This window comes from Alloprevotella rava, assembly GCF_014195585.1.
In the GTDB taxonomy this organism is placed as follows: domain Bacteria; phylum Bacteroidota; class Bacteroidia; order Bacteroidales; family Bacteroidaceae; genus Alloprevotella; species Alloprevotella rava.
In genome coordinates, this window is sequence record NZ_JACICA010000008.1 from 1 (window position 1) to 57,671 (window position 57,671).

Here is a 57,671-nt window from a genome sequence, read left to right on the forward strand (position 1 = left end):
ATGCCTGATATAATAAGCTGTCGTTCATTTCTAATGAGGTTGGGCAACCACAAAGATAATGAATAGACAGCTTTTATTTTATAAGAAAAAAATAACACCAACGCAATTCGGGGATGAACCCTTATGTTCTTGATCTTTGACTTCCCGTTCTACTTCAGTTTTAGACTCTTTCGAGAAGTTGACACCTGCCTTTATACCAAATTGAAAGTTTTGGGCTTTTGCAGAAATCATTGCGGTTGCCATCAATAGTGTTATTGCTGTTTTCTTCATGAATGTTAAGGTTTTTCTTTTTTATAACGCTTTATTAATCTTATTATTTTGTTAGAAACCCTTATTCGCTTCTTTTTTATCTAGGTCCAGAATGTAAGCCCCTTGTTTTTTGATATCGTAGATTTCTATGGCATTTTTAGATGCGTCTTTGATAAGTCTTTTGCGGTAAAAATCAGAGAGAGAATTATCAATAATGATAAGTTTGGGAATTATGTATTTTAGCGCATTATCGAGTTGTTGTTTGTAGCCCTTGCAAATGTAGAGAATATCTATGTTTATTTGCCCGCTTGCCTTGTATGGCATATTTTCTTGTAGGACAATAATGGTTTTCTCATGAAATCTGAAGTAATTATATTTTCTGCTTGTCTTAAGTGAGGTTGTTATCGTCTTTGGGTTTAATTGGTATTCCTTCCAAAAAGTCTTTTTTATGAATATGAGTTTTTCACTATTTTGCACAGAATCAGATAACCATATCTGGGAGTTGTTATTCTTGTTTATGAAGTGTATATTAGGACACTTGTAGAGATTGTATATTATAATTTGGGGAGAAAGTTTATGCTGCTCTATATTTATGATAGTAGCGATGAATAGTAGTATTACATAAAAACTTATTCCATATATTTTCCATGATCTATGGGTAAGTATAAATGAATAGATTTGATAAATGAGTAGATAGATGATGGCAACTATAAAAATAGATGGGTATATATCTATATGCGAATAGGGGAATTCATTGATAAATGTGAGACTATGTTTTAGTACTCTAATAGACGAGTGTAGAGAGATTGCCAGAAAAGGTTGTGCGAAAGGGATGAGGAAGAATAGGAGAGAGGTTAATAAGATGATGCTAGCAAGAGGGATGACAATAATGCTAGATAGAATGCTATACGTTGGGAATATGTGAAAGTAAAGCCCAACGAGTGGTGCTGTTCCTATTTGTGCGCATAGAGAAGTTATGAGAAGTTTGTAGATAACTTGCAGAATTTTGTATTTTTCTACGAAACGGAAACGTGGCAATATAGGACTTATTATGACAATGCCCATAACTGCTGAAGCTGATAGTTGGAAACCTATATCAAAGATTGCTTGTGGAGAAATTAGTAAGATTGTTACGACTGCTAGTGATAGGCAGTCGATTGCTTTCACATTTCGTCGGAGGCATCCAGCTATAAGACCTATTGTTGACATAAGTGCCGCGCGGCAGAGTGACATTGGTGCACCAACTAAACCTACAAACATCCATATTAGTAGGAGTGTTATGCCAGTAAGAATCACTCGTTGAAATCGTTTTCTTGTATGTCTAAGTAGATAGAATACAAGCATGAAAAGGATGCCTAAATGCAAACCGCTGAGCGCCAGAATATGAGATGTTCCAGTTTCTGAGAATAAGTCCTTAGTGTCCGAAGTCAATAGAGATTTTTCTCCAAGAGTCATGGCAGCAATTACTGCCAAATCCTCGCCATCTAGATAATCTTTATATTGCCGAATGAGTCTTTCTCTCCCTTTTTGAAGAAATGATAAACTTTCCGTAGTTTCTGATATTTTCCAATTATCTGCATAACAAAAACAAACACCCTTATAATCTTGTCGTCTAAGATAAGTGGCATAATCAAACTCCCCTGGATTGCCATTGTTGTGTGGCTGTTCTATTTGTGTGTTAAGCAGGATTTTATCTCCTAAATGAGGCTGGTTTTTACTTTTTAATAGTGTAGCTCGTACTTTTTCTTTTCCTATCCATACATCTGCAATCCAGTTTTTCTCTTTTTCTTTGGGTACAGAACGAATAGTACCAATATAAATTTGCTTCTCTTTTGGCCATTCGTGTATATCGTCTATTCGGTTAATGCTTAGTCGAAAAACTCCAAACAAAATTAGGGCAGAGCCAATGCAGAAGAGAGCTACCTTTCTAAAGTATATAGCCGATAAAAGGAGACTGATGACAATACATACTAGCGGCAAAAGCAGTGAACGGATATATGGAAAAGCAATGTCACCAATCAGTATTCCGGCTCCTAATAGTATGGAAGTAGGAAGTAGAGGAGTGTCGAAGCAAATGTTACTAAATGTTGGTTTCCTGAGATTTTGCATGGCTTGAAATTCCTTTTGGGTGAGAACCTGCAACATAGGCAGTAAGCACACTGATTTTAACTCCTTCTACTTCACATAGTTTTTTTGCACAAGAGAGAATTGTTGAACCTGTTGTAATCACATCGTCAATCAGTAGCAGGTGTTTCCCGCATATCTCTTCGGTTCTTTGTATCTCAAAAATGTTCTGCACATTTTCTTCTCTTTGCTGTGTTGTTAATCGGGTTTGTGTCGCATTGTCAGTTTTTCTAATGATTAGATCTGTTGCTATAGGTATCCCTGCAACTCTAGAAACTCCGATGGCTAACATTTCACTTTGGTTGTATCCCCTCTTTTTCAATCGGCTACGAGAGAGAGGTATGGGTACAATGTAGTCAATCGCTGTAAAAAAATCGGAGTCGATAAGATCTTCTGCCATACATTGTCCTAGGAAAATTCCCATGTCTACATTGTTTGCATATTTGAGTTGGAGAATAGGCAGTATAGTGTAGTTGTTCGCTTGATAATATATGAGTGAATTTGCTCTGACTATAGGAATCTTACCCCAAAATATTCTTTCGATGCCATTTTCTTTTTCTCCGTGTATGTTCGTGAATGGAAGTAGCGCCCAGCATTTTATGCAGAGTTGTTCTTCTTCTGCCTTGAGCCGTCTTCCACAGATGCAGCAATGGCGGGGCAGGATGATGTCAGCGATGTCCCTCAGTAAGGTTAATATACGGTGTATCATATCAAGCAAATATAGGACTTTCTTTCCGTCTTACTTTAAGAAATACTGAAAATGTTATAACTTCGCACGCCAAATAAATGAAAATGCAGAATAAGAGCCAACAACTATTTACAAGTTTTGTTGTAAAAACAGCTACAACACTTTTACCCTTTATTCAACACTGCTTGAATGGTATTAGCCGCAGCAAGGCTAAATCTATTATGACAGGTGGAGGAGTGAGGGTTGATCGTGCCATTGTAAAACAATTTGATTATGAATTGCAGCCTGGTATGCGTGTAGAAATTAGCAGACGCAAGCCAAAGAATGAGCTATCCAATAAATTTGTACGAATTGTTTACGAAGACTCTCAAATCATTGTTATAGAGAAAGCTATAGGTATTCTTTCAATGGCTTCGATGAATCATCCCTATTGTGTGAAGACAATTTTGGATGAATACTTTCGCAGGACTCATCAAAAGTGTACAGCGCATGTTGTCCATCGTTTGGATCGCGACACCTCAGGGCTTTTAGTTTATGCTAAGACGCAACGTGCAGAGCAAATATTGGAAAATAATTGGCAAAGCATTGTTACCGATCGCCGTTATGTGGCTTTGGTTTCTGGGCGTATGGAAGAGAAGGCTGGTGTTGTTAGAAGTTGGCTCAAGGACAATAAGGCGTATTTCACTTATTCTTCGGAAACTGACAATGGTGGTAAATATGCAGTCACGCATTTCAAGACCATAAAGGCAGCAGATAGATATTCTCTAGTAGATCTAAAATTGGAGACAGGACGTAAGAATCAGATCCGTGTGCACATGAAAGATTTGAATCATCCTGTATGTGGTGACATAAAATATGGTAATGGTGATGATCCGATAGGGCGTTTAGCTCTTCACGCTTTCCGTTTAAATTTTTTCCATCCTATTACAAGCGAACCTCTTCGTTTTGAAACTCCTTATCCCAAAAACTTTTTAAGTGTATTCCACCCGTCTGCTGACAGATAAGGATAATTGTTTCGAAAAATACAATAAGGAAATTGGAAAATACAATAAGGCTGTCATCTGACAGCCTTATTGTGTCAGTTGACGCAATAAGGAAAATCTCGTTGTGCTGTAAGGTCTTGAAAGGTAAGTCGTTATCTGTGAGTAATTCTCTTTTTTTGATAGTGTGGGCGCGTACTTATTCTCTCTATTAGAGGCTGCGTAATCTTGAATAAAAAATAGACTTGCAAGAAAAACTTGTAAGTCTATTTTTTATGAGAACGTGGGAATATTTTTCTGAAGCCTTTAAACATTTTGTAACCAAACAAGATGCCGTCTACGATTGCTGCAGTTTGTTGTGCCTTGTTCATCCAATTTTCAATAATGTTGTGGCTCGGAGGAGGCGGGGCAAAGAGCGTTGAGAAGTTTTGCTGAATGTCCTCCCGCTTCTTTTGCATTTTCTTTTCCAGCTCTAGTTGGCGCAAACGGAGGTTATCTAAATCGAATTTATTCTGTGCCATCTAATTTTTCTTTTATTGATTCATCGGATTTAAGAAACAATTCTCCTATGAAGTTAGCAATGGGATTAAGAATCCAAGCTGTTCGCTTTGCATAAACTATGCATCCCAAAAGTAGATAGCAACCGGCTACAATTAGGCAAGCTATAGCTGTTCCACCTACATGAGGAGCTAAAGCCAAAGCTAAAGTTCCAGACAGAAAAAGAATGATAATGGCTGCCAATACGAACGCAATGCCCCCTACGATAAGCGCAGTTACGAGGATGGACAACTTGCGAATAAGTCCAATCTGAACAGATTCGGCTTTGAGCTCTGCGTATTCTTTCAGATTAAGACATAACTCGCGTATGGTCTGTATGTTTTGGTCAGATGATAACATTGCAAGCAAAGAGGATTTACAAAAGGAAGAAGGTACCTTGTTTAAGCACAACCTCCTTCCTTGATCTGCATTTTACTCGTTGACAGGTTTGAGTTCTTCTGCGATGTCGTCAACCATGCCTTCCATGTCTTCACGACTGAGCTTAATGCCCTTACGCTTTAGAGTCTCGTTAACGCGATCGGCAATTTTCGTGCCCTGATCTAATAGCTTTTTACGTGTGTCAGCACCTTTCTCTGGTGCCAACAAAAGGCCTACGGCTGCACCTACAGCAGCACCACCCAAAAATGATACGAAAATACTTAAACCTTTCATTGTTTAGGGATATTAATATTAAAATGTTTGATAGGGCGAAGATAAGGCTTTTTCGATAAAATGAATCAAAAAATACGGTTATATTTTTGAAGAATGATACACTTTAATGTAGTTTAACGCACTAAAAACTTGAAAATACAGTTTTAGAATTGTATTTTTGCAAAATCAAAATGTAAATATGAGGTTTGTGAACAACCTCTTTACTATAAAAATACTAACAAAATATATCTATAAATGAAGAAAACTCTGTTTTTGGCTCTTGCGGTATGCTTTGCTACAGCATTGACATCTTGTAAATCAAAAGAAAGTGCTTGGCAACAAGCTTATAACCAAGCTACAGCAGCTCAGGCTACGGATGACAATACAGTTGCAGTAGCTCCTGTAAACAATGATGTAACGGTAACACCCGTTACAACCTCACAGAATTCAAACGCTGCTGTGAATGACCCTGACGTGCGCACTATCAATGGTCCGTTGACCGTTGTTAGCGGTAATCCGCTGAAGACCTACAGCGTAGTAGTGGGTAGTTTTGTTAATCAAGCAAATGCACTTAGCCTCAAGGAGCAGTTGGCAAATGGAGGCTATGATTCTCGCGTGGTTAAGACCAATGAAACGATCAATGGTCAGACAGGTTGGTATCGTGTTATTGCTAGTTCTTTCAACGAAAAAAATAGTGCGATGCAATCACGTAGCGAATTACGCGGTAAATATGCTGGAGCTTGGTTGCTCTACACAAGATAATCTGAGTTAAAACAGAATGTAAAACGAAGCCACTTCTCTTAGAGGAGTGGCTTCTTTAATTCATCGTATTGATTTTATTATTCCGTCGCAGCAATCTTCTATCAAGTCTATTGCCCATTCGAAATCTTCTGGCCCTCCATAATAAGGGTCGGGAATATTCAGAGTGTCGTATTGAGAGATAAACGCCGTGGCACGATAGATTTTGTCGCGATCATCATCATTACGCACCAGCTTTTCAAGGCCTCGCACATTGTTTTCATCCATTGCTATAATGAGATCAAACTTATCGAAATCCTCCGTTCGAACAGGCCTAGAGTGGTGTGTCAGTTCATAGCCTCGGCGAGCAGCATGTTCTCTCATACGTGAGTCAGGAAGCTCTCCCTGGTGATAGTCAATGATACCAGCAGAGTCAACAATAAGGTCTACGCCTGCTTCCTTTGCTTTCACTCTAAGCACCTCCTCTGCAGTGGCAGAGCGACAGATGTTTCCGAGACAGATAAATAAGATTTTTCTTTTCATATTTGCAAAGATATAACATTTGTCAAAAAGAAATGGATAACATGTTTCTTTCTTTGTCCTTTTTGCTCTACAAGATAAAGTGTTTGCGTATATTTTTGTAACTTCGCTCCCAAATGAATACTCGAATGACAGAGTCATTAGAAAAAAAACCGGTTCTTCTTGGGTTAACATTGGAGGAACTGAAAGAAATAGCAATAGATTTGGGCTTACCTGCTTTTGTTGGAAAGCAGCTTGCAGGTTGGATTTATGGGCATAAAGTGAATGGTTTTGAACAGATGACGAATCTGTCTAAAACAGCTCGTGAACGTTTAGCTGCTAACTACGAAATTGGTAGCCGCGCCCCTGTTGATGCTCAATACTCGAAGGACGGTACAATCAAATATCTTTATCAAACAGCTAAAGGAGATTATATTGAAACTGTATATATCCCTACACCTGATCGCGCCACGCTGTGTGTGTCTTGTCAGGTTGGTTGCAAAATGCACTGTGCCTTTTGTATGACGGGACGCCAAGGATGGACCGCTTCATTATCTGCGGCAGATATTCTGAATCAAATATATAGTCTTCCTGAGCGCGAGAAGCTGACAAACATTGTCTTTATGGGCCAAGGTGAGCCTTTTGACAATTTGGACAATGTGCTTCGTGCAACAACAGCTCTAACGGCTGAATGGGGATATGCCTGGAGTCCTAAACGTATCACTGTCAGTAGTGTTGGATTGGCAAAAGGATTAGTACGCTTCTTAGAAGAGAGCCAGTGTAATCTGGCCATTAGTCTTCATCATCCGATACCCTCAGAGCGTTTAAAATTGATGCCTGCGGAACAAGCCTTCGGTATTACTGATGTTATTAATGTATTACACCAGTACGACTTCTGTAGGAAAGATCCAGTTCGTAGGGATGTACCGAAACAGCGTCGCTTATCGTTTGAATACATCGTGTTCGATGGTATTAACGACTCTAAAGAGCATGCGCAAGCAGTTGTAGAATTGCTCCGAGGCTTAGATTGTCGTATGAACCTTATACGTTTCCATGATATTCCAGATACGTCGTTGCGTGGAGTGAATGACGAGCGCATGATCAAGTTTCGCGACTATCTGACTAACCATGGTGTTTTTGCCACCATTCGTTCGAGTAGAGGACAAGACATTTTTGCTGCTTGTGGACTACTCACTACAAAAAACTAGAAGAAGAGAAGAATCAAAAATAGCATTTTGTTTATGGAAAAAAAATATATTGAGGCTGAGGTTTCTCGTAATATACTTGACGATTCCAGGCCGAAAATCAAAGTAGGTATCACACATGGCGACACCAACGGTGTGGGCTATGAACTTATTTTTAAGACTTTTGCTGATAGCGGTATGCTCGAATTGTGTACGCCAGTTGTTTATGGGTCAGCAAAACTAGCTTCTTTTCACAAGAAAGCGGTGGGAGCTGATGTAACCTATCACGTTGTTGAAAGCGGTGCAGAAGCTCATCCGAATCATCTCAATCTCGTGAATTGTTTTGATGAAGAAGTGAAGGTGGAATTCGGATCTTCTAATCCTGAAGCTGGGCATGCAGCTTTCTTAGCCTTAGAGCGTGCTATCGAAGAGTTGAAAGAAGGTAAAGTTGACGTACTCGTTACGGCACCTATCAATAAAAGTAGTATTCAGAGTAGCAATTTCCATTTTTCGGGCCATACGGAATATTTAGAAGAACGCTTAGGAAGTGAACACGGCACACTTATGATTCTTACGAATAGTTTGATGCGTGTGGCTTTAGTAACAACTCATCTTCCAGTACACGAAGTAGCGGAGGCGATTACACCTGAATTAGTGGAATTGAAGATACGTCTGTTTCAATATTCCTTGCGTCATGATTTCCTTCTCTCAATGCCTCGTATCGCTGTTCTTGGTTTGAATCCACATAACGGTGATTCAGGAGTCATTGGGAAAGAAGAAAGTGAAATTATCAAGCCAGTGATAGAAAAACTGGCGGGAGAAGGTAAGCACATCTTTGGGCCGTATTCTGCAGATGGTTTCTTTGGTGCAGGTCTCTACCAGCATTTTGACGGTGTTCTTGCTATGTATCACGATCAAGGCCTGGCCCCCTTCAAAGCACTTTCTATGGATGATGGCGTTAACTTCACGGCGGGGCTTCCTTTTGTAAGAACATCTCCTGATCATGGGACAGCGTACGATATAGCAGGCACTGGTACTGCAAATCCAGATTCTTTTCGTCAAGCAGTCTTTTCTGCTATAGATATTTATCGTAATCGGCAGAAATACAAAGAAGCTACAAAGAATCCGCTCCCAAAACTGTATCGAGACAGACGTGAAGATGGTGAGCGTCCCCGTCGTTTTTCACGCGAGAGAACAGATATGCCCTCAAACAATAACGCTTCTGATCAGAATAGTAATACAGGGCAAGAATGAGGTATGCAATAATCGCAGCGGGAGAAGGTTCCCGTCTTGCGCAAGAAGGAATATCATTGCCAAAGCCGTTGGTGAAAATCAACGGTGAGGCAATGATTGATCGCCTTATTCGTATCTTCCACCTCAACAAGGCTGAAGAGATTGTCATCATTGTCAACACGCTGAATCCGATGACAGAGCAGCATATACGCAAGTTGATGGAAACAGATAAAAGTTGTGATATCCGGCTTGTTGTAAAAAACACTCCGAGTTCGATGCATAGTTTCTCAGAAATAGCTCCTTATCTGCAAGAGGGGAACTTTTGTCTAACAACTGTTGATACTATTTTCCGAGAAGAAGAATTTGCTGAATATATTCAGGCCTTTGAATCATCCTCTTGTGATGGTATGATGGCTGTGACAGATTTTATTGATGATGAATGTCCACTTTATGTAGAAGCAGACAATCAGATGAAAATCATAGATTTTCTTGATGTAAAAGGAGATGATTGCCGCTTTATTTCTGGTGGTGTTTATGCACTGACGGACAGATGCCTACCGACCCTCGAACGCTGTATGAAAGAGGAACAGAGTCGTATGCGAAATTTTCAGCGGGGCTTGATAGCAGATAAATGTCACTTGATAGCTCGCCCTTTCTCCAAGATTCTCGATGTCGACCATGCTGGCGATATTCAGAAAGCTGAAGGTTTTCTCAACTCATAAGTATATGAATTTTCTAGGGGTAAGCAGATCTACGATCTTCTCTCCTCATTCAGAGGAACGCGATGCTGCTATTTTTTTTGCCGTAGTAGATGGCCTAAAAGATGCGGGACATACTGTTCATACAATTTCAGAAGACAAACTAACGCAGGTGCCTATTCAGTTGGATGGTATCTTTACAATGTCGCGCGGTACGAGGGCTTTGCAACTTCTCGAAGCTGCTGAGGTGCATAATCTTCCGATATTCAACTCCCCTAAGAGTCTTTTGGAAAATACTCGAACAAAAATCTCAAAACTTTTTGATAAAGAGGATATTCCTGCTCCCAAATGTTGTGCTATTACTTGCACTTCTTTGCCTTCTTTATCCTATCCTTTTTGGATAAAGCGCGGAGATACTTGTGCGCAAGATGCAGCGGATGTTTGCTTTGTGGCATCCGAAACAGAATATACCAAAGCCCTTCATCAATATGAAGAACGCAATGTGACAGACCTCTTGGCTGTAGAGCATCTTGAGGGAGATCTCGTGAAGTTCTATGGTGTTGAAGGAACAGACTTTTTCTTTTCATACTATCCCACTTTAGGTCAACAATTCAGTAAGTTTGGTTTGGAGGAAATCAATGGTCAGCCAAGATTGTTCCCTTTTGATGCGTCAGCTCTCAAGCAAGAAGCAGATAGAGCTGCGCGACTTACAGGTTTTGTTATTTATGGCGGAGATTGTGTGATAAGTGCCAATGGTTCTTTTAAGATTATAGATTTTAATGACTGGCCAAGTTTCTCATTATGCCGGAAACTTGCAGCCCGAGCAATTGTTGAGCGAATAATAGATAGTTATGGCAAATAAACAACTTGATTCCACTCTTAAATCAATGGATACAGAGGAGTGGTTGGATATACATTTTACGCGCCCCTTAGGCCTTTTGTGGGCGAAGTTTTTTAACTATTTTGGCATACATCCTAATGTTGTTACCATCTTAAGTATAATTCTCGGTGTGGCAGCAGGCGTTTGTTTTTATTTTGAAGATATACGCATCACGCTCTTGGGTATCTTTCTGCTTGTATGGGCTAACCTCTACGATAGCTGCGACGGGCAGTTGGCTCGCATGACTGGGAAGAAAACTCGTTTGGGGCGTATTCTTGACGGTTTTGCTGGGGATGCGTGGTTCTTTACCATTTACTTCTTTATCTGTCTTCGTCTAACTCCCGCATGGGGTATTTGGATTTGGTTGTTGGCCGCTGTTTCTGGTTTGATTTGTCATGCTAAACAATGTCAGCTTGCAGACTATTATCGCAACATTCATCTTTTTTTCTTGAAAGGAGTAAGTGGGAGCGAACTTGACAATACAGATAAGTTAACCGAAGAGTTTCAAAAGCTTTCATGGAGGCGGGATTTCCTTTGGAAGCTTTTTCTTTGCTTCTATCGCAACTATACTCATTCTCAAGAGAAATTAACGCCTAACTTCCAAAGATTGAGTAAGGCTTTGAAAGAGAAGTTTGGCAGTGAATCCTTGCCACAAGCGTTGTGCGACGACTTTCGCAAAGAGAGTTTGCCTTTGATGAAATGGACAAATATCCTTACGTTCAATACGCGTGCCATTTTTCTATATGTTGTTTTGCTCTTGGGACAGCCTTGGCTTTATTTTGTTTTTGAACTTACTGTAATGAATATTATATGCTTCTATATGCGTAATAAGCATGAAAAGCTTTGTAAACAGATTCTTTCCCAACTTGATAATTATTCAACCCCATAAAATTATGCGTCCATTATATAGAAATTTGTTTTTGCTCTTTGGCATTGTCAGCATTATCATTATGATGTATGGTTTCGGTGTTGATTTCACCGACCTTCATCAGCGGATTACCAAAGTAGGACTCTATCTTCCTGCCGTAGTTGGTATTTGGGTGTTTGTTTATGCCTTTAATGCTGGAGCTTTTTATAAGATTGTCAATAGTGGTGACCACGATAAGTATTTACCTTACCTTCATGCTTGCAAACTCACGGTGAGTGGTTTTGCTTTTAGTTATACCACTCCCTTTGGTTTTGGAGGTGCACCTTATCGCGTGATGGAATTGAGTAGCTACATTGGAACTCCGCGTGCAATGAGTTGTACTGTGCTTTATTCGATGATGCACATTCTGTCTCATTTCTTCTTGTGGATGACAGGAGTTGTAATGTTTATCATTCTCTACTTCGACAAGATGAATGTCTTCTTTACAACGCTGTTCGGCATCTTCACGTTAGTATTTTTTATCGTTATATATTTCTTCTACTATGGCTATAAAAACGGAATGATAGTAAAGCTTTACGGTATTTTATTGCACATTCCTTTTGTGAAGAAATATGCTCGGAAATTCTATGAGAAGAACATAGCAAGTATGGAACAGGTGGATGAAAATATAGCCTACTTACATAGTCAACCGCGTGCTTTCTATTCTGCGTTACTTATGGAATATGTAGGACGCGTTATCAATTCCTATGAATATTATTTCATCCTTCTAAGTCTCGGACTTCCCGTTTCATTTGGCGATGCCTTGTTGGTATTGGCTTTTTCTTCTTTGATTGGTAATATGCTGTTCTTTTTCCCGATGCAGTTGGGTGCACGCGAGGGGGCGCTGGCTTTTATTGTGAAGCTTTTAGGCTTTGGTACACCCTCCATAGGTCTGTTTGCCAGTTTTTATACGCGTATTCGTGAACTCTTTTGGATTATTGTAGGCGTATCGTTAGTGAAAGTGGGAACTAAAAAGATCATGAAATGATTAAGTCTGTTATTTTCGATTATGGTGGCACACTTGACACGAATGCGCGCCATTGGGCTTACGTGCTTTGGGATGGATTTCAAGCAGCAAAGGTTCCAGTTACAGAAGCACAGTTTCGTGAGGCCTATGTTTTTGGCGAACGTGCCTTGGCAAAAGCACCTATTATAAAATCTGATGATGACTTCTACGCCTTGCTCTGCAAGAAAGTGCGTCAAGAACTGCTTTGGTTAGATTTTAAAGAGTATTTCATAACAACCAAGTCTGAACGCTTAGAATTCTCTCAACGCATTGCCACCTTCTGCAACGACTATGTTTTACAGCAATTACTACAGACCCGAAGTGTATTGGAAGAGTTGCAAAAGAAGTATAGGCTAGTGTTGGTTTCAAATTTCTATGGGAATATAGAAACCATTCTGCGCTCCTATCAGCTGGAGTATTTTTCTGCGATAATTGAAAGTGCTGTGGTCGGAGTGAGAAAACCAGATCCACGTATCTATCAGTTGGGAGTAGATGCCTGCTGCTGCAAGGCATCCGAAGTATGTGTCGTAGGCGATAGTTTCAGTAAGGATATTCTCCCCGCATCGAGTGTGGGCTGTCAAACCATTTGGCTGAAAGGCAAAGGCTGGACAGACAAAGAAGAGGATGAGTCAATCCCCAATGCCGTTGTGACAGATTTGAAAGACCTTCTGCAGTATCTCTGATAAGTTGAGAACTTCATTTGAACTATTCTATGAATAATTGTGATACTTGTTTTGTAAAAAAATCTCGTATTCTATGGTCTCGAGAATCGCTTAAAATCCAGCGTTGTTGCCTGCGGTTAAAAATAACGTAATCTCGACGCAACATTAAATTAGGACTAAATTCATGCTTTCGGTAGAAAAGTGCAATTTCTCGCCGAGAAATTTTATTTTCTATACTACAAATTTTATTTTGTCCTATAGAAATTTGAACTACAATAAGGAAAAACTCAAACGCAATAAGGATATCAGCTGGTTGCCTTATTGTATTTTTAGACAGAATAAGGAAAAAAGCGACTTTTCGGTACGTTTTGATTGCCATTTTTGTGTAAAATTATCATTCATCCCTGTCTTTTTACCCTAAATTTTGGAGTAAGGTCTTCAATATTTCTTCCTATTCTATTTCCTTTCGTGCTTTTTTTGAGAAAAATAGATTCTTTCACATCTATCTTAAGAAAATGAATTGTCAAATAAAAGGGCGGTAAATATAGTCGTTGGTGTGTAGTGATTTTTACCTTTTGAATAGATAGATTTTAAGGAGCTTTTGTAATGATGAAAACGAAGTTTTTTCTCATAGTATAAAATGCACTATGATGCAAGTAGATAACAAGCAAATATTACTATTAGCCCCAATTCGATTTAATGAAATTTTCTATTGTGAGTCTCAAACCGAATTGGGGGAGAGTGTGTTTGTTTTTTGTTTTATTGGAGATACGGATTCTGTCGCTTTTCTTCTCCAACGGTTGTTGTGTCGCCGTGTCCTGGACATACGGTGACATCTTCTGGAAGCGTAAGGACATTGTTTTTTAGGCTACTGATGAGGCTGTCGTAGTTACCTCCAGGGAAGTCTGTGCGGCCTATTTCGTGGCGGAAGAGGCTATCTCCGGAAAAAAGGATACGTTCTTCTTCGCAGTAGAAGCAAACGCCACCTGCTGTGTGCCCAAGAGTGGCGATAATGTCCAATGTGTGTGTACCAAAAGTGATGGTTTCGCCAGCATCGAAGATTCTTCCAATAGGCGGTTGTATGATAGGTAATTCGCGGTGTAGAAACATTTCCAACTGTTTTGGTAACTGCTTGTAGAGCTGTACCTCTTTGCGTGACATTTCCGGTAGTATGTTGTAGGTTTTATAGATGAAACCATCGCCGAAAATATGGTCGAAATGGCAATGAGTATTGATGAGGTGCGTAACTTTTAGTTCGTTGTCGTTGATATAGCTGCGGAAAGCATCGGCTTCCTCGGGATAGAGAATGCCACAGTCAATGATAACTGCTTCTTTGCTTTCGTCGGAGAGAATATAGCAGTTTTCTTCAACCATATTGACCACAAACTTTTGAACTTTGAGCATATCGATTCTCTTTTGTATTAAAATGGTAAATAGGTAACTTTTTTTGTCTCGAAAAACTCATCTTCGAAAAAATCGGACAAGTTCCAAACCTTGACTTTATTGCCAAAAGGTTTAAGTTCCTCTGTTAGGTCGCCGCCTTTTAGGCAGATAAGGCCATTCTGGAGGGAGTTGCGCTGCGTTTTGGAGATGTTTTTTCCTACCAACTTAGCTAAGTCCGTTGTGTTCATAACAGCGCGACTCACCACGAAGTCGAATTTGCGCTTCTCTTCAATGACATTGCGATGTATGGCTTCCACATTTTTTAGCCCGATAGCTTCGGCAACAGCCGTGGCCACTCGTATCTTCTTCCCGATACTATCTTCCAGCACAAACTGGCATTTGGGAAACAAGATGGCCAAGGGAATACCAGGAAAACCTCCGCCCGTGCCGACATCTAATATGGAAGAATCAGGTGCGAACTCAATCACTTTTGCAATACCAAAGGAGTGGAGCACGTGGTGAACAAAGAGGTTATCAATGTCCTTGCGTGAAATCACATTTATCTTTGCGTTCCAGTCGCGATAGAGGACATCAAGTGCTTCTATCTGCTTTCTTTGTGTTTCCGTGAGGTTGGGAAACGCCTTGAAGATTATTTCAGCTGTCATTATTTTGTAGTTGTGAAGTGCGAAATTAGGAATGAATCATAGAAAAACAAAATGCAATGATTGCTTTCCTTAGAAAGGGAGGGGCTTTCCAAAGCAAACAGTCTTGCTGGCTTTAGAAAATTTTGCGTAAACTTTTAGAAAAGTTGAAAGGCGTCAGCATCTTGAAGAAAAGGATATTTTTGTCGAAAAGAGTTCAGTTCCTCAATAGAAATATCTGTGGTTTGAATATTGGGAGAACAGCCTAAATCGAGCAGGCGTTTACCTTCTGGACTGATAATACAACTTCCTCCGTCATAGCGCAAGGTTTTTTCTTTACCTGTTCTGTTTACACAGATAACATAGCATTGGTTTTCGATGGCACGTGCTATCAAGAGTGAATCTAAAGCCAGTTTTCGACTCGCAGGCCAACAGGCTACATAAATAATGGCGTCGTAATCGGTATTTGCATTGCGCGAGAAGACCGGGAAACGCAAGTCGTAACAGATTTGGAGAAGGAAGCGGAATTCGCCAAAATGAACAATTGTGCGTTCTTGTCCAGCTTCAAATTCTTTGTCTTCACCTCCAATGCAGAAAAGATGATGTTTATCGTAGAAAGAAGAACAAGTGGGTGTGACAAAATAGAAGCGATTGGCAAATTTTCCATTCTCTTTACTAATAGGGAGTGAACCAGCAATGGCACAAAGGGATTCTTTTGCGATACGTTCCATCCAGTGAAGAGCCAAAGAAGCATCTTTTGCGTCTGCGGTGCAGAAGCCTGTAGCCCACATCTCGGGAAGAATATACAAGTCGGCTTTTTCTGTTTGCTGGATAAAGTTTTCAGCTTGTTGGATATTGGTTTTAATATCCTGCCAAATACTGTTGAGCTGGATAAGTGCTATCTTCATTGTTTAGAGAATTGAGTCGTTGATGGATAGTCGCAAAAAAGTGCGGTCGTCAAAAGAAGAATTTCCTTCGACAAGACATTTTGTGGCAGGATTCTCACGTATACAAAGCGGATCTTGTGATAGAACGCGTTCCAAATAGTTTTCTGATTCTTGCAATGTGTCGAAAAGGTATGGATAGCCGTCACTTGCCAAAATGAGTTGCTTAGTATCGCCCACAGGAACTACGGAGACGAGTTCGGGTGGGACAGGTGTGCCGTCAAGGACGGGATAGCGAAAAATGTTGTAGGGGTTCTTGTCGTTTTGAAAATGGCACTGTTCGCGTAGTTCGTTGAAAATAAAGTTGCGACCAATGTCGTTTTTGAGCAAGTCTTTTGGAGTGTATCCGTTTTTTAGAGCGTATTCAATTATATCACATCTGATTTGCGTCAAGAGAGTATCAATGGTTTTCGGGTGTGTATGCGTTGTTCCGCAGAGGCGGCTCTGACAATCGCCAATTAACCACAATTCGTTTCGCTGCTTACTGAAGATTACGGCAGAACACGTAAGCCGATAAGCATCCTCTTTGTTGAGTAATTCAGGAGCAACTGAGGCAAGAGCTTCTGTAAGATGCAAGAGTGCTTCGGGCATAGAGGCGTTGGGCGGCAAATGAGGTATGGCCTCCCGTGTAGTTTCCATGGCAATTTGTCCTTTGGACTTATCGCCAATGCGGAATTCAACTTTCGACGTACTACCATCAATGACAGCGGCAAAGTCGTTGGTCACAATCCATCCGTCTTCGTTTGTGTCCTCGCTACGCTTACCTTTGGAGAAAACCTCTATGATGTGCATGATGAGTATGGAAGTATTTCAGATGCAAGAAAAGAAAAACACCGCTAAAGTCTTGCGGAGGCTTAGGTCTGTAAGTGTCCACAAAATCTTAGCGGTGTTCAGTGAAAAGAAGCTACAAATTATTCGTAGCGACTATAGTTGGGTGCTTCGCTCGTAATAGTAATGTCGTGTGGATGACTTTCAAGAACGCCCGCATTAGTGATGCGTGTGAATTTAGCGTTGTGAAGAGTTTCGATAGTGCCCGCACCACAGTATCCCATACCGCTGCGTAAACCGCCGCAAAGCTGATAGATGACTTCCTGTACCGTGCCCTTGTAGGGAACTCGGCCAGCGATGCCTTCAGGTACTAACTTTTTCGCTTCTACTACGCCCGATTGGAAATAGCGGTCCTTAGAACCATTCTCCATAGCTTCTAAAGAGCCCATACCTCTATAGGCTTTGAACTTACGTCCATTGAAGATGATAGTATCGCCCGGACTTTCTTCTGTACCAGCTACAAGCGAACCAATCATTACGCAGTATCCACCAGCAGCCAAGGCCTTAACAATATCGCCACTATAACGCAGACCGCCATCTGCAATGAGAGGAATGTCTGTTCCTTTAAGAGCGCAAGCAACATCATAGACCGCACTCAACTGTGGTACGCCCACGCCAGCAACAATACGCGTAGTGCAAATACTTCCTGGGCCAATGCCAACCTTGATAGCATCTGCTCCAGCTTCGGCCAGCATGTGGGCTGCTTCGCCAGTAGCAACATTTCCGACTACAATATCTACGTTCTTGAATGAAGCCTTAGCTTCTCTCAGTTTCTCAATCACAGCTTTGGAATGTCCATGGGCAGTGTCGATCACAATAGCATCTGCACCTGCTTGAATCAAGCTTTCCATGCGCAGTAACGTATCTTGTGTTACGCCAACACCTGCTGCAACGCGCAAACGTCCTTTTTCGTCCTTGGCTGCCATAGGTTTGTCCTTGGCTTTCGTAATATCTTTATAGGTAATCAAGCCTACTAGATGATTTTCCGTATCAACAACGGGCAGCTTCTCTATTTTATTTTCTTGGAGAATACGCGCAGCACCGGCTAAATCTGTCTGTTGCGTTGTTGTGACAAGATTTTCTTTTGTCATCACGTCTTCAACTTTTTTCTGCAAATCGTTTTCGAAGCGCAGGTCACGATTGGTGACAATGCCCACTAAATGCATTTCATCATCTACTACAGGAATACCACCGATATGGTATTCTGTCATAAGTTGCAAAGCGCCTCCCACCGTGCTGCCACGATGGATTGTCACGGGGTCGTATATCATGCCGTTCTCAGCTCTCTTTACGATCGCAACTTGTCGGGCTTGATCTTCGATGCTCATATTCTTGTGAATGACACCAATACCTCCTTCTCGAGCCATTGCAATAGCCATGTTAGCTTCGGTAACGGTATCCATGGCTGCCGATACGAAAGGTATCTGCAACTCAATGTTCCGTGAGAAGCGGGTGGCTAAGCTCACTGTGCGAGGAAGGACCTCAGAATAGGCGGGAAGGAGAAGGACGTCGTCAAAGGTAAGACCGTCCATGACAATTCTGTCTGCAATAAAATCTGATTTCATAAATATAGGGCGATTTTAATTGCGCGCAAAAATACTCATTTCTTTTTGTTTTTCAAAATAATCATGGTTGATTATATGAATGTATCTCTTTTTTCTTTATATATAGAGGACTATGTTTCTTAACTTTTGGCTGGCAATAAAAATTATTAATGAGTAATGATGTTTTCTGGATTGTTCTTGTGAAGCAATACAAGTGTAGAGGCCTAGGGGCAGAAGAAAGTATTTATAAAATAGGTACATAGTATTAGAGATAAGTTTATTCATTGTAAGATTTCTTATATAAAATATAAAGCTTGCTTTGTGTTATATTCTGAGAACTTTGTTTCTTTTTTAGCAATATTATTTTTTTTCTTGATATCAAGGTGTTAATATCTTTTTTATTCTGTAGTTCTCTACTTCTTTTGTAAAGCTTATTTGCTCGCATAATGAGGTGGAATATAAAATATCTAAAACAAATTGTGTAATTAGTATATAAGGACTAAATTTGCACCAAATTCAAAATTGACTGAAAATGTATAAAATAGCAACCCTGCTGACTTTTTCGTTTGCTTTGACTGCTGGGGCCCAAGTTGTTGACCCTATAATTATGACTATAAACGGAAAACAAGTAACGCGCTCAGAATTTGAGTATAGTTTTAATAAGAATGGCAATCCAGAAAAAGCAGTAGACGCAAAGGCTATAGAGGACTATGTTCCCATGTTTGTGAATTATAAATTGAAGGTTGCTGCTGCTGAGGCCGCGCGTTTGGATACTCTCAGTTCCTTTAAAAAGGAATTTATGACTTATCGAGATATGCAGCTGACTCCTTATTTGGTGGATTCTACCTTTATAGATAGTATTGCTACTTCTATTTATAAAGATTCGGAAAAGCAATTGAACGGGCGTGATTTATTGAAGCCTTCGCATATTCTTGTACTTGTGCCTGCCTCTGCAACGGAGACAGAGAAGAAAATGTACCGACAGCGAATCGATTCAATTTATTCTGCTCTACAAAATGGAGCCGACTTTGCTACTTTGGCTAAAGAAAAATCGCAAGATCCAGGCTCTGCATCTCAAGGAGGGCAACTTCCATGGATAGGCCCAGGTAGTACTTTGAAGGAGTTTGAAGATGCTGCTTATGCGCTTAAAGTTGGAGAGTTTTCTAAGCCCATTGAAACAGCTGTAGGCTATCATGTCATTCGTATGGATGAACGTAAATCTCTCGAGCCTTATACTGTTCTTCGCCCACAAATCTTTGCTGCACTTAAGCAACAGGGCGTAGAGGAGGCCTCTGCGGAAGCAAAAATAAAGAAGTTAGTAGCTGCTTCGAATGGACGACTGACACGCGAATTAGTTCTTGATAGCGTTTTAGCTGCGAATGGTTCTGACTTGAATCTCCGTTATCTTGTACAAGAATACCATGATGGCTTGTTGCTTTATGAAGTGAGTAAGCGAGAGGTTTGGGATAAAGTGGCGCAAGACATACCTGCTTTAGAAAAGCAATTTAAGAAGAATAGAAAGCAGTATGCTTGGACAGAATCGCGTTTCAAGGGCTTTGTTGTCCATGCTAAAGATGAAAAGAATTTGAAGGCAGCTCAAGCTCTGCTGAAGAAAACTGCCGATGGAGATTGGAAGAAAGCTGTCAGAGAGACTTTTAATAAAGACAGTGTGATAGTAACTGTTTCTGGCCCTTACCTTGTAAAGAAAGGAGAGAATCGTTATGTAGACGCAGGTGTCTTTGGTGGAGAAATCGTAAAGTCAAATAGCAATTATCCGTATTCGGGCGTAGAAGGGCAGATCCTTAAGCAGCCCAAATCTTATTTAGATGTTAAGTCGGCAGTGATTAACGATGTTCAAGACAAAAGAACAGAAGAATGGGTGAAGCGTTTGCGCAACGAATATTCCTTTAGCGTTAATCAAGAAGTGGTTAAAACAGTAAATAAACACTAAGTTTGCTTTTATGAGAAAGATATTGTTGATGCTTATGTGCGTCGCCGCTATGGCGTCATGGGCGCAGAACAATAATAATGTTGTAGATCAAGTGGTCTGGGTTGTTGGTGATGAACCTATTTTCCTCTCAGATGTAGAAGAAATGCGATTAGGGATGGAAGAAAGTCGTCAGACTGTGACCAATCCTTATTGCACAATTCCAGAACAGTTAGCTGTGCAGAAATTGTTCCTTCATCAAGCAGATATTGATAGTTTGTATGCCGATGAAGCTACGGTTATTGCTGATGCTGACGAAACAATGGATAGAGCGTTGCAGGCGTATGGTTCTAGAGAAGCTATTGAGGCTGTTTTTCATAAGAGCTATCAGCAGATGCGTGAGGAGCAAAAACGTTTAGCGCGAGATCGGGATCGTGTGAATCAGGTGCAGCGTAAATTGGTAAGTGGTGTGAAGGTGACACCTGCAGAAGTACGAAATTATTTTCAGAAACTTCCGGAAGATAGTTTGCCTTTTGTTTCAGAGCAGGTAGAAGTACAAATCATTACTTCTCAACCACGCGTTAGTCGTGATGAGGTAGAACGTATTGAGAATACGTTGCGTGATTATGCACAGCGTGTTAATTCTGGTGAAACAGAATTTGCAACGCTTGCTCGCTTCTATAGTCAAGATGAGGGTAGTGCACGAAATGGCGGAGAACTTGGTTACAAGGCTCGTGGGGAACTCGTTCCCGAATTTGCTAATGTGGCATTTAGTTTGAACGATCCAAAGAAGGTTTCTAAAATTGTAAAGTCAGAATTCGGCTATCATATTATTCAATTGATAGATAAGAGAGGCGACAGGGTTAATTGTAGACATATTCTTCTGAAACCTGAGATTCCTGATAGTCAGTTTGTGGCAAGTTGTGCACGCCTTGATTCTATTGCGGGAGATATTCGTAAGAATACTTTTACGTTTGACGACGCTGCTCGAACTCTTTCTGATGATAAAGATACGCGCAATAACAATGGCTTGATGAACTTTTATTCTCGCGAGAACAATTCTTCTTCTGCTCGTATTCAATTAAAAGACTTAAATGCAGATATTGCTAAAGTTGTTGATACGCTAAAAGTGGGGGAAATATCTAAAGCTTTCATTTATACAAATGACAAAGGGCAAAAAGTATGTGCCATTATAAAGCTGAAAGATCGTATTGATGCTCATCGGGCTAGTGTTTCAGAAGACTTCCAACTCCTTCGTTCTGTTGTTTATGCCAAGAAGTGCCAAGATAAGATTGACGAATGGATAGAAGAGAAAGCACAGAAAACTTATGTGCGCATTATGCCGGGGTGGCGTAATTGTGACTTTAAGTATAAGTGGATGAAGTGACAAGTGTCACTATGGAAAGAAAAGAAAGAAAACAAATATGTGCATTAGTCCTAGTTTCTATACTAGGACTTTTGTGGCTTGGCGCTTATGCAATACGTCCTAAGAAAGGAGTAAATGAGCGCATCTTTTTGGTTCATGCGGATAACCTACGATATAATGAATTTGAACAACCCGATGCACAACGCTTGAGTGGAAAAGTTCATTTTCGGCAGGGGGGGATGAATATGTATGCAGATAGTGCTGTGTATTTTCAAGCTGCCAATTCTTTTGAAGCTTTTGGGCATGTGCGTATATTGCAGGGTGATACATTATCTTTGGTTGGTGAGCAACTTTATTATGACGGAGAAGCAATGTTGGCACAAATGCGCCGTAATGTTATATTACGTCATCGGAAGCAGGTGCTGATAACAGATAGTTTGAACTTTGACCGCTTTTATGATGTGGGCTATTTCTTTAATGGAGGACAACTTATTGATGGCCAAAATGATTTGACGTCAGATTGGGGAGAGTATTATCTGGGTCAACAAAAGGCTTCGTTTAATTTTAATGTCAAATTAAAAAATCCTAAGTTTACCTTAACTACTGATACCTTACACTATAATGTCCGTACCAAATGGGCCGAAGTTCAAGGACCTTCTAATATCTATCACGGTAAAGACATTGTATATACAGAGCGGGGATATTATAATTCAGAAAAAGAAATATATCGTCTGTCTAATGTTTCTAAGCGTACAGAGTTGTATCATAATGCTATTACTCATAATGGTCGAATAACGGACTATGAAAGTCGCTTGCTTGGTGATTCTCTTGTTTATGAGAAGGATGATAAAATGAAAGTCTTTGGGCATGCTTTTTATGAGGATAAAAAGAACAGAGGTCAGTTAATGGGGGATTATGGTGAGTATCATGAGGACTTAGGAATCGCAATGGCTACAGGAAATGCTTTAGCAAAAGAATATTCCCAAGGCAAAGATACTCTTTTTGTTCATGCAGATACGCTTCGCCTTTATTCCTATGATTTAGAGACAGACAAACCCAAAACAAAAGAAACGAAAAATATTTATCGTGTTCTTCACGGGTATTTCCATGTTCGCTCTTTCCGTGATGATGTGCAGGCAGTTTGTGATTCTCTTGTTTTTAATTCTCAAAAGAAATTACTTACGCTTTATCGTGACCCGATAGTCTGGAGTGATAATCGCCAGGTATTGGGCGAAGAAATTAATGTCTTTACAAATGACTCTACCATCGATAGTATTCATGTAGATCGGCAAGCATTACTCGTCGAACAGCTACAGACAGATTCTGCTATTGTCTATAATCAAATTACGGGGCAACAAATGCGGAGCTATTTTGTTAATGGTCAAATGGATCATAATGAAGTTCAAGGAAACGTTTGTATCGTATATTATCCTCTTGATAAAGATAGTGTTCTAGATAATGTGGTATATGCAGAAACGTCTAAGTTGCGTATGACTTTGGCCAATAAGAAACTGAAGCGAATTTGGGGACCAGCAACGACCGGTACTGTCTATCCAGTTGCGCTTGCTCCGTCGGACAAAACAATTTTGCCAAATTTTGCATGGTTTGATTACATCCGTCCTTTAAATAAAAGCGATTTGTTTAATTGGCGCGGGAAGAAAAAAGGCAGTGAATTAAAAATAATGCCACGCCGTGAAGCTCCCTTACAGCATTTCTCTAAAGATTAGTGTTTTAGACTATCAAAGAAGAATATAATGAGTGATATTATCCATCTCTTGCCAGATACCGTAGCGAACCAAATTGCTGCAGGAGAAGTCATACAACGCCCATCCTCTGTTATTAAGGAATTAGTGGAAAACTCTATCGATGCAGGTGCTGCTTTAATACAGGTTTATGTCGTAGAAGCAGGGAAAACAAGCATTCAAGTTATAGATAATGGCACAGGCATGAGCGAAACAGATGCTCGCTTGGCATTTGAGCGTCATGCAACATCTAAGATTCGTGAGGCCTCCGATCTTTTTAATCTCTGCACAATGGGGTTTCGTGGCGAAGCTTTGGCATCTATTGTTGCTGTAGCTCAAGTTGAATTGCGTACACGGCAGAAAGATAAAGAATTAGGAATCAGTCTGCAAATAGAAGGAGGTAAATTTAAAGAGGAGCAACCAGTGTCATGTCCTATTGGCGCAAACTTTATGGTGCGTAATTTATTCTTTAATATCCCTGCACGTAGAAAGTTCTTAAAGTCTAATCAAACAGAGTTGAGTAATATTGTTCAAGAGTTTGAGCGCATTGCTTTGGCTCACCCAGCAGTTTCATTTAAACTTTATTCTAATGGAACTCTGATGCACGACCTTGTCAGTGGTAATTTTCGTCAGAGAATTTCTGGTGTTTTTGGCCGTAAGATGGATCAACAGTTGATTCCTATTTGGGCTGATACAGAAATAGCAAAAATAACAGGTTTTGTTGGATGTCCAGAAAGCTCGCGTAAGAAAGGTGTTCGTCAATACTTCTTTGTTAATGGTCGCTTTATGCGCCATCCGTATTTTTCAAAAGCGGTACAAAGTGCTTTTGACCGTTTAATTCCCGAAAATGAGCAGGTCCCTTATTTCTTGAACTTTGAAGTAGATCCCCAGCGGATAGATGTTAATATTCATCCGACAAAGACTGAGGTAAAATTCCAAGATGAGCAAGAACTTTGGCAAATTATCTTGGCTGGAGTTCGTGATGCGTTAAGTAAGTTTAATGCAGTTCCAACGATAGACTTTGATACTGATAATCGTCCACAATTACCCGTCTTTGATGAGACAATACCTGTACAGCAACCGCGTGTTCATATTGACCACACTTTTAATCCTTTCAAAGAATCTGCTTCTCGTAAAACCTCTTGGGAAGAAGAGTATAATCGTGCTTTTGGTTTGAATCATTCTGTCCAGAAGCAGCCCTCTTTGTGGGAGCAAGAGAATGAAAAACGACAAACAATAACAAACGACATTTCATCTGTTACTGAATTTTCTGGGACTGACTATTTGCAGTTTCGAGGACGCTACATTGTTGTTAGTGTGAAATCTGGTCTTATGTTTGTTGATCAAAATCGTGCACATTCTCGAATTCTGTATGATAAATTTCGCCAGCAGTTAAAAGGTCGCACGGGAACACCGCAGGGGATTCTTTTTCCTCCGAGTCTTCACCTTACACCTGTTGAGAAAATCCATTTTGATGAAATTGTTGAAGATTTAAAAGCTCTTGGATTTGAGTTTTCGGATATAGATGCTGATAATATAACGATTAAATGTATTCCAGCGGATTCAGCAGGAGTTGACCCCGAGTGTTTGGTTCGTGAATTGCTAGAGGCTAGTTCTGCTAGTCCTTGTTCTGTTAGAGAGGATATCACTAATTGCTTGGCTTTAGGACTAGCAAGAAAGAGTGCAATGCCCATTGGAGAATTGCTTGATACAAAGCAGATGGCAAATCTTCTTTCACTCCTGTTTTCTTGTTCAATGCCGAATTATACGCCAGATGGGTTACCTACGCTTTCAATTTTGCAGAATGAGCAAGTCGATGCACTCTTTTAACGAATATATTTTGCAGTGATATCCCCGTTTCTTCTTGAAAAATCTTTGCAAATAGTTGTTTTATAGATTAAAATATGGGATTTTACGAAAAAAAGTACAAATATGTTATATATATCTATGAAACTTTATATAACTTTGCAATTGAATTATAAGTGTATCATAGCATTTTAAGATTCAGATATTAATGTTTCACTAAAATAAAAAGTATGAGAAAGTTAATGATTGCACTTGCTTTCGTAGGTTTTGCTACGTCAAGCATGGCTCAGGACTACAATGTAGCTCCTACTAAAAAGTACAGTGTTGCTACCAATTCTTTTTGGGCAAACTGGTTTATTAGTGTAGGTGGTCAGTATCAGGCTAGTTATTCTTCACAGGAAGTTAAAGGTCTGAAATTTGATCCCTTCAACAAGGCTCGTGGTGAGTTCGGTTTTAACGTTGCTGTTGGTAAATGGTTTACTCCTGGTCTCGGTCTCCGTACTAAGTTTGAAGGTATTTGGGCTGATCGTGTAATTTCTGAGAATAATCATAAAAACTACAATTATTGGAATATTCACGAGGATGTAATGTTCAACCTCTCTAACATCTTCTGTGGCTATAATGAGAAGCGTGTTTGGAACTTCATTCCTTATGCAGGTATCGGTGTGGTTCGTAATATGACAGATCATAATTATGATATCTCTTATCAGGCTGGTTTGTTGAACAACTTCCGTCTTTCCAATCACCTTTCTGCTTTCATTGACATCTATGCTAATGCGTGGGAAGGAACTGTTGACAAGGCGACTAAGTATGGTGTTGCAGACAACTGGGCTAATTATAAGAAGAGTCGTGCTCGTCATTGGGACAAGAACCTTGGTGTTGCTGTAGGTCTTACATATAATCTCGGTAAGAGCAACTGGGATAAGGTACCCGATGTTGATGCTTTGATGGCAATGAATAAGGAACAGATGGATGCTCTCAATGCTTCTCTCAAGGAGCAGCAGGATGAGAACGCACGTCTCCGCGATATGCTTGCTAACCAGCCTAAGGGTGGTGAAACTATTACGAAGACTGAAGTTCAAACTGTGACTACTACTCAGTCTGTATTCTTCAATCTTGGCAGCAGCAAGATTGCTAGTCGTAAGGATCTCGTAAATGTTAAGGAACTCGCTGACTACGCTAAGCAGAACAATTCAACTATCGTTGTAACAGGTTATGCAGACAGCAAGACAGGTTCTACTGCTTTCAACCAGAAGCTCTCTCAGAGTCGTGCTAATACTGTTGCTGACGAACTCGTTAAGATGGGCGTAAGCCGCAGCAATATCGAAACTGTTGCAGCAGGTGGCGTAGACACGCTCAATCCGTTTAGCTACAACCGTCGTGCTACTGTGAAGATCAAGTAATTACGACTTCAAAGCTTTTAGATAGGGGTATCTTAATAGATGCCCCTATTTTATTTTCCTACTGCGAAAAGTATATTTTATTATATCTGAAGAGTTCTTTGCTAGAAGTATTATTTTGAAAGTTTTAAATTTGTAGGAGTGAATGCAGCATAGACAATATAGTTATGCAGATTAACTATGAAGAAAGAAAAGATAATTATAATAACTGGTGCTAGTAGCGGTATAGGATTTCAGACCGCAGCAAAGTTAGCAAAGCAAGGGCATGTGGTCTATGGTGCAGCCCGTAGGATAGGGAAGATAGAATCTCTTAAAGTTTTTGGAGTAAAGCCTTTGGAATTGGATGTAACTTCGGAATATAGTATAGACAAAGCCCTATCTCTAGTGCTGCACGCAGAAGGAAGAATTGATGTTTTAATAAATAATGCCGGCTATGGCTCTTTGGGGGCTATTGAAGATGTAACGATAGATAAAGCACGCCGGCAGTTTGATGTAAATCTTTTTGGAATTGCAATGCTCACTAAGAAAGTTCTACCCCATATGCGCTTTCAGAAAAGTGGAACCATTATCAATATTAGTTCTATGGCTGGGCGCTTTTCCTCTTGTTTTGGTGGTTGGTATCATGCCACGAAGTATGCTTTAGAAGCTTTCAGTGATTCCTTACGTATGGAAGTAAAACCTTTTGGCATTCATGTTTCCATCATTGAGCCTGGCGGAATTAAAACTCCCTGGGGACAGATAGCTGCAAACCATTTGGACGATAGTTCTAAAGGAGGAGCTTATGAGGTTCAGGCAAGAAAAACCGCTGAAATGTTGCGTAAGCTCTATGATGGCCGTATATTGTCAGAACCTAAACTTATAGCAAGAACAATCTGCAAGGCTGTTAATTCTTCTCATCCAAAGGCACGCTATCTCATCGGTTTGGGTGCAAAACCTTTGGTGTTTCTACATACTATTCTGCCTACGCGCTGGTTTGATTTCTTGATGACTCGTGTGCTTAATTAACTTGGATTCTTTAAATTAAAGCCCCTTGATGAGACTTGTAAGTCTTTTCGAGGGGCTTGTTTTATGCTTTATGCCTATTTGCTCTACGTCTGCGGATATCTGCTTTCTTTTTTGCAGCACCACTTCCGTGTAAGCCTGTTATATAGGTTTTCTTTTTAGCTTTAGTTTTTACTTTGGTCTCTTCGCTTTTTTTTGAACGCTTAGTACCTTTGAAAACTATGCCAGTAGTTATGGCTTGTTGGATTTCTTCTTCTCCTACGTGTCTATCCATTTTATTTCATTCTTTTTAATGATGGAAAAGACGGATTCCTGTAAAGGCCATAGCAATGCCATACTTATCACAAGTAGCAATAACATGGTCGTCCCTCACACTACCACCTGCTTGGGCAACGTAGGCGACACCACTTTTGTGGGCACGCTCAATGTTGTCGCCAAAGGGGAAGAAAGCATCGCTGCCTAGACACACTCCTGTGTTCTTTGTAATCCATTCTTTCTTTTCTTCTCGCGTCAACTCTTGTGGCTTTTCTGTGAAGAATTTTTGCCATTCTCCATCTTTAAGGACATCTTCCCATTCTTCACTGATATAGATATCAATAGTGTTGTCGCGGTCAGCTCTTCTTATCTTTTCTACCCAAGGCAGGTTCATCACTTTCGGATGTTGACGAAGCCACCAAATGTCGGCCTTGCTTCCTGCAAGTCTTGTGCAATGGATTCGGCTCTGTTGTCCAGCACCAATACCAATTGCTTGTCCATCCTTTACATAGCAAACAGAGTTGCTTTGCGTGTATTTGAGGATGATGAGTGCAATCTTCAAGTCGCGCTTTGCTTCTTCCGAAAAATCCTTATTGCTTGTTGGAATGTTATCAAAGAGGTTGTCAGCTGTCAAGTCAATTTCATTGCGTCCTTGCTCGAATGTGATACCAAAAACCTGTTTCTGTTCAATGGGTTCAGGCTTATAGTTCGTGTCGATTTGGATGACATTATATGTCCCTTTTCTCTTTTCACGCAGAATATCTAAGGCTTCTTCTGTATAGCCAGGCGCAATAACACCATCGCTCACTTCCCGCTTGATGAGTAGAGCTGTAGCTTTATCGCAGGTATCGCTCAATGCAATAAAATCGCCATAGGATGACATGCGATCAGCGCCTCGGGCTCTTGCGTAAGCAGAAGCTATTGAGGTTAATTCAAAATCCACATCATCTACCCAGTAAATTTTACGGAGAGTTTCATTCAGTGGCAGACCGATGGCAGCTCCTGCAGGCGAAACGTGTTTGAAACTAGTTGCTGCAGGGATTCCTGTAGCTTCTTTGAGTTCTTTTACGAGTTGCCAACCATTGAGTGCATCAAGAAAATTGATGTAGCCAGGACGACCATTAAGTACTGTAACAGGGAGTTCTCCGTTTTCGATGAAAACACGGGCAGGTTTTTGGTTGGGATTGCAACCATACTTTAAAGCCAGTTCTTGCATAATGAAGATTGAATAATAAATGCGTCGCGAAGTTAGTGAAAAATGTGCGATAATTCTTTTTTTCGGGGGTAGAAAACAATAGCGGATCTCTCGAAACAGAAGCCTCGGAAATCCGCTATATCTATTTTTATTGAAGAACCCTTTTATTTCTTCTTTGGATTGCTCAATTCAACGGTAAAGCTCTTATTATATCCCGTTTGAGTTTTTGCGCGAATCCACAGAACGCGATCTGTCGACATATTTGCACGCTTCACAGTCTCATAGAAGTCGTCAATAGAATTCAGATCCTTATCATTGACGCGCATCAGAATGACACCTTTGGTGATGCCTGCTTCTTTCATTTTGCCATCGCGTACAGCCGTCACCATAAGTCCATGGCTGAGTGCCAACTCTTCTTTCTCGCTCGCAGTGAGTTTTCTCAGTGCGATACCTAACTGCTCATCGTCGATATTTTCAACTGCTGTAGTTGTGCCTTGCTGGTTGCGAAGAGTCAGAGATGTTGTTGTAGCTTTCTTGTTTCTAAGGTATGTCACGCTGATTTTATCACCTGGACGATGATTGGCTAAGATTTCGTTTAATTCTCCAAACTTTGTAACTTTCTTGCCGTCCACAGCTGTAATCACATCTCCCTCTTTGATTCCTGCAGCTTGTGCAGCGCCATCGGAGGAAACTTCACCAACGTAGACACCTTCAGTCGTTCCAAGTTCAATATCTTTTCCTTTCTCCTTTTGTGTGTCAATATAGTTGATAACGTCTTGACCACTGATCCCCATCAAGGCGCGTTGCACTGTTCCAAACTTGCGGAGATCGGCCACCACCTTGTTCATAATGCTCACGGGAATGGCAAAGCCATATCCAGCGTAGGAACCTGTTTGCGAATAAATCATATTGTTGATTCCCACCAGTTCACCACGTGCGTTGACCAAAGCACCGCCAGAGTTTCCAGGATTGATAGCTGCATCGGTCTGAATACTTGATTCAACAGCATTACCTCCTGTAGTACGTGCTTTGGCACTCACAATTCCGGCAGTTACAGTTGAAGTCAAGCTAAAAGGATTGCCGATAGCAAGTACCCATTCTCCTAAGCGGAGATTATCCGAATTACCAATAGTTATAGGCTGTAAATCTTTTGCTTCAATTTTAATTAGCGCTAAGTCAGAATTTTTGTCTGTGCCAATGATGCGTGCTTTGAACTCTCGGTTGTCGTTGAGTTTTACAATCATCTCCGTTGCACCTTCCACAACGTGGTTGTTTGTCACGATATAGCCATCGTTTGTCAAGATAACACCTGAGCCCGCTCCTTTGCGATCTGGTTCTTTGTAAGTTCTTTGTTGCGAATCGCCGCCATTACCGCGCCCAAAGAAATCTCCGAAGAAATCCTCAAAAGGGTTAGAATATTGTACGGTCCGTGACGAACCTTCGACCGTCACCTTGATATAAACCACTGAATTGATAGCTTTTTCTGCTGCATAAGTCAAGTCAGGGAGGTTTTGATAAGTTGCAGGTACTGCTTTTGTTTCAGAAACGGCAGTTGTACCTATTTCAGTTCTTGGTGCAGAACCATTGATGGCAGATTTAGCAACCATCGTTGCAGGCCATCCTAATGAAATGGCTACTGCGGCTAACATAAATCCTTTTTTCATAACTAATTTGTTTATTGTTTTTGTTGATTTAGTCATGTGTAATACTTCTTGTTGCTTTTTACCTTGCAAAAATAAACGTATTTACTACTGTTTTCTTAAAAGATTTTTGAAAAATCATCAAATGACCTGTTCTTTTAACAATATTAAGTTTTAAGTTGTTGGATAGATGCTTTTAGTGGTGATTTTGATAATTCTTTTGCTTCCTTGATCTGTGTTTTACTAGTTCTGGATTTTTCATTTTATGGTATTATTACTTCCTCAGCGTAAATATCTTTATTGTATTTGAAAATACAATAAAGATGTCGGCTGATTCCCTTATTGTATTTTCAAACGCAATAAGGATATTTGTATACTTTGTGCTTTTCTAGAATTTTCAGGGAAGACTTCTTTACAGTTTTCCTATGAATAAATCTTCTATTCCGTAAAAAACAGGCTATCAGCGTTTGATTATCGTTGACAGCCTGCAATGTAGGTTGTAAGCCAGAGAATTAGAGCGTGAGCTCTTTTGATTGAAGCAATTCTTTTGTTGTCTTCTGTGGCTTATAAATAACGGGGATTTTTACTTTTTCTGTAGCAGTTTTTATACGAATATCTTTGGTTTCTTGAGGAATCCACCAGCCTAAGAAAGGAGAACCTTGTTGAGCCGGGATGTAGGTCCTTGCTATTCCTTCAAATTTGAAGGAGGGGAGTACTAGTGTTGTAATTTCATTGGCAGAAATTATATATTCTGCCCAAATCAAACTATTGAATGCTTGCCCTTTATAGTTGCGAAGGCCGAGAGTCTCATTGCGATTAAAGTTAAGCCGACGCACGGTAGCATTTTTTAGCTTGAGTGTTAGTGTATTGCAACGTATTTGTTGTAGGTCAGCATCAGAGTAGAGAACAATAGAGACCAACATACTATCGCCCTTAATGAGAGCGGGCTTCTCTACAATAGTTCGCGCAAAGAAAATGGGTTTCTTTTGTGCAACTAGGGGGAGAGTATAGCTCCAGAGGATACTCAGAAATAATGCAATAATAGCAGGTTTAGTTGCTTTCATTGTTTGGCTGCGTGACAGGACTGATTTGTTCTTTTAGATTTTCGCATTCTTCCAGCCAAAGAGCTGCGCAAGCATCAGAGGGCATACGCCAATCGCCTCGAGGACTGAGAGAACAACTTCCAACTTTCGGACCATCGGGGAGACAACTACGTTTAAATTGCTGACTGAAGAAGCGATGGCAGAATGTTTGCAGCCATTTTAGAATTGTAGTATCATCGTAGGTTGATACATTCTTATTACTACCATTAAAAGCTTTTTGTGCTAGATAGAAAACCTTGCTTGGACGGAAACCTTTGCGCAGGAAATGATAAATGAAAAAGTCGTGCAACTCGTATGGTCCGACGAGATCTTCCGTCTTTTGGAGTATATCTCCGTTTGCTGTTGCGGGAATGAGCTCTGGACTAATGGGCGTATTAACAATATCGAGGAGTGTGCTTTTTATATGTTCATCTTCCACGTGTTGAGCCACACAACTTACAAGATGATAAACTAGCGTTTTAGGAATAGAAGAATTAACTGCATACATAGACATTTGGTCGCCATTGTAAGTAGCCCAGCCTAGTGCAAGTTCGCTCAAATCTCCTGTTCCTACTACAAAACCATTCATTTGGTTGGCAGCATCCATGAGAATTTGCGTGCGTTCGCGTGCCTGGCTGTTTTCGTAGGTAATATCGTGCTTTGCAGGGTCGATTCCTAAGTCCTTGAAATGTACATTGCAGGCATCTTTTATGCTGATTTCTCTTATGGTAACGCCCAAGCCTTTCATTAAGTTGATAGCGTTAGTATAAGTGCGGTCTGTTGTACCGAAGCCTGGCATCGTGATACCAATAATACCTTTTCTATCCTTTTTTAATCTGTCGAAAGCATTTACGCAAACGAGTAAAGCTAATGTGGAATCTAACCCGCCACTGATTCCTACAACTACAGTTTCAGCATGCGTATGGTCAATGCGTTTTGCTAAACCTTCACTTTGAATACTGAGAATTTCTTCGCAACATTCATCAATTTTATCTGCGCTAGGAACGAAAGGAAGAGCAGGGATATTACGTGTTAGAGTGAAGCGCTCCTTATCGAAGATTGTAGGATTCATCTCAATGTGTAGGTATGTGCCTTTGTCAGACTGCTGCATTAAGTCTTTTACCGAGGCAAATGTTGTATTAACACGGCGTTCCTGTCGGAGACTATCAATGTCAATTTCGCTGACAATGAGTTGTTCTTGCATAGAGAAACGTTTGCCTTCTTCCAAAATATGTCCATTTTCTGCAATGAATCCCAGGCCGCTAAAGACTATATCTTGTGTGCTTTCTCCATAACCACTGCCAGCATATACATAGCCACTAATACAGCGTGCACTCTGGTTGCAGATAAGGCCTTTTAAATATGCATTTTTTCCTACTAATTCGTTGCTGCTACTTAAGTTGAAAATAATCTCTGCACCATGTAATGAGAGTTTAGAACTAGGTGGGATAGTGGCCCATAGATCTTCGCAGATTTCTACGCCAAAGGTGAATCGACCATTGTTGAACAAGAGGTGATCTCCACAAGGTATTTGCTGTCCAAAGAAGTTGATTTGTTCCTGTCTTCCTAAACGAGAAGCAGAGCTAAACCAGCGAGCTTCATAGAACTCTTTATAGTTAGGAATATATGTCTTAGGCACTATACCATAAATTTTTCCTCCTTGAACAACTGCGGCACAATTGAGAAGCATTCCATCGTAGGCAAATGGAAGCCCTACAATGGTTGTAATGTTGAGGTTGTGGCTGAACTCCATGATTTTTAGTAATGAGGTTTCAGCCTCTTCCAAAAGAATCTGTTGTTGGAAAAGATCTTGACACGTATAACCCGTAATAGAAAGTTCGGGGAATACAATAATCTCGATGCCGAGTCCTTCAGCTCGAGCCATCATGCTCTCAATTTGTGCTGTATTAAATTTGCAGTCGGCTACTCGTACGCGGGGGACAGCTGCAGCTACTTTGATAAATCCATGCATAAGTTATTCTTTTTTTATTCGCAAAGGTAATGAAAAACTCATTACTTTAGTAGAATACCAGTATACATTCGACCAGAGTTGATACCAAGACGGCGAGCTGAGAAGAATGTATCGTAATAATTATAAGTACAAATGTTTGCAATAGAAATATTTTCCAATTCTACACCTGCTGCTACTAAAAGGTTAAAATTTGCAGTCCATAAATCAATGTGCCATTTCTCTTTTTGCTCTGCAATGGCTGACATTTTAAAGTCAGCCATTGCAAATGCGTCATAGACTTCTTTGTCCACCTCAAAAGCCTCTTTACTTATGCTTGGACCTATGATGGCTTTGAGATTTTGAGGAAGTGAACCATAGTGCTCTTTCATTTCTTTAATGGTGTTGCAAACTATTTTTCTGACAGTCCCACGCCATCCTGCATGAACCGCTCCGATAGCTTGATTTTTTGTATCGTAGAGGAGAATTGGGACACAGTCGGCTGTTGATATACCTATGCAGAGTTGTCTCTCATTGGTAATAACAGCATCAATGTTTTCTAGGTCTGTATTTTTTGTTTGTGATGTAACGGCTCGTACTTCTGCAAGATGAACTTGTTGTGGTACGATAATACGCTCACTAGGAATATTAAGGAATTGGCTGAGCCGGTTGCGATTTTCTTGTACATCCTCTAGCCTATCATTGCAGTAGTGGGATATATTAAAGGAGGAGTAGTATCCTTTGCTTACTCCTCCTTTTCTCGTTGTGGAGAATGCTCGAACTTTACTGTCAAGCGAATACTCCAAAATGTCAGTTTCAGTCATCAAGAATCTCTATGTCTTCTAAATCAAGAATTTCATCATCTGTTGCTTCTTCAAAGTCTGGCTCCCATTCCTCAAAGTCTTGATCTAAAATACGTACTTCACGATCTCGATGAATGAGACTTCCTCCTTTAGAAACTGCTTGTAATTTGTTGCTCTCGCTGTTGAGTTCTTTCCAAAGACAATCTTTTAATTCTTGGATGCCTTTACCAGCAACAGCAGAAATGAATAAAACGGGAAGTTCCGTGGGTAATTCGGCACTTAGCATATCAATGAGTTCCTCATCTAAGAGATCAGATTTAGTGATTGCTAAGACTCTGTGCTTATCGAGCATCTGAGGGTTGAACTTTCCTAATTCACCTAAGAGAACTTCGTATTCTTTTTTGATATCATCAGTGTCGCCAGGAACCATGAAAAGTAGGAGAGAGTTGCGCTCAATATGGCGAAGAAAGCGAAGTCCTAGTCCTTTTCCCTCAGCAGCTCCTTCAATGATTCCAGGAATATCTGCCATGACAAAGCTCTGGTTGTCACGGTAGGGAACAATACCAAGACTTGGCTCCATTGTCGTGAAGGGGTAATTAGCAATTTTGGGCTTCGCAGAAGAAACGGCAGAAAGAAGTGTTGATTTTCCTGCATTGGGGAAACCAACAAGTCCAACATCGGCGAGCAACTTCAATTCAAGAATGATCATCATCTCTTGCATTGGCTCACCAGGTTGTGCATAGCGTGGTGTCTGATTAGTAGCTGTGCGGAAATGCCAATTGCCTTTTCCGCCACGTCCGCCTTTTAGCAGCATTACTACTTGCCCATCCTCCGTAACATCGCAGATATATTTACCTGTTTCAGCATCGTAGGCAACAGTGCCGCAGGGTACATCAATATAGCGGTCTTGCCCATCAGCTCCATGCAAGAGAGATTTTCCTCCATTGCCACCATGTCCTGCAAAAACATGGCGTTCATAGCGCAAGTGAAGAAGTGTCCAGTAGTTGTGGTTTCCTCTTAAATATATGTTTCCACCACGTCCTCCATCTCCTCCATCGGGACCACCATTGGGTTGGTATTTAGCGCGGTGTAGATGCATTGAGCCACGTCCACCTTTTCCTGAGCGACAATAAATTTTTACGTAGTCAACGAAGTTGGATTCCATTTTTTTCTTAGAGTGAGACCAAAGAGATTAGAAAAGATTTGAATAAAAAGAAAACGAACTACACTTCCTCACTGTTAGTGAGGTGTTGTGTAATTCGTTTGTATATGATGATTTTAGAGCTCGTCAATAACTTTGCAAAGCGCAGCTTCGATTTCTTCGAGAGAACCAATTCCCTTAACAGAATGACAAATGCCTTCAGAAGTGTACCAATCAATGAGTGGACTCGTCTGATTCTTGTAGACAGTTAATCGTTTTTGGATCGTTTCTTCATTATCGTCAGCGCGGCCAGAAGTCTTACCCCGATTGATAAGGCGAGATATAAGTTCTTCTTCAGGGACATCAAGTTCGAGCATAGCACTTACCTCAGTATTTCTGTCTGCCAACATTTTCTTTAGGGCTTCTGCTTGAGGAATGGTACGAGGGAATCCATCAAAGATAACACCATCGCAGGGACAAAGGCTATCGTATGTGCTTGCGAGAATATCGATCATCAGTGAATCTGGGATTAACTGACCGTTATCTATGTAATTTTTAGCAGTTTTTCCTAGTTCCGTGCCGTTTTTTATTTCTCCACGCAATACATCGCCTGTAGAGATATGTTTGAAACCATATCTTTTAACCAACAGATCACTTTGAGTACCCTTGCCTGAGCCTGGAGCACCAAAAATAACTAAATTCTTCATATTCTTGAATAATCCTTTTGTATGTTTCCTCTTATTTGATGGTATAGATTTCAGGTAAGTTTCTACCCTCACCATCATAATCAAGCCCATAACCTACAATGAAGTCATTGGGGATGTTGAAGCAGCAATAAGGAATATCGAGGTTTACTTTTAAATTTCCTGGTTTTACTAATAGCGATGCTATCTTGATACTGGCAGGATGACGTGCTTGCAGCATAGCCAATAATTCTTCCATGGTTTTGCCTGAGTCAATAATATCTTCTACGATGACAACGTGACGATTTTCTATATTCTCATTTAAACCAATAAGTTCTTTTACTACACCTGTTGATTTTGTTCCTGCATAGGAGGCCATGCGAACAAACGTGATTTCACAATCTATAGAAATTCCTCGTATTAAATCTGCTGCAAAAACAAAAGCACCATTCAGCACGGCAAGGAATAGCGGTTTTTTGCCGTTAAGGTCTTTACTTATTTGTGCTGCTACTTCTGCGACGCGCTTCTGAATTTCCTCTCGAGAAATTGAAACGGTGAAAGTTTTGTCCTTTACCTGAATAGTTTTCATACTTGTTTTTAGAAAATTTGCTGCGAAGGTACAATAAGTATGAAGAAACTCCAAATTACTCCAAATCTTTTCTGCTCTCTTGGGATGGATAAAAAGAGCCCTCCAAAATGGAAGGCTCTTTGTCTTTACTGAATGTTTTATGCATCCTCTTCGTTTTGTTTAGAGAACTCATCAATAAGTTTCTTTTGCAAATCCGTCGGTATTAGTTCATAAGAAGCAAACTTCATAATGAAACTTGCGCGGCCGCCAGTTAAACTACTTAACGTAGTGGAGTAGTTTGACATTTCTTTCAAGGGTACTTTTGCTGATAATTTCTGGTAGCCATTTTCATCAACCATACCAATTATCATACCTCGACGCCCTTGTAGATCGCTCATTACATCGCCCATCGCTTCTACTGGAGTGAATACTTCAACGTCATAAATTGGTTCAAGTACCTTGGGGCCTGCATCGCGGAATGCTTGACTGAACGCATTTCGGCCAGCTAATGTGAATGAAATTTCATTAGAGTCAACTGGGTGCATTTTACCATCGAATACAACAACGCGAACGTCGCGAGCGTAAGAACCTGTTAGTGGACCTTGCTCCATTCTACTCATGATACCTTTAAGAATTGCTGGCATAAATCGAGTATCAATAGCTCCACCAACAACGCTGTTGATAAAGACTAATTTGCCACCCCATTCTAATGGGATTTCTTCTTTTCCCTTGATATTAACGCGAATTTCTTGCCCTCCAAAATTGTAGCTTGTGGGATCTGGCATTCCTTCATGGTAGGGTTCAACAATTAAGTGTACTTCACCAAATTGTCCAGCACCACCAGATTGTTTTTTGTGTCGATAATCTCCTTTTGCAGGTTTAGTAATTGTTTCGCGATAAGGAATCTTTTGCTCGTAGAATTCAACGGAAATTTTATCGAGGTTTTCTAAACGCCATTTGAGAGTACGGAGATGGAATTCTCCTTGTCCTTTGACAAGAGTTTGTCGCAACTCTTTACTCTGTTCAATAATCCATGTTGGATCTTCAAGACGCATGCGCTGAATAGCCTGCATCATCTTTTCTGTATCGGATTCGTTGACAGCCTTAATCGCACGAATGTATTTTGGCTCTGGGTATTTTATCCAATTGAATCGATTCTCACAATTTGCTCCGTTTAGAGTGTTTCCTGTGCGTACATCTTTTAGCTTAACTGTGCATCCAATATCACCAGCAAGCATTTTTTCTACTTTGTCGCGCTGAGCTCCTGCACAGGTAAATATTTGTGCGACGCGTTCTTTTGTTCCTCTGTCAGAATTTGTAAGTTCATCTCCTTCTTTCAGCGTACCACTCATAACTTTAAAGTATTGTACTTCTCCGATATGTGGTTCCACGCCAGTCTTGAAAAAGTAAACGCTTGTTGGGCCATTAGGATTTAATAAGACTTCTTCTCCTCTTGTGTTATGTACCGCAGGCATTTCGTCAACGAAGGGGACTACATTACCAAGGAATTCCATTAGGCGACCAACGCCCATATTCTTATAAGCACATACACAGAATACAGGGAAAATGCTGCGAGTTGCCATTCCTTTACGAATGCCTTCCCGCATTTCGTCTTCAGTAAGCTGTTCCGTTTCGAAGAACTTTTCCATGAGGTTTTCATCATTTTCTGCTGCAGCTTCTACTAAGGCTTTGTGCATTTCTTGAGCTCTTTCCATTTCCTCTGCTGGAATGTCTTCTATTGTAGGTTGCCCACCTTCTTCTCCCCACGTTAATTTCTTCATGAGAATAACATCTATCAGCGAATTGAAGTCGGGACCTGTTTTTACAGGGTATTGTACAGGAAGAGCTTTGGGGCCATAAATACCTTGTAGTTGTTCTACAATATTATTATAGTCACACAGTTCAGAATCTAATTGATTGAGGAGGAATATGACTGGTTTCTGAAGTTTCTCTGTGTAGCGGAAGTGATTTTGTGTACCTACTTCTGGACCATATTGCCCATTTATAAGAAGTATTGCAGTGTCTGTGACATTCAGTGCTGTAAGGGCTGCTCCAACAAAATCATCAGATCCAGGACAATCAATGATATTTAATTTCTTATTATTCCATTCCACATGGAATATCGTAGAGAATACTGAATATCCATAGTCTTGTTCAACAGGGAAATAGTCGCTGACGGTATTTTTCATTGTTATGCGACCGCGGCGTTTAATAAGACCACTCTCATAGAGCAATGCTTCAGTTAGAGTGGTCTTACCTGAGCCGTCATTGCCTAAAAGAGCAATGTTCTTGATGTCGTGAGAATCGTAAACTTTCATAGTGATGGCTTTTTGTTTTTATTGAATAGGTATTATGCGGTGTATCCGCAGTTGTAAATTTGTTTCGGCCGCAAAGTAGTGAGAATTTTGAAGCTGACAAAACGTAAAAACTATGTTGTATAACATGTTTTTGAAGGAAAAATCTATTTGCAGAAGTGTAGAGTTACGCTTTCTTAAAAAAATATTCGCATTATTTGGAGAAACCAGTAAAACTCCCTACATTCGCCAACGAAATTATTGTTTAACTAATATCTAATTATTCAATAGACATGAAGAAGTACAATTTTGGTGCGGGACCCTCAATTCTCCCGCAGGAAGTTATGAAAGCCACTGCTGAAGCATGTGTAGATTTTAATGGTATTGGCCTATCTCTGATGGAAATGAGCCATCGCAGTAAAGAATTTCAAGCTGTGATTGATGAGGCTCAAGATCTTATGAAAGAACTTTTAGGCGTCCCTGAAGGATATAGCGTTTTATTCCTTGGAGGCGGTGCTAGTCTGGAGTTCTGTATGGTGCCATACAACTTCCTCGAAAATAAAGCTGCCTATGTAAATACTGGGGTATGGGCAACAAAGGCCGTAAAAGAGGCTAAATTGTTTGGAGAAGTTGTGGAGGTTGCTTCATCAAAGGATAAAAATTTTACATACTATCCCAAGAATTTTGAGATACCACAAGACGCAGACTACCTACATGTCACTTCAAATAATACTATTTATGGTACTGAATATCTGAAAGATTTTGAATCTCCGATACCCGTTATCTGTGATATGTCTAGTGATATTCTTTCTCGTCCTGTGGATGTAAGTAAGTATACAATGATATATGGTGGCGCTCAGAAAAACATTTCTATGGCTGGTGTAACTTTTGTTATTGTAAAAGATGAAGCTCTTGGTAAGGTTAGTAGAGCCATTCCTACAATGCTTGATTATCGTACTCATATTAAGAAGGGATCTATGTTTAATACCCCTCCTGTGATCCCTATTTATTCAGCCTTACAAACACTTCGTTGGGTAAAGGCTCAAGGTGGTGTTGTAGAAATGGATCGCCGTGCTCAAGAGCGTGCTGACTTACTTTATGCTGAAATTGATCGTAACAAGTGTTTCAAAGGAACAGCAGTGAAAGAAGATCGTAGTCGTATGAATATTTGTTTTATCATGACAGACGAGTATAAAGACCTAGAAGCTGAGTTCCTTGCCTTTGCTCTTGAACGTGGTATTTGGGGAATCAAGGGACATCGTGATGTGGGTGGTTTCCGCGCTTCATGCTATAATGCAATGCCGGTTGAGGGTGTTAAGGCTTTAATCGCTTGTATGCAGGAGTTTGAAGAAAAACATTAAAATCAATAAAAGACTGACAAGTGAGCAATATTCAATATTGTTCACTTGTCAGTCTCTCTTCCTTTACTAACTTTTATTTATTATTGACTATGAAAATTTTAGTTGCAACGCAAAAGCCCTTTGCTTCTGTTGCTGTTGAGGGTATTCGAGAAATTGTGGAAAAAGCAGGCTTCGATCTGGCTTTGCTAGAAAAATATGCGGAAAAATCTGAGTTGCTTGATGCAGTTAAAGATGTAAATGCAATCATCATTCGTTCAGATAAAATTGATGCGGAAATCATGGATGCTGCACCAGAGTTGAAGATTATTGTTCGTGCTGGTGCAGGTTTTGATAATGTTGATCTGCAAGCGGCCACGCAGCATGGCATTGTTGTAATGAATACTCCTGGGCAGAACTCAAATGCTGTTGCGGAACTTGTTTTTGGCCTTCTTCTCTTTACCGTCCGTAATCGTTATAATGGTAAGTCTGGGACGGAATTGATGGGAAAGAAACTTGGACTTTTAGCTTTTGGAAACGTTCCTCAGAATGTGGCTCGTGTAGCTAAAGGGTTTGGAATGGATATTTGTGCTTATGATGCTTATTGTCCGCAAGAAGTCTTTGTTCAGCAAGGTGTTCAGCAAATGACTTCTGCAGAAGAATTATTCCGTATGTGTGATGTGGTAAGTCTTCATATCCCTTCTACTCCAGAAACGAAGAATAGTATCAATGCCAAGTTGATTAGCAGCATGAAGTCAAATGCGATTCTTGTTAATACTGCTCGTCAAGATGTTATTAATGAGTCTGAACTCATTCGTACATTGCAAGAGCGTCCAGACTTGCGCTACGTTAGTGACCTTCAGCTTGCAGCCGATGAGGAAGCTCGTGAAAAACTTGGTGATCGCTACTTTGCAACTCCAAAGAAGATGGGAGCTCAGACTGCTGAGGCTAATATCAATGCTGGACTTGCTGCTGCGAATCAGATTGTAGCTTTTTTCAAAGACGGGGAAACTCGTTTCCAAGTAAATAAGTAAGTAAGTATGATATAAGGTGCAAGGTACGATATTTATGGGTGTGTCTCTATATACTGTATCTTGTGTCTCTAAAAATAACTCATTTCAAAATCTTATGGCAAGAATCAAACCATTCAAGGGCGTTCGTCCTCCTAAGGAATTAGTTGAGCAAGTAGAAAGTCGTCCTTACGATGTGCTCGACTCCGATGAAGCACGCGCCGAAGCAGGCGATAATAAAAAGTCGCTTTACCATATTATCAAACCTGAAATTAATTTTCCTGAAGGAACCAGTGAGTATGATCCTCGTGTATATGAAAGTGGAGCAGAACAATTCTTAAAGTTTCAAGAGCAAGGCTGGCTTGTGCAAGACGAAAAGGAAAACTATTATCTCTATGCACAGACTATGAATGGACATACACAGTATGGTTTTGTTGTTTGTTGTCATGTTCAAGATTATCTTAATAATGTAATTAAGAAGCACGAACTGACTCGTCGTGATAAAGAGGAAGACCGAATGAAGCATGTACGCAATACACGTGCAAATATAGAGCCTGTATTCCTTGCTTATAAAGAACGTCCTGTACTCACGGAAATTATAAACCGTTATGCGGCCCAAATGCCAGAGTATGATTTCATTGCTCCTATAGATGGTTTTGGTCATCGTTTTTGGCTGATTGCTGACGAGAAAGATATTGCTGTAATCACTGCTGAATTTGATCAGATGGACGCCCTTTATATAGCTGATGGCCATCATAGATCAGCAGCTGCAGCTCTAGTAGGTAAAGAGAGAGCTGAGCAAAATCCTCGAAATACAGGTGATGAAGAATATAACTTCTATATGGCTGTGTGCTTCCCTGAGGAACAGCTTACAATTCTTGGTTATAACCGTGTAGTTACAGATTTAAATGGGCTTACTCCACAAGAGTTTCTTGCAGCACTTAGTGCTGATTTTATTGTTGAAGATGCAGGTACAGAAGAATATGCTCCGCAACAATCCCATGAATTCTCTCTTTATTTAGAGGGACATTGGTATAGACTACAAGCTCGTCCTGGCACCTTTGATTCTTCAGATCCTATAGGAGTTCTTGACGTGGATATTTCTTCTCGCTTAATTCTTGATAAACTACTTAATATTACAGATTTGCGTGGTGATCGCCGTATAGATTTTGTAGGTGGCCTTCGTGGGATGAGAGAGTTGAAGCGCCGTGTGGATAGTGGTGAAATGAAAGCTGCACTTGCTTTGTATCCAGTTACAATGCAGCAAATTATTGCTATTGCAGATGCAGGCCGGATTATGCCCCCTAAAGCTACGTGGTTTGAGCCTAAACTACGCAGTGGGCTTGTAATTCATAAACTTGATGACTGACCTGTGTGAATAATTCTATAAAAAGTTAGTTCCGTAATATGCTTTTATTAAGTGTATTGCGGAATTAAATATTATGCATAGTATCTGTTTGAACAACGGTGGTTTTATTCAAACCATAAAAGAATAAAGAAATGCAAAGTTGCTATAGTTGAGCGAACTTTGCATTTCTTTTGACTACATGGCTTTATGCCATTTCTTTAACTCCTCTCATATCGATTTCTTCGCCTTTATCATTATAGAATTGATATTGTAAATAGGCGAGGCCTTCGTTGGGAGTGAGCTGTATACTTGTTTTGTATTTAAACTGCCATTTTCGTTTGAGGGAAATAAATCCCTTATCGAGATAAGCAGCAATATAGGGGTGAACGTGTAGACGGATTCGCTTGAAATGAAGCTGTTGTGACAATTGTCGTATTTTTCCTTCAAGTAGATCTGTAAAGAGAATACTCGGTTTTATTTTACCTGTACCTCCGCAGGTAGGACATGTTTCTTCAACATTGGGTTCTTCTACTGGCCGAACGCGTTGTCTGGTAATTTGCATAAGTCCAAATTTAGACAATGGAAGGATATTATGACGAGCACGATCGCTCTTCATATTCTCCACCATGCGTTCGTATAACTTCTGTCTATTTTCTGGTTGAGCCATGTCAATAAAGTCAACCACAATGATACCACCCATATCACGTAGGCGTAATTGGCGAGCCAGTTCATCGGCAGCACCTAAATTTACATCAAGAGCATTTACTTCTTGTCCTTCAGGAGAACGCGAACGATTGCCACTATTAACGTCGATAACGTGAAGTGCCTCAGTGTGTTCTATGATTAGGTAAGCACCATGTTTATAGGTGACGGTACGGCCAAAGGAACTCTTTATCTGTCTAGTGACGGAGAAATTATCGAAGATGGGCACATTGCCTTGATACAGCTTTACAATATCTAGGCGAGTAGGGGCAATCATCGAAACATAGGCACGAATATCATTAAAAACTTCTTTATCGTTGATATAGATGTTTTCGTAAGAGGGATTGAAGAGGTCACGAAGTAGAGCCACGGCTCGACTCGTTTCTTCATAGCAGAGTGTTGGCCTATAATTTTGCAAGGCTTGTTGCGGAGATTTTGCTTCTGCTTCTATTTTCTTCTGTGCTTGTCGTGCTTTCCGCACCTTGCTGATGGTCTCTTCCCAGCGTTGGTAAAGAATTTTTATTTCCAAGTCAAGTTCGCTAGCTCGCTTGCCTTCTGCAACAGTTCGGATAATGACACCAAAACCTTTTGGTTTAATGCTATGAATAAGTTGCTTGAGACGAGCGCGTTCTTGACTACTCCTGATTTTTGAGGAGACGGAAATCTTGTCACTAAAAGGGATTAGAACCAGGAATCTTCCAGGAAAACTAATGTCACAGCTCACGCGAGGGCCTTTTGTTGACATTGGTTCTTTCTGAATCTGAACAAGTACTTCTTGTCCTTGTTTAACAACGTTTTGAACGCTTCCTTCTTTTTCAAGGTCGCCTTGTCCAAGAGCCTTTGTAATGGAAGCATCTTTTCTTCCGTCACCCAATAGGCTCATATATTTATCTAATGAGCGATAGCGAATACCTAGATCTAGGTAATGGAGGAATGCATCTCGCTCATATCCAACGTTCACGAAACAAGCATTAAGCCCAGGCATGATTTTCTTGACTTTCGCAAGATAGATATTGCCCACAGAAAAATGTGCTTCACGTCCTTCTTGTTGATACTCGACGAGGCGCTTATCTTCAAGTAGGGCGATAGAGATTTCTTTGGGGCGAACATCTACTATTACTTCACTTGTCATAATCTTTTGTGAGGTTTAATGTTTAGGTTCGTAATTTACAAAAAAGAGAATTGGGAAATAGGATGACTCTATGAAGGTGTTTCCATGAAGTTTGAATCCTGTTTCGCAATCCTCATTTGCTGAGTCGTCTTGAGAGATTATTTGCTCTTATGACGATTCTTTCTTAGGCGTTTTTTACGCTTGTGCGTAGACATCTTGTGTCTTTTTTTCTTCTTACCGTTTGGCATAATCTTTTATTTTTTAACGTTAAAATGTGGATAATCTTATTTTACCAGTTGGCTGAATTCTTTCGAGGGCTTGAATGCTGGAATGTTGTGTTCTGGAATGATGAGTGTAGTGTTTCGTGTAATGTTTCGTCCCGTCTTCTGTGCACGTTTTTTGAGTATAAAACTACCGAAGCCACGGAGGTAAACATTTTTCTCATCAGCGAGAGAATCTTTCACTGTCTCCATAAAGGCTTCAACGATATTGAGAACGGTGCGTTTATCCAAGCCTGTTTTTTCAGAAATGGCGTATACTAAATCTGCTTTAGTCATTTTTGCATCAATTGTTTGTTTCTACTTATTTTTTTTAGCGAGTGCAAAGATAGTGTAAAACGCTTGAAGCACAAAGAGGAAGCAGGAAAATCACACATTTGGAACGGGAATTTTCTCAATTCTGCGTGTGTGGCGTCCTCCTTCAAAAGGTGTATTGAGGAATTCGTCCATAATATTCTCAGCTTCTTCTTCATTGATGAACCTACCAGGCATACATAAAACATTCGCATCGTTATGCTGTCGAGTAAGATGAGCTATCTCTGGAATCCAAACAAGTGCTGCTCTGATTTGTTGGTGCTTGTTGAGTGTCATACTAATACCTTCTCCGCTACCGCAGATGGCTATGCCGCGTTTTATATCTCCTCTCTCAATGGCAGTAGCTAAGGCGTGAGCATAGTCAGGATAGTCGCAACTCTCTTCTGAGTTTGTTCCAAAATCTTCCCACTCTAGACCTTTTCGTTCTAGGTAGGTTTTTACAAATTCTTTTAGCTTGAAGCCTGCATGATCGCTGGCCAGTCCTATTTTGTCTGACATAATTATATGATTTGTATGTTATTTTTCTTGGAGGAATTCTTCGAGATCTGATGTGGAGTAGCCAAGTTCGCGGGCTATTTTATGAAAATAAATTTTTTCATTGATGCTGATTTTATTACTCATGTTAATGATTTCAGTGAGTAATCGCATTAGTTGAGTGGAGCACACAGGGTCGTCTTTGAATTCTCTGAAGTCTACTTTGAATGCGTGTTCTTCACGAAGGGCTTCTGCAAAAGATTTCTTCTCTGTATCTATGAGCGTTGTGTGTTGCAGATATTGTAGAATAAAGTTTTGTTTCTTCTCCTTGCCTCGTTCGTTCATTAAGCTCATATTGATAAGGGCTTTGACCACGAGGCGCTCGATGTCATCATTCGGTATCTGAATCTTCGCTTCGGAGCTTTCTATTCCTAAAAGATCCATTTGTTTGTGTAAGGTCTTTTGTAAGCGTTGTGCGCCAGGATAGAAAGTAGCATAGGTGACAGTTCCTGAGACAATGCCGCCAATGATTGGAATAAATTTTCCAATGTTTTTTGATACCGAGTTTTTAGAAAGATCAACGCCTATATGTTGTGCCACTTGTTTGACTAATGGGTAGTAGATAGAGCGGGTAAGAGCTTGTTGGGGTACTTTTTTCGCTATTTGCACCGTGATGTCTAAGCAAATATCGCGCAGTACTTTGTTAGCAATGTCAGCTCCCATCATCGTACCAACGAAGAGGGTAAGCATATCCATCATGTCGTCTGTCACCTGTGGTTTCCCTTTTTCATCTTTTTCGCGCAGATCGGGAAAACCATATAAGTAAGCAAGTTTTTGCGCAAGAACAAATACGTGATAATAGTATTGTGCTAAGTCCGTTGGGATGGATGCCAAAATAGCAGGTCCACCAGGAAGTCCTGTCAAGGTAGAAAGTGTTGTGACAGCACGCGTATGATATTTTATAAGGCGTGTTGCCAAATTATCTATAACCGAGCGTTTAATGACAACGGCAGGACGTAGCTCAAGCACTTGGCTTAGCTCCTCTGGAGGTAGCGCATCTTTGAATGTAGAAGAGAGAAACACTTGACGATCAATGCAGACACCAGGGATGGCTAGTGCTGCTTTCATTATTTTATTCCATAAATGTGCTTCTTTAATCATAGGCATGTTCTATTTCATTTGTTGCAAAGTTATGCTTTCTAAACTTGAAATACAAATAAATGCTTATTTCTTGTCAAGTGCTAAAAGTTCATCTCGTATCTGAGCGGCTAATATAAAGTCAAACTTGTGAGCTGCTTCCTTCATCATTTTCTGAAGGCGCTCGCGCCTCTGTTCTTTCGATTCTTCTGCTCCGTAGACAGCAGCAGCTTCTGCTGCGATATTTATAGTTTCGTTAAATTCGCTTGATAGTGTTCCTCTATAAATATCCTTTTCTTGTTGCTGTTCCTCAGAAATTTTTGTTAGTTCGTTGCCACCAATGCTCTTCTTTATCGGAGTAGGTTTGATGCCATGCTTCTGATTATATTCTATCTGTTTGGCTCGACGTCGATTTGTTTCATCAATCGTTTGTTGCATAGCTCCTGTCACTTTGTTGGCATACATAATGACACGGCCGTTTACATTGCGGGCAGCACGCCCTGCTGTCTGTGTGAGGCTTCGGGCATTTCTAAGGAAACCCTCTTTGTCTGCATCGAGAATGGCTACAAGTGCCACTTCAGGAAGGTCGAGTCCTTCACGCAGCAGATTGACACCTACAAGTACTTGGTACACTCCTCTGCGTAGATCCTCCATGATTCGCACGCGTTCCAATGTGTCTACGTCGCTATGTATATAAGCTGTTCTGATGCCTGCATCAATGAGATATTCGCTCAATTCTTCTGCCATTTTTTTTGTTAGTGTGGTCACAAGTACGCGTTCGTCGCGATGGATACACGTTCTGATCTCATCCATTAAATCATCTACAGGGTAATCGTTTGGGCGCACTTCTATGGTAGGGTCCAACAAGCCCGTAGGTCGGATTACCTGGTCAACAACAACCCCTTCTGCTTCTTGCAGTTCATAATCTGCAGGTGTAGCCGATATGTAGATCACTTGATTAGCTATTTCGTGGAATTCATCAAAGCTTAGGGGACGGTTGTCGAGTGCTGCTGGCAGGCGAAAACCGTAATTCACTAAGGCTTCTTTTCTGCTGCGATCGCCTTCGCGCATGGCTCTAATTTGTGGTACTGTCACATGGCTTTCGTCGATGACAATGAGGAAATCTTTTGGGAAGAAGTCCAAAAGGCAATAGGGGCGGGTACCTGGTTTGCGGCCATCAAAGTAGCGGCTATAATTTTCAATACCACTGCAATGCCCCAACTCTCTGATCATTTCTATATCATAATTTACCCGCTCGCTCAATCGTTTAGCCTCTAAAGATTTTCCCTCGCTTTCAAATTTCTTACATTGCAGTACAAGGTCGTCCTGTATCTGCCGGATGGCCAATTCTTGCGTGTCTTTTGAAGTTAGGAAAAGATTCGCAGGATAAACTTTGTATTGATCAAAAGTTCCTAAACGGATTCCACTTTGTGCATCAATTTCTTCAATAGTTTCTATCTCATCTCCCCAAAATGTTATGCGAAGGATGTCATCAGAGTAGGCTAAAAGAATATCGACAGTATCACCATTTACACGAAAATCTCCAGCTTTTGGGGCTACATCATTGCGCACGTATTGCCCATCTACTAATCTTCGTAATAAAGTATTGAGTACAAATGGTCTGCCAGCTCTTAGTTCTATTACATTTTCATAGAAAGCTGCAGGGTTTCCCATACCATAAATACAGCTCACAGAACTAACAACGACGACATCTTTTCTGCCGCTAAGTAATGCTGAAAGAGACGAAAGTCGCAACTTATCAATTTCTTCGTTGATGGCTAAGTCTTTTTCAATATAAGTGTCCGTTTGGGCAATGTAAGCTTCAGGTTGATAATAGTCGTAGTAAGATACATAATATTCTACTGCATTTTCAGGAAAGAAACCTTTAAATTCATGATAGAGTTGTGCCGCCAATGTTTTATTATGACTCAAAACTAATGTAGGTTTGTTGAGATTTTTAATAACATTGGCCACTGTAAATGTCTTTCCCGATCCCGTAACACCTAGAAGGACCTGTGCGGGAGCTCCATCTTTAGCGCAAGTTGTAAGCTGGCGGATCGCCTCAGGCTGGTCGCCCATTGGTTGATAATCAGAATGTAATATAAACTCGTTCATGCTGCTTTTATCCTTAGAATCTACAAAGGTAAGACATCTTTTTTAATTATAGCTGTCTACTAAAATAAGGACCTATTTTGAGCTATAAATGCAGTCGTAATTACAATAAGGATGTCGGCTGACGCAATAAGGATGTCAGCTGATAGGCTTATTGTATTTTAAAACGCTATAAGGATATTTGCGCTTACGTTTATTTTGGGTAAGATGACACACTTGTGTATGAGTTGGTGGTGAACAAGTTTTTCTCCGTTTTTATTTTCTCTATTTCTAACTATATAGTTGCAGCGACTATTATTTAAGTGAGTTTTGTGCTTTGCATAGATTGTCTTAAATTTGCATACTAACAAAAGAACTAAAAGCTTATTGAGCCAATGTTTTATCGAATTTTAATCTCTATTTCTCTATTTCTGACGTTGGGCTTTTCGTCTTTATCGGCACAAAAAGTGCTGAAAAACTTGAAATTACTCCTTAAACAGAAGAACGCTTCTGAGCTGCTCAACCAGGTGCGTAAGTTGGAGAAAGATTCAGAGGCTTGCACTTATCCCAAATTGTATGATTATGGTATGCAGGCTAATATGAAATTGAATGAAACCCTTAATGAAAAAGCTTATCTAAAGCAACCCTACGATACTGTGCAGTTTTTTCGCACGATTTATGGCATTTATGATTATGCGCTCAAGTGCGATTCTTCCGAACATCTTTTGTTGGCAAAAGGGAAGGGGCGTATCGTGTTTCAGAAATCTCATGGAGAAATTCTCCGTCATTATTATCGTAATCTATCCGTAGGAGGGCGCTACTTCTATAGTAAGAAAAACTACAAAGAGGCGGTCAGCCTGCTAAAAATGGCCGTAGACATCCCAAGCACTGCTTTATGGGGGAGTGATAAATCTGTTCTGAAATCTTACGAATATGTACAGACGGCTGCAGTTCTTATGCGTGCTGCCTACCTACGGAATGAATATAGAATGGCAATTCATTATGCGACAATAGCTTTGCAAGACACAACAAAAATGCGGGCCGGTATTCTGAAAACAACTGCTGAAGCTTATGCAGCAGTAAGAGATTCAGGGGCGTATCTTCAATATGTAAGAGAGGGATTGAAGGCCTATCCTAATGATGCGTTCTTCTTTACGGAGTTGTCCGATTACTACACCGGTCATGGAGATTATAAATCCTCGCTGAACCTTGCGGATTCTTTGTTGCAGAATGTGGATTCAAGAAATATTTATTTTTTAGCTGCTAAAGGTTTAGCTTTGATGAACCTTGGGAAGAATCGTGAAGCTATCGAGTATTCCCAACAAATCCTCTTGCAGGACTCTACAATTATTGATGCTAATTATTACATTGGTGCGGCTTATTGTAATTTGGCTGCGCAAGTTGAACTACCCACTACAATCAATAGTCATGCTTATAGGGAGGCACTAAAAAAACGCCGCAACTATTATCTTATGGCTCGACCGTATTTGGAATTGTATCGCGATCAAGCACCAAATCGACTGCAACTTTGGGGGCCACTGTTGTATCGTCTATATATGTCGCTGAATCAAGGTGACAAGTTTGAAGATATACAACGATTACTCAATCAGAAATAAAGAAAAGAATGAATCCTTTTTATACACAATATGGAACACCTCATGAGACCCTTCCTTTCAATCGCATCACGTTGAAGGATATAGAAGAAGCAATCCTTGAGGGTATGCGTCAGGAAAATGAGGCGATAAAAGCTATCATAGAGAATCCAGCACCTCCAACGTTTGAAAATACGATTGAGGCAATGGATACGACAGATCATTTGCTTGCTAGTGCAACAACCGTAATGTTCAATCTTTCTAGTGCGGAAACTAATGACGAATTGGATCAACTTACGCAGCGTATGGCTCCGCTACTTTCAGAGCACACAAATAATATAAACTTCAATGTAGAGCTATTTAGTCGTGTGAAAGCTGTTTATAATAATGCGCCAGACAGCTTAACGGCAGAGCAGCGTATGTTACTAGAAAAAACATATGAAGGCTTTGAGCGAAGCGGTGCAAACTTGAATGAAGCGGATAAAGCAAAGTTGCGCATTCTTACGTCTGAACTTTCGCAGCTGACAATTACTTTTTCACAGAATCATCTCAAAGCAACAAATGCCTACGAGTTATTTGTCGATGAAGAAGAACTGCTCGGCGGCCTGCCTGAAAGTCAGTTGACACAAGCTACTGAAGCTGCAAAAGAAAAAGGCAAAGATGGCTGGCTATTTACCTTGAAATTTCCAAGTTACGGGCCTTTTATGAAATATGCGGATAATCGTGAACTCCGCCGTCAGTTGTATTTGGCCTACAACAGTCAGTGTACACAGCCAGATGATAATAATAATTTTGAAGTGGTTCGCCAAATTGTGAATCTCCGTCGCGAAGTTGCACAGTTGTTAGGTTATCCTACTTACGCTGCTTATGCTTTGAAGCGTCGTATGGCAGAAACAACGGAGAATGTATATGATTTGCTGAATAAACTTATAGATGCATACCTGGAGCCGGCAAAGCAAGAAGTTGGAATTGTTGAAGAGCGTGCAAAAGCAGATGGGATTGAAGATTTTCAGCCTTGGGATTTTAGCTATTATAGCCATAAGCTTTATGTAGAACAATATGAACTCGACCCAGAGGTGCTACGCCCTTACTTTGAATTGTCTGCTGTTAAGCGAGGAATCTTTGGCTTAGCCAGTCGTCTCTATGGAATTTCATTTAAAAAAAATGAGGATATTCCAGTTTATCACCCCGATGTGGATGCCTATGAGGTCTTTGATAAAGATGGCAGTTTTCTGGCCGTTCTTTATGCAGATTTCTTTCCTCGTTCGGGTAAACAAAGTGGTGCATGGATGACATCTTATAAAGAGCAATGTGCTGAAACGCGTCCTCATATAAGTCTAGTGATGAATTTCAGTAAGCCTACGGCTGACAAACCAGCTCTCTTGACTCTCGGAGAAGTAGAGACTTTTCTTCACGAGTTTGGTCATTCTCTCCATGGCATCTTTGCTAATACTCGTTATCAGTCTTTGAGTGGCACAAATGTTTATTGGGATTTTGTGGAATTGCCTTCTCAGTTTATGGAAAATTATAGCACTGAAAAAGAATTCCTTCAAACCTTTGCTCAACATTATGTGACTGGTGAAACCATTCCAGATGATTATATCGAGCGATTACAGAAAAGTCGTACATTCCAAGCTGCCTATGCTTGTATTCGGCAAGTAAGTTTTGGTCTCTTAGACATGGCTTACTATACAACGCAGGATTTTTTCGATGCAGATGTTCGGATTTTTGAGCATAAGGCTTGGGAGCGCGTCCAGTTGCTGCCAATAATTCCAGAGGCTTGTATGAGTGTGCAATTTGGACATATCATGTCGGGCGGATACGCCGCGGGATATTACAGTTATAAGTGGGCCGAAGTTTTAGATGCTGATGCCTTTTCTCTTTTCAAAGAGAGGGGAATCTTTGACACTACAATAGCTCAAAGTTTTCGCGATAATGTTTTGTCAAAGGGTGGGACAGAGCCTCCCATGCTATTGTATCTCCGCTTTCGTGGGCGTAAGCCGACGATAGATGCGTTAATGCGACGCGATGGTATCTTAAAGTGAAAATTCATTTGATAAGGATAACAATATAATTATTAGTTATAAATGACTATAGAAGATAAGCAAACCGATTTAGATAAACGCTATTTGCGCATGGCGCGTATTTGGGCCGAAAATTCTTATTGTAAGCGTCGCCAAGTAGGTGCTCTTATTGTCAAGGATAAGATGATAATTAGCGATGGTTATAATGGCACGCCTTCTGGTTTTGAGAATGTATGTGAGGATGAAAATTATGTAACAAAACCTTATGTTCTTCATGCTGAGGCTAATGCTCTTACAAAAATTGCTCGATCTGGGAATAATTCAGATGGGGCTACAATGTATGTAACAGACGAGCCTTGTATTGAATGTGCTAAACTTATTATTCAGTCAGGTATACGCCGTGTCATTTATGCACGTGACTATCGTTTGCATGATGGGGTTGAACTTTTAGAAAGAGCAGGTATTGTTGTAGAACATTTGTTTTTAGATAGCAATGACTAAAAATCAGACACGTTTTGTCCCGCTGCTTGTTTCAGTGGGTGTTATAGTTGGAATACTTATCGGTAGTTTTTTCGCTTCACATTTCTCAGGTCGAAAATTGAGCATTATAAATACTTCTACAAATAAGATAAATGACTTGTTTCATCTTATTGATGATGAATATGTTGACTCTGTTAGTGTTCCAGATTTAGTAGAGAAATCTATGCCTGAAATACTCAAGCAGCTTGATCCACACTCTGCCTATATCAGTGCAAAAGATGTGGAAACCAGTATGCAAGATCTTAAGGGTAGTTTCTCAGGAATCGGCGTACAATTTACTGTCTATAAAGACACGGTTCGTGTCATAAAGGTTGTCAAAGGAGGACCGTCGGAAGGCGTAGGGCTTAGAGCTGGTGATCGCATAGTGAGTATTGATAGTAAAGTTTATGTGGGCGACACTATCACGGCTGATAAAACTCGAAATCGCCTGAAGGGGCAAAAAGGTTCTCAAGTTCGCTTGGGTATTGTTCGTCCTGGACAAAAACAAATGCTTAGCTATGTTGTGACGCGTGGTGATGTTCCTGTAAAAAGTATAACAGCTGATTATAAAGTCAATGATAGTGTTGGTTACATTCGTATCAATAGTTTCGGTGACAATACATATTCCGAATTTCTTTCTGCTTTGGCGCAGCTCAATACGCAAGGTTTTCGAGGTTTGATTCTCGATCTGCGAGGAAATCTTGGTGGGTATATGCAGCCTGCAGTACAGATTGCCAATGAATTCTTACCAAAGAATCGCCTCATAGTTTATACACAAGGGCGCAAGAGTCCTCGTGAAGATTTCAGAAGTGATGGTCGCGGTAGTTATCAGAATCTTCCGTTGGTGGTGCTTGTTGATGAAACGAGTGCTTCTGCAAGCGAAATTCTGAGTGGTGCTTTGCAGGACAATGATCGTGCAATGATTGTTGGCCGCCGTACTTTTGGTAAAGGATTGGTACAAGTTCCTATCGAATTCCAAGATGGCAGTATGCTACGCCTCACGAAGGCTCGTTATTATACGCCTTCTGGTCGGTGTGTGCAAAAGCCGTATAAACTTGGAGATGAGGAAGATTACGAGGCAGACTTATTGTTACGCGAGAAGCATGGCGAATATTATAATCCCGATAGTATCAAGACGAGTGGACAGAAGTACAAGACGGTGCGCGGTCGTTTTGTTTATGGTGGTGGAGGTATCATCCCCGATGTTTTTATTCCTGCAGATACACTCAATATGACGAGTTATTTCCGCGAGGCTTATCTTAATGGTCTAATGTATCAGTTCGCTTATGTCTTTACTGATAATAGACGTAAACAACTCAGTGGTATTTCAGGACTCGATAATATGATCACTTTTTTGAAAAAAAGTTCATTAGTGGAGGACTTTGCTACTTATGCCGAGAAAAATGGTTTGCGACGTCGTTCGCGAATGTTGATACAGTCGCGAACGTTATTTGAGCGTTACCTCATATCGAATATTCTTGCAGATGCTATTGATGAGGAAGCTGCCATTATATATACAAATCGTAGCGATGCAGCTGTTCAAACTGCAGTGAAACTTATTCGAGAAGGGAAGGCGTTTCCCTTTTCTGCAACGGCTTATGCACATCCCTCCAGTGCGTCTGTTTTCTTCCATATAGGAACTGATCGCAAAGTGGCACTTGTGTCTCGTCTTTTGCATACCACATCTTTTTATCCTTTGGCTCAATGGTACGAACCTAAAAAGACGCACAACGGGAAGCTATCCGTGATGTGAAAAAGTCCTTTGATACTACTCAACTTGCTGCCTATAGTGAGCGGCTCGAAAAACGTCTTTTTGAGAACTCTCATTATCAGGCCGCAAAGAATATGGTGTTATTTTCCTCTTTGCCGGATGAGCCAGATATGACTGCAATACTAGTACATGCACTTGATAGTCATAAAAAAGTTTGACTACCTGCAGTGATTGATGAAGAGCGTATGGAAATACGCCGATATCTTGGGGCAGGATCTTTAGCAGAAGGGGCTTTTCATATTCTCGAACCACAGGGCGAGGTGCTTACTGACTATTCGCAACTCGATTTGATACTTGTACCAGGAATGGCTTTTGATACATCTTGTCATTGTTTGGGAAGAGGGCGTGGTTACTATGATCGATTTCTGCACGAATGTGGTCGTCGAGCATGGCGTATAGGTTATTGTTTCCCCTTTCAAATGTTAGATAAAGTTTCTGTAGGGCCACACGATGAACAACTTAATGAATGTATTTTTCTATGAAGGTTGTATTTATACAAGTCGGTAAAACTGTTGACAAACACCTTATTGCGCTTGCTGCTGATTATGCGGAGCGCATCACTCATTATCTCCCGTTTGAAGTGCAGACTGTTCCAGATTTGAAAAATAATAAAGCATTGAGTTTCGAGCAGCAGAAGGTGGCAGAAGGTGTGGGGATTCGCCAACTTTTGAAGGCAGGCGATCATGTGGTTCTGCTGGATGAAGGCGGAAAGGAATTATCTTCTTTTGAATTTGCGAACCATGTTCAGCGTCGTCTTAATGGAGGTGGCCGTCGCTTGGTTTTTATTATCGGAGGTCCTTATGGCTTCAGTCAAGACATTTATGATTTGGCCCAAGAGAAAATTTCTCTTTCTCGAATGACTTTTAGTCATCAAATGGTACGCCTCTTTTTTATTGAGCAGCTTTATCGAGCGATGACCATTCTTAATGGTGAACCTTATCACCATGCTTAATTGATATTCTTGTCAGTTCTTGATAGGTAAGAACATGCAGTGTGTTTGGAAGTGAGTATTTTTCTTTTTTGGGCACTCTTTTTGTAAATGCAAAAAGTAAAATAAAATACTAAAATGGCATTTATTGATTATTACAAGATTTTGGGAATTCCACGCGATACTCCTCAGAAGGATATTCGCTTGGCTTTTAAAAAGCGTGCAAAGCAGTTTCATCCTGATTTACACCCCGATGATCCCAAAGCAAAGGCTAAGTTTCAAGCTTTGAATGAGGCCTATGATGTGCTAAGCGACCCAGAGAAACGTCGAAAATACGACCAATATGGTGAGCATTGGCGGGATGTTGATGCTTTTAATCACGCTGGTGGTTATCGTGCAAGTACTAATGGTGGCGATGGCTTTGAAGGATTTGATTTTAGTCAGTTTTCTGGTGGAGGAGGCTTTTCCTCTTTCTTTGAGAACTTGTTTGGTGGAGGGCATAATTTTGGTGGAAGTTCTAACTCCTTTCGGCGTTCACGCCATGAAGGTACAATGAGCGTTACGGTTAATATAGATCTGTATACAGCTCTGCTGGGTGGTTCGATTATCTTGCGTACAGCTAATGGTTCTAGTTTAAAATTAAAAGTGAAACCTGAAACGCAAAATGGTTCAAAAGTAAGATTGCGTGGAAAGGGATATGATCGTGGAGATGGTTCTTTTGGTGATATGATTGTCACCTATAATGTACAGTTGCCTACTGACTTGACAGAGAAACAACGTGAATTACTACGAGAGATGCAGAATGGATAAGCGTTGACTTTTCAAATATATTTTAGAAAGGCGGAGTTAGTAAAGTATTGTGATTTTCAAATTCCGCCTTATTTCTTATCTTATTTTTTCTTTGCTCGAGATCTTTGTAAAACTCTTGCTGTAATTTGTTTATTTCATTTTGTAGTATTTGAAAAATGCAACAGCAATCTCCTTTGTGTATCCGTAATATTTATACCATAGATATTACGGATTAGAATAATAATTGTTATATTTTTTTGAGGCAGTTGCACAATTAGAATTCGATGCTGAAGCGCGCAGAAATTTGTCTGCCTGTGAGATAGTTGGGTACGGCATATTGCGTATTGGTAATATCCGTTACCCAGTAGTACGAGTTTACGTTGTCGATACCTAAGAGATTGAAACAATCAATGCCGAACCAAATATTTTTGAACAGATGGTGTCGTGCAGTTTCTACTCCAGCTTCTTGTTGTCGTTGCCAGCGAAGTGGTACACGATAGGAGACGCCTAGATCTACACGCTTATAGGCAGGTGCTCGGAAGGTTTGAAATTTACGATCCGTGTGAGGTGGACCAAAGGGGAGTCCACCTGCAAAAGCCATCTTCAGTGTTGCACGCCAACGTGTACTTCCCGGGAAATAGTCGGTAAAGAAAACCGATAAATTGTAGCGTTGATCCGTAGGGCGCGGCAACCATTGTCCGTCTATTTTCTCTTGCGTTTTCATGAGAGAGAAAGTCACCCAACTATCTGTCCCTGGTACAAATTCGCCAAAGAGTTTGAAATCTAATCCTGCTGCATATCCAGATGCAATGTTGCGGCCATAATAAACCACACGAATGTTGTTGATGCTGTAAGGGTTGAGATTGGACAGCGCTTTATAGTAAGTTTCTGCCGTGAATCGGAAGGGGCGATCCATCATTCTGAAGGAGTAGTCTGCCCCCAGCACAAAATGGATAGATCGTTGAGATTTGATGTTACGGTTCATTCTGACAGTTGC

At 40.5% G+C, this 57,671-nt stretch carries 54 protein-coding genes and 1 pseudogene (1 of these 55 running past the window's edge); 25 read left to right on the forward strand and 30 right to left on the reverse strand.

Going from position 1 to position 57,671, the window contains the following annotated elements:
- Nucleotides 1-78: 78 nt before the first annotated feature.
- The 4 genes and pseudogenes from FHS60_RS07340 to FHS60_RS10530 form a co-directional block, all read right to left on the reverse strand.
- The gene (locus FHS60_RS07340; protein WP_183697101.1) at nt 79-270 is read right to left on the reverse strand and encodes a hypothetical protein; all 192 of its coding nucleotides are present in this window, start codon (nt 268-270) and stop codon (nt 79-81) included.
- 51 nt (nt 271-321) lie between these two features.
- The gene (locus FHS60_RS07345) at nt 322-2,358 is read right to left on the reverse strand and encodes a ComEC/Rec2 family competence protein (protein WP_183697103.1); all 2,037 of its coding nucleotides are present in this window, start codon (nt 2,356-2,358) and stop codon (nt 322-324) included.
- A complete protein-coding gene (locus tag FHS60_RS07350; protein WP_183697106.1) occupies nt 2,330-2,773 on the reverse strand; it encodes a ComF family protein in 444 nt (147 codons plus the stop codon). Before FHS60_RS07350 ends, FHS60_RS07345 begins: the two co-directional genes overlap by 29 nt.
- 186 nt (nt 2,774-2,959) lie before the next feature.
- Nucleotides 2,960-3,082 (reverse strand): annotated as a pseudogene (locus FHS60_RS10530) (double zinc ribbon domain-containing protein); the annotation flags it as partial.
- Between the two features lie 83 nt (nt 3,083-3,165).
- Between FHS60_RS10530 and FHS60_RS07355 the strand changes: the two are divergent.
- Nucleotides 3,166-4,065, forward strand: coding sequence for an RluA family pseudouridine synthase (locus tag FHS60_RS07355; protein WP_244957466.1), 900 nt, complete (start codon nt 3,166-3,168; stop codon nt 4,063-4,065).
- Nucleotides 4,066-4,307: 242 nt separating this feature from the next.
- Here FHS60_RS07355 and FHS60_RS07360 read toward each other — a convergent pair whose 3' ends face one another.
- From FHS60_RS07360 to FHS60_RS07370, 3 genes are all read right to left on the reverse strand, one after another.
- Complete coding sequence (locus FHS60_RS07360) at nt 4,308-4,562, reverse strand: hypothetical protein (protein WP_009348328.1); 255 nt, start codon at nt 4,560-4,562, stop codon at nt 4,308-4,310.
- Complete coding sequence (locus FHS60_RS07365; RefSeq protein WP_183697112.1) at nt 4,549-4,938, reverse strand: hypothetical protein; 390 nt, start codon at nt 4,936-4,938, stop codon at nt 4,549-4,551. The genes FHS60_RS07360 and FHS60_RS07365 overlap by 14 nt, the downstream gene beginning before the upstream one ends.
- A gap of 72 nt (nt 4,939-5,010) precedes the next feature.
- Nucleotides 5,011-5,250, reverse strand: a complete 240-nt coding sequence (locus FHS60_RS07370; protein WP_040598295.1) for a YtxH domain-containing protein — start codon at nt 5,248-5,250, stop codon at nt 5,011-5,013.
- A 234-nt stretch (nt 5,251-5,484) separates the two neighbouring features.
- On the opposite strand from FHS60_RS07370, the gene FHS60_RS07375 reads away from it, so the two are divergent.
- Entirely contained in the window at nt 5,485-5,991 is a 507-nt protein-coding gene (locus FHS60_RS07375; protein WP_009348325.1) for an SPOR domain-containing protein, read from the forward strand.
- Between the two features lie 60 nt (nt 5,992-6,051).
- Here FHS60_RS07375 and FHS60_RS07380 read toward each other — a convergent pair whose 3' ends face one another.
- Nucleotides 6,052-6,510, reverse strand: coding sequence for a low molecular weight protein-tyrosine-phosphatase (locus FHS60_RS07380; RefSeq protein WP_183697115.1), 459 nt, complete (start codon nt 6,508-6,510; stop codon nt 6,052-6,054).
- Nucleotides 6,511-6,635: 125 nt separating this feature from the next.
- Between FHS60_RS07380 and rlmN the strand changes: the two genes are divergently transcribed.
- Genes rlmN through FHS60_RS07415 form a run of 7 tightly spaced genes read left to right on the forward strand, consistent with a single transcriptional unit; the run spans nt 6,636 to nt 13,077 of the window.
- The gene (gene rlmN / locus FHS60_RS07385) at nt 6,636-7,694 is read left to right on the forward strand and encodes a dual-specificity RNA methyltransferase RlmN (protein ID WP_183697118.1); all 1,059 of its coding nucleotides are present in this window, start codon (nt 6,636-6,638) and stop codon (nt 7,692-7,694) included.
- A gap of 33 nt (nt 7,695-7,727) precedes the next feature.
- Nucleotides 7,728-8,924, forward strand: a complete 1,197-nt coding sequence (gene pdxA / locus FHS60_RS07390; protein WP_183697121.1) for a 4-hydroxythreonine-4-phosphate dehydrogenase PdxA — start codon at nt 7,728-7,730, stop codon at nt 8,922-8,924.
- Nucleotides 8,921-9,625, forward strand: a complete 705-nt coding sequence (locus FHS60_RS07395) for an NTP transferase domain-containing protein (RefSeq protein WP_183697124.1) — start codon at nt 8,921-8,923, stop codon at nt 9,623-9,625. The genes pdxA and FHS60_RS07395 overlap by 4 nt, the downstream gene beginning before the upstream one ends.
- A gap of 4 nt (nt 9,626-9,629) precedes the next feature.
- The gene (locus tag FHS60_RS07400) at nt 9,630-10,463 is read left to right on the forward strand and encodes a hypothetical protein (protein ID WP_183697128.1); all 834 of its coding nucleotides are present in this window, start codon (nt 9,630-9,632) and stop codon (nt 10,461-10,463) included.
- Nucleotides 10,453-11,370 carry a CDP-alcohol phosphatidyltransferase family protein gene (locus FHS60_RS07405; RefSeq protein ID WP_183697131.1) on the forward strand — a complete coding sequence of 306 codons (918 nt, stop codon included), beginning with the start codon at nt 10,453-10,455 and terminating at the stop codon, nt 11,368-11,370. The genes FHS60_RS07400 and FHS60_RS07405 overlap by 11 nt, the downstream gene beginning before the upstream one ends.
- A gap of 4 nt (nt 11,371-11,374) precedes the next feature.
- The gene (locus FHS60_RS07410) at nt 11,375-12,376 is read left to right on the forward strand and encodes a lysylphosphatidylglycerol synthase transmembrane domain-containing protein (RefSeq protein ID WP_244957467.1); all 1,002 of its coding nucleotides are present in this window, start codon (nt 11,375-11,377) and stop codon (nt 12,374-12,376) included.
- A complete protein-coding gene (locus FHS60_RS07415) occupies nt 12,373-13,077 on the forward strand; it encodes an HAD family hydrolase (RefSeq protein WP_183697134.1) in 705 nt (234 codons plus the stop codon). The genes FHS60_RS07410 and FHS60_RS07415 overlap by 4 nt, the downstream gene beginning before the upstream one ends.
- A 22-nt stretch (nt 13,078-13,099) precedes the next feature.
- On the opposite strand, the gene FHS60_RS07420 is transcribed toward FHS60_RS07415, so the two are convergent.
- From FHS60_RS07420 to guaB, 6 genes are all read right to left on the reverse strand, one after another.
- Nucleotides 13,100-13,435, reverse strand: a complete 336-nt coding sequence (locus FHS60_RS07420) for a hypothetical protein (protein ID WP_183697137.1) — start codon at nt 13,433-13,435, stop codon at nt 13,100-13,102.
- Between the two features lie 380 nt (nt 13,436-13,815).
- Complete coding sequence (locus tag FHS60_RS07425) at nt 13,816-14,460, reverse strand: MBL fold metallo-hydrolase (protein ID WP_183697140.1); 645 nt, start codon at nt 14,458-14,460, stop codon at nt 13,816-13,818.
- A 17-nt stretch (nt 14,461-14,477) separates the two neighbouring features.
- Nucleotides 14,478-15,104 carry a 16S rRNA (guanine(527)-N(7))-methyltransferase RsmG gene (rsmG, locus tag FHS60_RS07430; protein WP_009348315.1) on the reverse strand — a complete coding sequence of 209 codons (627 nt, stop codon included), beginning with the start codon at nt 15,102-15,104 and terminating at the stop codon, nt 14,478-14,480.
- Between the two features lie 134 nt (nt 15,105-15,238).
- Nucleotides 15,239-15,988 carry a nitrilase-related carbon-nitrogen hydrolase gene (locus FHS60_RS07435; RefSeq protein ID WP_183697143.1) on the reverse strand — a complete coding sequence of 250 codons (750 nt, stop codon included), beginning with the start codon at nt 15,986-15,988 and terminating at the stop codon, nt 15,239-15,241.
- Between the two features lie 3 nt (nt 15,989-15,991).
- The gene (locus FHS60_RS07440; protein ID WP_183697146.1) at nt 15,992-16,816 is read right to left on the reverse strand and encodes a hypothetical protein; all 825 of its coding nucleotides are present in this window, start codon (nt 16,814-16,816) and stop codon (nt 15,992-15,994) included.
- 119 nt (nt 16,817-16,935) lie between these two features.
- Complete coding sequence (gene guaB / locus FHS60_RS07445; protein WP_183697149.1) at nt 16,936-18,417, reverse strand: IMP dehydrogenase; 1,482 nt, start codon at nt 18,415-18,417, stop codon at nt 16,936-16,938.
- Between the two features lie 586 nt (nt 18,418-19,003).
- Between guaB and FHS60_RS07450 the strand changes: the two genes are divergently transcribed.
- The 6 genes from FHS60_RS07450 to FHS60_RS07475 all read left to right on the forward strand — a co-directional run bounded on the left by FHS60_RS07450 (nt 19,004) and on the right by FHS60_RS07475 (nt 27,642).
- Complete coding sequence (locus FHS60_RS07450; RefSeq protein WP_244957468.1) at nt 19,004-20,347, forward strand: peptidylprolyl isomerase; 1,344 nt, start codon at nt 19,004-19,006, stop codon at nt 20,345-20,347.
- Between the two features lie 10 nt (nt 20,348-20,357).
- Nucleotides 20,358-21,710 carry a peptidylprolyl isomerase gene (locus tag FHS60_RS07455; protein WP_183697156.1) on the forward strand — a complete coding sequence of 451 codons (1,353 nt, stop codon included), beginning with the start codon at nt 20,358-20,360 and terminating at the stop codon, nt 21,708-21,710.
- Between the two features lie 11 nt (nt 21,711-21,721).
- Nucleotides 21,722-23,416: an OstA-like protein gene (locus tag FHS60_RS07460; RefSeq protein ID WP_221189656.1), complete on the forward strand. Its 1,695-nt coding sequence runs from the start codon at nt 21,722-21,724 to the stop codon at nt 23,414-23,416.
- A gap of 27 nt (nt 23,417-23,443) precedes the next feature.
- A complete protein-coding gene (mutL, locus tag FHS60_RS07465) occupies nt 23,444-25,261 on the forward strand; it encodes a DNA mismatch repair endonuclease MutL (protein ID WP_183697162.1) in 1,818 nt (605 codons plus the stop codon).
- Nucleotides 25,262-25,467: 206 nt separating this feature from the next.
- On the forward strand, nt 25,468-26,640 hold the full coding sequence (locus tag FHS60_RS07470) for an OmpA family protein (protein ID WP_183697165.1): 1,173 nt from the start codon (nt 25,468-25,470) through the stop codon (nt 26,638-26,640).
- A gap of 177 nt (nt 26,641-26,817) precedes the next feature.
- Complete coding sequence (locus tag FHS60_RS07475) at nt 26,818-27,642, forward strand: oxidoreductase (RefSeq protein WP_183697168.1); 825 nt, start codon at nt 26,818-26,820, stop codon at nt 27,640-27,642.
- A 61-nt stretch (nt 27,643-27,703) separates the two neighbouring features.
- Here the strand turns inward: FHS60_RS07475 and FHS60_RS07480 are convergent, their stop codons facing one another.
- The 10 genes from FHS60_RS07480 to FHS60_RS07525 all read right to left on the reverse strand — a co-directional run bounded on the left by FHS60_RS07480 (nt 27,704) and on the right by FHS60_RS07525 (nt 39,272).
- Nucleotides 27,704-27,913, reverse strand: a complete 210-nt coding sequence (locus tag FHS60_RS07480; protein ID WP_183697171.1) for a hypothetical protein — start codon at nt 27,911-27,913, stop codon at nt 27,704-27,706.
- A gap of 15 nt (nt 27,914-27,928) precedes the next feature.
- On the reverse strand, nt 27,929-29,110 hold the full coding sequence (locus tag FHS60_RS07485; protein WP_183697174.1) for a phosphoribosylaminoimidazolecarboxamide formyltransferase: 1,182 nt from the start codon (nt 29,108-29,110) through the stop codon (nt 27,929-27,931).
- Between the two features lie 143 nt (nt 29,111-29,253).
- On the reverse strand, nt 29,254-30,753 hold the full coding sequence (locus FHS60_RS07490) for a Do family serine endopeptidase (protein ID WP_183697177.1): 1,500 nt from the start codon (nt 30,751-30,753) through the stop codon (nt 29,254-29,256).
- 488 nt (nt 30,754-31,241) lie between these two features.
- A complete protein-coding gene (locus FHS60_RS07495) occupies nt 31,242-31,793 on the reverse strand; it encodes a BatD family protein (protein ID WP_183697179.1) in 552 nt (183 codons plus the stop codon).
- On the reverse strand, nt 31,780-33,783 hold the full coding sequence (locus FHS60_RS07500; RefSeq protein ID WP_183697182.1) for an NAD(+) synthase: 2,004 nt from the start codon (nt 33,781-33,783) through the stop codon (nt 31,780-31,782). The genes FHS60_RS07495 and FHS60_RS07500 overlap by 14 nt, the downstream gene beginning before the upstream one ends.
- 41 nt (nt 33,784-33,824) lie before the next feature.
- On the reverse strand, nt 33,825-34,583 hold the full coding sequence (pgeF, locus tag FHS60_RS07505; RefSeq protein WP_183697184.1) for a peptidoglycan editing factor PgeF: 759 nt from the start codon (nt 34,581-34,583) through the stop codon (nt 33,825-33,827).
- Nucleotides 34,576-35,727: a GTPase ObgE gene (obgE, locus tag FHS60_RS07510; RefSeq protein WP_183697187.1), complete on the reverse strand. Its 1,152-nt coding sequence runs from the start codon at nt 35,725-35,727 to the stop codon at nt 34,576-34,578. The genes pgeF and obgE overlap by 8 nt, the downstream gene beginning before the upstream one ends.
- Before the next feature lie 113 nt (nt 35,728-35,840).
- Nucleotides 35,841-36,410 (reverse strand): adenylate kinase, encoded by a 570-nt coding sequence (locus FHS60_RS07515; protein ID WP_183697190.1) that lies wholly within the window; start codon nt 36,408-36,410, stop codon nt 35,841-35,843.
- A 31-nt stretch (nt 36,411-36,441) separates the two neighbouring features.
- Nucleotides 36,442-36,975: a hypoxanthine phosphoribosyltransferase gene (gene hpt / locus FHS60_RS07520; protein WP_183697193.1), complete on the reverse strand. Its 534-nt coding sequence runs from the start codon at nt 36,973-36,975 to the stop codon at nt 36,442-36,444.
- 137 nt (nt 36,976-37,112) lie between these two features.
- The gene (locus FHS60_RS07525; protein WP_183697196.1) at nt 37,113-39,272 is read right to left on the reverse strand and encodes an elongation factor G; all 2,160 of its coding nucleotides are present in this window, start codon (nt 39,270-39,272) and stop codon (nt 37,113-37,115) included.
- A 269-nt stretch (nt 39,273-39,541) separates the two neighbouring features.
- Here FHS60_RS07525 and serC point away from each other — a divergent pair, with 269 nt between their 5' ends.
- From serC to FHS60_RS07540, 3 genes are all read left to right on the forward strand, one after another.
- Complete coding sequence (serC, locus tag FHS60_RS07530; RefSeq protein ID WP_183697199.1) at nt 39,542-40,609, forward strand: 3-phosphoserine/phosphohydroxythreonine transaminase; 1,068 nt, start codon at nt 39,542-39,544, stop codon at nt 40,607-40,609.
- Between the two features lie 89 nt (nt 40,610-40,698).
- Complete coding sequence (locus FHS60_RS07535; RefSeq protein ID WP_183697202.1) at nt 40,699-41,619, forward strand: 3-phosphoglycerate dehydrogenase; 921 nt, start codon at nt 40,699-40,701, stop codon at nt 41,617-41,619.
- A 94-nt stretch (nt 41,620-41,713) separates the two neighbouring features.
- A complete protein-coding gene (locus FHS60_RS07540) occupies nt 41,714-42,964 on the forward strand; it encodes a DUF1015 domain-containing protein (RefSeq protein WP_183697205.1) in 1,251 nt (416 codons plus the stop codon).
- Between the two features lie 184 nt (nt 42,965-43,148).
- Here the strand turns inward: FHS60_RS07540 and FHS60_RS07545 are convergent, their stop codons facing one another.
- The 5 genes from FHS60_RS07545 to uvrB form a co-directional block, all read right to left on the reverse strand.
- Nucleotides 43,149-44,777 carry an Rne/Rng family ribonuclease gene (locus FHS60_RS07545; RefSeq protein WP_183697208.1) on the reverse strand — a complete coding sequence of 543 codons (1,629 nt, stop codon included), beginning with the start codon at nt 44,775-44,777 and terminating at the stop codon, nt 43,149-43,151.
- A 263-nt stretch (nt 44,778-45,040) separates the two neighbouring features.
- A complete protein-coding gene (locus tag FHS60_RS07550; protein WP_009348290.1) occupies nt 45,041-45,313 on the reverse strand; it encodes an HU family DNA-binding protein in 273 nt (90 codons plus the stop codon).
- A gap of 90 nt (nt 45,314-45,403) precedes the next feature.
- Nucleotides 45,404-45,847, reverse strand: a complete 444-nt coding sequence (gene rpiB / locus FHS60_RS07555; protein ID WP_009348289.1) for a ribose 5-phosphate isomerase B — start codon at nt 45,845-45,847, stop codon at nt 45,404-45,406.
- 18 nt (nt 45,848-45,865) lie between these two features.
- On the reverse strand, nt 45,866-46,984 hold the full coding sequence (locus FHS60_RS07560; protein WP_221189657.1) for a hypothetical protein: 1,119 nt from the start codon (nt 46,982-46,984) through the stop codon (nt 45,866-45,868).
- A 63-nt stretch (nt 46,985-47,047) separates the two neighbouring features.
- Nucleotides 47,048-49,075, reverse strand: a complete 2,028-nt coding sequence (gene uvrB, locus FHS60_RS07565; RefSeq protein WP_183697214.1) for an excinuclease ABC subunit UvrB — start codon at nt 49,073-49,075, stop codon at nt 47,048-47,050.
- A gap of 371 nt (nt 49,076-49,446) precedes the next feature.
- On the opposite strand from uvrB, the gene FHS60_RS07570 reads away from it, so the two are divergent.
- The 7 genes from FHS60_RS07570 to FHS60_RS07600 all read left to right on the forward strand — a co-directional run bounded on the left by FHS60_RS07570 (nt 49,447) and on the right by FHS60_RS07600 (nt 56,695).
- Nucleotides 49,447-50,667, forward strand: a complete 1,221-nt coding sequence (locus FHS60_RS07570) for a tetratricopeptide repeat protein (protein WP_183697217.1) — start codon at nt 49,447-49,449, stop codon at nt 50,665-50,667.
- 8 nt (nt 50,668-50,675) lie between these two features.
- Nucleotides 50,676-52,688, forward strand: coding sequence for a M3 family metallopeptidase (locus tag FHS60_RS07575; RefSeq protein WP_183697220.1), 2,013 nt, complete (start codon nt 50,676-50,678; stop codon nt 52,686-52,688).
- Nucleotides 52,689-52,730: 42 nt separating this feature from the next.
- Nucleotides 52,731-53,168, forward strand: coding sequence for a dCMP deaminase family protein (locus FHS60_RS07580; RefSeq protein WP_009348284.1), 438 nt, complete (start codon nt 52,731-52,733; stop codon nt 53,166-53,168).
- Nucleotides 53,161-54,939, forward strand: a complete 1,779-nt coding sequence (locus FHS60_RS07585) for a S41 family peptidase (protein ID WP_183697223.1) — start codon at nt 53,161-53,163, stop codon at nt 54,937-54,939. The genes FHS60_RS07580 and FHS60_RS07585 overlap by 8 nt, the downstream gene beginning before the upstream one ends.
- Before the next feature lie 185 nt (nt 54,940-55,124).
- On the forward strand, nt 55,125-55,439 hold the full coding sequence (locus tag FHS60_RS07590) for a 5-formyltetrahydrofolate cyclo-ligase (protein WP_338081922.1): 315 nt from the start codon (nt 55,125-55,127) through the stop codon (nt 55,437-55,439).
- The gene (gene rlmH, locus FHS60_RS07595; RefSeq protein WP_009348280.1) at nt 55,436-55,909 is read left to right on the forward strand and encodes a 23S rRNA (pseudouridine(1915)-N(3))-methyltransferase RlmH; all 474 of its coding nucleotides are present in this window, start codon (nt 55,436-55,438) and stop codon (nt 55,907-55,909) included. The genes FHS60_RS07590 and rlmH overlap by 4 nt, the downstream gene beginning before the upstream one ends.
- A gap of 114 nt (nt 55,910-56,023) precedes the next feature.
- A complete protein-coding gene (locus tag FHS60_RS07600; protein WP_009348279.1) occupies nt 56,024-56,695 on the forward strand; it encodes a DnaJ domain-containing protein in 672 nt (223 codons plus the stop codon).
- Between the two features lie 253 nt (nt 56,696-56,948).
- On the opposite strand, the gene FHS60_RS07605 is transcribed toward FHS60_RS07600, so the two are convergent.
- A protein-coding gene (locus tag FHS60_RS07605) for a TonB-dependent receptor (protein ID WP_183697230.1) crosses the window boundary here: on the reverse strand, nt 56,949-57,671 show its 3' portion. Its footprint extends 1,692 nt past the window's final position; 723 of the gene's 2,415 nt are visible here — the last part of the coding sequence; its start codon lies beyond the right edge, outside the window — the gene reads right to left on this strand; the stop codon is at nt 56,949-56,951.

Excerpts from the sequence above, each read along its gene's own strand:
- FHS60_RS07380 (WP_183697115.1), bottom strand. The coding sequence starts at position 6,510 with ATGAAAAGAAAAATCTTATTTATCTGTCTCGGAAACATCTGTCGCTCT.
- FHS60_RS07560 (WP_221189657.1), bottom strand. The coding sequence starts at position 46,984 with ATGATTAAAGAAGCACATTTATGGAATAAAATAATGAAAGCAGCACTA.
- FHS60_RS07375 (WP_009348325.1), top strand. The coding sequence starts at position 5,485 with ATGAAGAAAACTCTGTTTTTGGCTCTTGCGGTATGCTTTGCTACAGCA.
- FHS60_RS07440 (WP_183697146.1), bottom strand. The coding sequence starts at position 16,816 with ATGCACATCATAGAGGTTTTCTCCAAAGGTAAGCGTAGCGAGGACACA.
- FHS60_RS07600 (WP_009348279.1), top strand. The coding sequence starts at position 56,024 with ATGGCATTTATTGATTATTACAAGATTTTGGGAATTCCACGCGATACT.
- pgeF (WP_183697184.1), bottom strand. The coding sequence starts at position 34,583 with ATGACTGAAACTGACATTTTGGAGTATTCGCTTGACAGTAAAGTTCGA.
- hpt (WP_183697193.1), bottom strand. The coding sequence starts at position 36,975 with ATGAAAACTATTCAGGTAAAGGACAAAACTTTCACCGTTTCAATTTCT.
- FHS60_RS07365 (WP_183697112.1), bottom strand. The coding sequence starts at position 4,938 with ATGTTATCATCTGACCAAAACATACAGACCATACGCGAGTTATGTCTT.
- FHS60_RS07495 (WP_183697179.1), bottom strand. The coding sequence starts at position 31,793 with ATGAAAGCAACTAAACCTGCTATTATTGCATTATTTCTGAGTATCCTC.
- serC (WP_183697199.1), top strand. The coding sequence starts at position 39,542 with ATGAAGAAGTACAATTTTGGTGCGGGACCCTCAATTCTCCCGCAGGAA.
- FHS60_RS07425 (WP_183697140.1), bottom strand. The coding sequence starts at position 14,460 with ATGCTCAAAGTTCAAAAGTTTGTGGTCAATATGGTTGAAGAAAACTGC.
- obgE (WP_183697187.1), bottom strand. The coding sequence starts at position 35,727 with ATGGAATCCAACTTCGTTGACTACGTAAAAATTTATTGTCGCTCAGGA.
- FHS60_RS07455 (WP_183697156.1), top strand. The coding sequence starts at position 20,358 with ATGAGAAAGATATTGTTGATGCTTATGTGCGTCGCCGCTATGGCGTCA.
- rlmH (WP_009348280.1), top strand. The coding sequence starts at position 55,436 with ATGAAGGTTGTATTTATACAAGTCGGTAAAACTGTTGACAAACACCTT.
- FHS60_RS07340 (WP_183697101.1), bottom strand. The coding sequence starts at position 270 with ATGAAGAAAACAGCAATAACACTATTGATGGCAACCGCAATGATTTCT.
- FHS60_RS07480 (WP_183697171.1), bottom strand. The coding sequence starts at position 27,913 with ATGGATAGACACGTAGGAGAAGAAGAAATCCAACAAGCCATAACTACT.
- FHS60_RS07415 (WP_183697134.1), top strand. The coding sequence starts at position 12,373 with ATGATTAAGTCTGTTATTTTCGATTATGGTGGCACACTTGACACGAAT.
- FHS60_RS07395 (WP_183697124.1), top strand. The coding sequence starts at position 8,921 with ATGAGGTATGCAATAATCGCAGCGGGAGAAGGTTCCCGTCTTGCGCAA.
- FHS60_RS07360 (WP_009348328.1), bottom strand. The coding sequence starts at position 4,562 with ATGGCACAGAATAAATTCGATTTAGATAACCTCCGTTTGCGCCAACTA.
- FHS60_RS07535 (WP_183697202.1), top strand. The coding sequence starts at position 40,699 with ATGAAAATTTTAGTTGCAACGCAAAAGCCCTTTGCTTCTGTTGCTGTT.
- pdxA (WP_183697121.1), top strand. The coding sequence starts at position 7,728 with ATGGAAAAAAAATATATTGAGGCTGAGGTTTCTCGTAATATACTTGAC.
- FHS60_RS07575 (WP_183697220.1), top strand. The coding sequence starts at position 50,676 with ATGAATCCTTTTTATACACAATATGGAACACCTCATGAGACCCTTCCT.
- FHS60_RS07550 (WP_009348290.1), bottom strand. The coding sequence starts at position 45,313 with ATGACTAAAGCAGATTTAGTATACGCCATTTCTGAAAAAACAGGCTTG.
- rpiB (WP_009348289.1), bottom strand. The coding sequence starts at position 45,847 with ATGTCAGACAAAATAGGACTGGCCAGCGATCATGCAGGCTTCAAGCTA.
- mutL (WP_183697162.1), top strand. The coding sequence starts at position 23,444 with ATGAGTGATATTATCCATCTCTTGCCAGATACCGTAGCGAACCAAATT.
- FHS60_RS07450 (WP_244957468.1), top strand. The coding sequence starts at position 19,004 with ATGACTATAAACGGAAAACAAGTAACGCGCTCAGAATTTGAGTATAGT.
- rsmG (WP_009348315.1), bottom strand. The coding sequence starts at position 15,104 with ATGACAGCTGAAATAATCTTCAAGGCGTTTCCCAACCTCACGGAAACA.
- FHS60_RS07500 (WP_183697182.1), bottom strand. The coding sequence starts at position 33,783 with ATGCATGGATTTATCAAAGTAGCTGCAGCTGTCCCCCGCGTACGAGTA.
- FHS60_RS07410 (WP_244957467.1), top strand. The coding sequence starts at position 11,375 with ATGCGTCCATTATATAGAAATTTGTTTTTGCTCTTTGGCATTGTCAGC.
- FHS60_RS07345 (WP_183697103.1), bottom strand. The coding sequence starts at position 2,358 with ATGCAAAATCTCAGGAAACCAACATTTAGTAACATTTGCTTCGACACT.
- rlmN (WP_183697118.1), top strand. The coding sequence starts at position 6,636 with ATGACAGAGTCATTAGAAAAAAAACCGGTTCTTCTTGGGTTAACATTG.
- FHS60_RS07355 (WP_244957466.1), top strand. The coding sequence starts at position 3,166 with ATGCAGAATAAGAGCCAACAACTATTTACAAGTTTTGTTGTAAAAACA.
- FHS60_RS07370 (WP_040598295.1), bottom strand. The coding sequence starts at position 5,250 with ATGAAAGGTTTAAGTATTTTCGTATCATTTTTGGGTGGTGCTGCTGTA.
- FHS60_RS07405 (WP_183697131.1), top strand. The coding sequence starts at position 10,453 with ATGGCAAATAAACAACTTGATTCCACTCTTAAATCAATGGATACAGAG.
- FHS60_RS07515 (WP_183697190.1), bottom strand. The coding sequence starts at position 36,410 with ATGAAGAATTTAGTTATTTTTGGTGCTCCAGGCTCAGGCAAGGGTACT.
- FHS60_RS07485 (WP_183697174.1), bottom strand. The coding sequence starts at position 29,110 with ATGCAAGAACTGGCTTTAAAGTATGGTTGCAATCCCAACCAAAAACCT.
- FHS60_RS07400 (WP_183697128.1), top strand. The coding sequence starts at position 9,630 with ATGAATTTTCTAGGGGTAAGCAGATCTACGATCTTCTCTCCTCATTCA.
- uvrB (WP_183697214.1), bottom strand. The coding sequence starts at position 49,075 with ATGAACGAGTTTATATTACATTCTGATTATCAACCAATGGGCGACCAG.
- FHS60_RS07435 (WP_183697143.1), bottom strand. The coding sequence starts at position 15,988 with ATGAAGATAGCACTTATCCAGCTCAACAGTATTTGGCAGGATATTAAA.
- FHS60_RS07525 (WP_183697196.1), bottom strand. The coding sequence starts at position 39,272 with ATGAAAGTTTACGATTCTCACGACATCAAGAACATTGCTCTTTTAGGC.
- FHS60_RS07545 (WP_183697208.1), bottom strand. The coding sequence starts at position 44,777 with ATGACAAGTGAAGTAATAGTAGATGTTCGCCCCAAAGAAATCTCTATC.
- FHS60_RS07570 (WP_183697217.1), top strand. The coding sequence starts at position 49,447 with ATGTTTTATCGAATTTTAATCTCTATTTCTCTATTTCTGACGTTGGGC.
- guaB (WP_183697149.1), bottom strand. The coding sequence starts at position 18,417 with ATGAAATCAGATTTTATTGCAGACAGAATTGTCATGGACGGTCTTACC.
- FHS60_RS07460 (WP_221189656.1), top strand. The coding sequence starts at position 21,722 with ATGGAAAGAAAAGAAAGAAAACAAATATGTGCATTAGTCCTAGTTTCT.
- FHS60_RS07350 (WP_183697106.1), bottom strand. The coding sequence starts at position 2,773 with ATGGCAGAAGATCTTATCGACTCCGATTTTTTTACAGCGATTGACTAC.
- FHS60_RS07475 (WP_183697168.1), top strand. The coding sequence starts at position 26,818 with ATGAAGAAAGAAAAGATAATTATAATAACTGGTGCTAGTAGCGGTATA.
- FHS60_RS07420 (WP_183697137.1), bottom strand. The coding sequence starts at position 13,435 with ATGGCAATCAAAACGTACCGAAAAGTCGCTTTTTTCCTTATTCTGTCT.
- FHS60_RS07580 (WP_009348284.1), top strand. The coding sequence starts at position 52,731 with ATGACTATAGAAGATAAGCAAACCGATTTAGATAAACGCTATTTGCGC.
- FHS60_RS07470 (WP_183697165.1), top strand. The coding sequence starts at position 25,468 with ATGAGAAAGTTAATGATTGCACTTGCTTTCGTAGGTTTTGCTACGTCA.
- FHS60_RS07585 (WP_183697223.1), top strand. The coding sequence starts at position 53,161 with ATGACTAAAAATCAGACACGTTTTGTCCCGCTGCTTGTTTCAGTGGGT.
- FHS60_RS07490 (WP_183697177.1), bottom strand. The coding sequence starts at position 30,753 with ATGAAAAAAGGATTTATGTTAGCCGCAGTAGCCATTTCATTAGGATGG.
- FHS60_RS07540 (WP_183697205.1), top strand. The coding sequence starts at position 41,714 with ATGGCAAGAATCAAACCATTCAAGGGCGTTCGTCCTCCTAAGGAATTA.